Raw genomic sequence first — 57,671 nt, 5'->3', positions numbered from 1 at the left:
GGCGCTCGCGATGCATGCCGCGAAAGGACTTATAACCTGGGAAGTCGGCTGGTTGCTGCTCTGGGCCCTGCCTGGCACGCTTGGCGGCGCTTGGCTTGGCGCACATGCCTACCGTCGCCTGAGCGACCATCGGTTTCATCAGCTCGTGCTCTGCCTGCTCGGCGTCGCGGGTCTGTCGCTGATCTGGCCGACCGTGTTTGGCAAGTGAGCGGCATCAGACAGATGTCGGCGGGATGCTGCTGTTCATCGTGGACAGCATGAAGGCGGTCCGTGAAGCGGTGTTCACCGGCAGGTTAGAGGCGGAGCAGCGACGCTGGCCGCGGGAGCAGTTGAGCATTACCGACCTTGGAAGGGCGGTACTGGCCGGCGAGGTGGACTGGCTTTCGCTGTCGCCGCCGGATCGGTGGCTGGGCGGGGTTAGGATCTCCGCGGCACGGCCCTGCTGGCGGTGGGACGAGCCGTTGGCGACGACTGTCCTGCGGTAAGCCGTAGTAGACGGGCTGGGTCGTGAAGTCCACTTATTGACCTCCGCCGCGAGAGCCATGGCTGCCCGCATCGTGCCGCGTCGAAGTTTTGCTCGGGATGTCTGCAACCCTATCGCAACTGGCGTAGCAGGCGCTAAGACTGGATGGTCGGCGAGAGGGCATTCATCCAAGGCCACGCCGGGAAACCGTGGCAGTCGTATTGGCGTATTCACTAGACACCGAGGAACCCTGAATGGCCGCCTTGTCAAACCGCCTGCCGGCGCTGAACTTCGACCTTGGCGAGGCCGCCGACATGCTGCGCTCGCAGGTCGAGGCATTCGCGGCGGCGGAGATCGCGCCGCGGGCCGCGGCAATCGACCGGGACAACACCTTCCCGATGGACCTCTGGCCGAAACTGGGGGCACTCGGTGTTCTGGGAGTCACCGTGGCCGAGGACTATGGCGGCGCGGCGATGGGCTATCTGGAGCATGTGGTGGCGATGGAGGAGATTTCCCGCGCCTCGGCTTCGGTAGGGCTGTCGTATGGCGCGCACTCCAATCTGTGCGTCAACCAGATCTTCCGCAATGGGAACGAGGAGCAGAAGCGGCGGTACCTGCCGGGGCTGGTCGACGGTTCGCGGATCGGCGCGCTGGCCATGAGCGAGACCGGCGCGGGGTCCGACGTGGTGGGCATGCGCACGCGGGCTGACAAGCGTGGCGACCGCTACGTGCTGAACGGCGGCAAGATGTGGATCACAAACGGGCCGGACGCCGACGTGCTGGTGATCTACGCCAAGACCGATCCGGCGGCGGGGCCGCGCGGCATCACCGCGTTCCTGGTGGAGAAGGGGTATGCCGGTTTCTCCACCGCGCAGAAGCTGGACAAGCTGGGGATGCGCGGGTCGAACACCTGCGAACTGCTGTTCCAGGACTGCGAGGTGCCGGAGGAGAACGTACTGGGCGCGATCGGCCGCGGCGTGAACGTGCTGATGAGCGGGCTGGACTACGAGCGTGCGGTGCTCGCCGCCGGTCCGATCGGCATCATGCAGGCCTGCATGGACGTGGTGGTGCCCTATGTGCATGAAAGAAAGCAGTTCGGTCAGGCGATCGGCGACTTCCAGTTGATGCAGGGCAAGCTGGCGGACATGTACACCACGATGAACGCGGCGAAGGCGTATGTTTATGCCGTGGCGAAGGCGTGCGACCGCGGCGAGACCACGCGCAAGGACGCCGCGGGCGCGATTCTCTATGCCGCCGAGAAGGCGACCTGGATGGCGCTGGAGGCGATCCAGGCGCTGGGTGGAAATGGTTACATCAACGACTATCCGACCGGGCGCCTGCTGCGTGACGCGAAGCTATACGAGATCGGCGCGGGAACGAGTGAAATTCGCAGGATGCTGATCGGGCGTGAGCTGTTCGCGGAGACGGCATGATGTCCTGCCAACCGGGTCAGGACAGCACGATCCGATCGGGTCATGGCCAGACGAGGCCAGCGTGTCGTGTCGAGACGATGCCATGGTGTCGTGGCCGGGTTTGGCCCAGTCAACCACGGCTTGCGATGCCGGTTGAAACAGAATCGTGGTTGGCTGGGCCAGGCCCTACCCGATGCACACATCCTATGAACGACCTTGCTAGGCCCCGTGCGGTATGGGCTTGTCATCTGCCTCAAATCGAGAAGTGCATTGCGGAGCATGGCATGACAGCCAACCCCTCGCTGTTCAGTGATCGTCGTTTGGAAGCGGCTTGGCTGGACATGCAACAGCGGCTGTGCGGGATGGGCCAAAAGCGGGTGCAGGTGCGCGCGCTGGGCGGCGACCGGGCCGGCGAGATGAGGATAAGGCGGTTCCTGCACAACCCCCGCGTGACCCCCGATGAGATGATCGAGGCTGCGCGGACGCACACCGCCGCCTTGGTGGGCGGCCGGCACGTGCTGGCGATCCAGGACACCACCAGCCTGCGCGACGATGGCAAGGACAGCGGCCACTACCTGCATCCGACGATTGCCGTGGACGCCGACGACGGCACCTTGCTGGGCGTCGTCGCGGCCAGCTTCCTGCTGCGCCGGGGCAAGCAGGCGGTGCATTGCAACAAACGAGCGTTCGGCGACAAGGAAAGCGCTCGTTGGCTGGAGGCGACGCAAGAGGCGGCGCGGCTGTCGGCGGCTGGCGCGGCCTGCGTCACCACGGTGGCCGATCGCGAATGCGACCTCTACGAGGCCTTCGCGCTGCGCCCGCCGACGACGGAGTTGCTGATCCGCTGCCACCACAACCGCGTGCTGGCCGACGCGACGCGGCTGTATGCCGCCCCCACCGCGCTGGGCGAACTGGGCGGCAGCGTGGTGCACGTGCCAGCCGCCCCCGGCCGCGCCGAACGCCAGGCCAAGGTGGTGCTGTCTGCCTGCCCGGTCACGCTGCGCCGGCCAAAGCGCAACCGCGCGGCGGAAGCCGCCCGGCTGCCGGCGAAACTGAGCCTGACCTACGTCGAGGCGCGGGAAGTCAATGCACCGCCGCGAGTGAAGCCGCTGCACTGGCGCCTGCTGACAACGCACCCGGTGCAAACCCTGCCAGAGGCGCAACGCATCATCGACTTCTATCGCCGCCGCTGGAGCATCGAGCAGGTGTTCCGGGTCATGAAAACCCAGGGCTTCGACATTGAGGCCGTCGAAATGCAGGACGAAGCGGCCTTCGAGAACCTTGTCGCCACCACCCTGATCGCCGCCGTCAAGGTCATGCAGATGGTGCATGACCGGGACGGAACCGCCGCTCGGCCGCTGACCGACGCTTTCGACCCCGACGATCAACCCGTGTTGGAGGCCGTTTGCACCACCCTCGAAGGCAACACCGCCAAGCAGAAAAACCCGCACCCCCCCGGCTCGCTGGCCTACGCCACCTGGGTATGCGCACGCCTCGGCGGCTGGACCGGCTACTACGGCAAGCCGGGACCCATTGTCATTCATGCCGGCCTCGCCCGTTTTAACGCAATGCTCATGGGATACCACATCGCAAGGCATCAGCCGGGCCATGCTTGACGCAGCAGCCGCCAGATCGTTTCCATGCTGTGTGAATCCGGTAGGGCCAGGCCCGGCCATGACACGGAGGGGTATCGGCGCCAGCGTCTCTATCCGGCGGGCAACGGTCGCATCTTTGCGGCGAGCAAAGCTTGTATCCTGGCCGTTTTCGGCAAACCTGCCGGCGCAAGCCAGATGACCCTGCTTCGCGCCGACATCACGTCCCGCTCCCCCGACTTCGCCGCCAACGCCGCTGCCATGCGCGGGCTTGTCGCCGATCTGCGCGCCCGTGTCGGGGAAGTCTCCCAGGGCGGCGGCGCCGTCGCGCGTGAACGCCATGTCGCCCGCGGCAAACTGCTGCCGCGCGAACGTGTGGCCGCGCTGATCGATCCAGGTTCACCGTTCCTCGAATTGTCCCAGCTCGCCGCCCTTGGCCTATACGGCGATGAAGTCCCGGCGGCCGGCATCGTCACCGGCATCGGCCGCGTCTCCGGCCGGGAATGCGTCATCGTGGCGAACGACGCCACGGTGAAGGGTGGCACCTACTTTCCCATGACGGTGAAAAAACACCTCCGCGCGCAGGAAATCGCCCGCAAGAACAATCTGCCGTGCCTGTATCTTGTGGACTCAGGTGGTGCCTTCCTGCCGATGCAGGACGAGATCTTTCCGGACCGCGAGCACTTCGGCCGCATTTTCTTCAACCAGGCCAACATGTCGGCCGAGGGCATCCCTCAGATCGCCGTCGTCATGGGCTCCTGCACCGCCGGTGGCGCCTATGTCCCGGCAATGAGCGACGAGAGCATCATTGTTCGCAAGCAGGGCACGATCTTCCTTGGCGGCCCGCCGCTGGTGCAGGCGGCGACCGGCGAGATTGTCTCGGCCGAGGACCTGGGTGGCGCCGATGTCCATGCCCGTACCTCCGGCGTGGTTGATCATTACGCCCGCGACGACCACCACGCGCTGTCGATCTGCCGACGCATCGTGGGCGGCCTGAATCGGCGGAAGACGGTGGGCCTGCCGCTGCGCGCGCCGGAGCCGCCGCGCTACGACCCGGCTGAACTGCACGGCGTGGTGCCGGCCAACCTGCGTGCGCCGTACGACGTACGGGAGGTGATTGCCCGCATCGTCGACGGCAGCGATTTCGATGAATTCAAGCGCTTGTACGGCACCACGCTGGTGTGCGGTTTCGCACACCTGTACGGCTACCCGGTCGGCGTCATTGCCAACAATGGTATCCTGTTCTCGGAGTCGTCGCTGAAAGGCGCGCATTTCATCGAATTGTGCAGCCAGCGCAACATTCCGCTGATTTTTCTGCAGAACATCGCCGGCTTCATGGTTGGACGAAAATATGAATCCGGCGGCATCGCCAAGGATGGCGCCAAGCTGGTCACCGCCGTTTCCACGACAGCCGTGCCGAAGCTCACGCTGATCATCGGCGGCAGTTACGGCGCGGGCAACTACGGCATGTGTGGCCGAGCGTATGATCCGCGCTTTCTGTTCATGTGGCCGAATGCGCGGATCTCGGTGATGGGCGGCGAGCAGGCGGCCGGCGTGCTGGCAACGGTGCGCAGCGGTTCGGCATCCTGGACGCCAGAACAGGAGGAAGCGTTCAAGGCGCCGATCCGCGCCCAGTACGACACGCAAGGACATCCCTACTACGCCAGCGCCCGGCTGTGGGACGACGGGATCATCGATCCGGCTGACAGCCGCCGTGTCCTTGGCCTCGCATTGTCGGCAGCGTTGAACAAGCCGATGCAGGAGACGCGCTTCGGCGTGTTCCGGATGTAAGCAATATGTTTCGATCGCTGCTGATTGCCAACCGTGGCGAGATCGCCTGCCGGATCGCTCGCACCGCGCGCCGTATGGGCATGGAAACGATCGCGGTGTTCTCGGAAGCCGATGCGCGGGCACTGCATGTGCAAGTGGCGGATCGGGCTTACCCGATCGGGCCGGCGCCGGCGCGCGACAGCTATCTGAACATTCCGCGCATCATCGCGGCGGCGCGGGCGGCCGGCGCCGAGGCGATTCATCCCGGCTACGGGTTTCTGTCGGAAAATCCGGATTTCGCCGAAGCCTGCGCCGCGGCGGACATCGGGTTCGTCGGGCCGCCGGCGTCGGCGATGCGCGCGATGGGATCGAAGTCCGCCGCGAAAGCCCTGATGGAACGATCGGACGTGCCGCTGCTGCCCGGCTACCACGGTGACCGGCAGGAGGCCGATTTCCTGGCCGACCAGGCGGCCCGCATCGGCTTTCCCGTCGTGATCAAGGCGGTCTCGGGTGGCGGCGGACGGGGCATGCGTGTCGTGTGGTCGGCCGCCGATTTCGCCACTGCCTTGGGGTCGGCACGACAGGAAGCCGCCTCGGCCTTTGGCGACGACCGCGTGCTGATCGAGCGGTACCTGCAACAGCCGCGCCATATCGAGGTGCAGGTCTTCGCCGACACGCACGGCAACGTGGTGCATCTGTTCGAGCGCGATTGTTCGGCGCAACGCCGTCACCAGAAGGTGATCGAGGAAGCCCCCGCGCCGAACCTGTCCGCGACGCAACGCGAAACAATGGGAGCGGCGGCGGTCGCGGCGGCGCGCGCGGTCGGCTACGTTGGCGCCGGCACCGTCGAGTTCGTCACCGACTCCAGCGGATTTTTCTTTCTGGAGATGAACACCCGGCTTCAGGTAGAGCATCCTGTTACCGAAATGACGACCGGCTTTGATCTGGTGGAATGGCAGTTGCGCGTGGCGGCCGGCGAAGCGCTGCCGGTCACTCAGGCGGCGATCACGCTGTCCGGTCACGCCATCGAGGCGCGCATCTATGCCGAAGACCCGGCACACGACTTCGCCCCATCGGTCGGCCGGCTGGCACTGTTCCGCACACCGCCGGCGACCGAGGATGTGCGCGTCGATACCGGCTTTGCCAGCGGGGATACGATATCGATTCATTACGATGCCATGCTGGCGAAACTGATCTGCCACGGCCCGACCCGGGAGGCAGCACTGCGACGCATGCGGCAGGCGCTGGCCGGCTGCGCCGTGGTCGGCGTGGCGAGCAACCTCGATCTGCTCGGACGCATCGTTGCCGATGGCCGGTTTGGCGCCGGCGGGATCGACACCGGCTTCATTGCTCGGCACGCTGCCACGTTGCTGGCGGGGCAGGGAACCCCGCCGCTTGAGGTGCTGGCGGTCGCGGCGCTGTGTGTGCTGGACACGGAGACAACGGCGACGGCCGACGCTGGCGATCCATTCTCCCCTTGGAACGAGCATGATCTGTGGTGGGTCAACGCCATCCCGGCACGGGTTCTGGGCTTCACCGATGGAGCGGCGACCCATCCGGTGTCGGTCACCCGTGAGGGAACCGCATGGCGCCTTCAGGTTGCCGGTCAGGCAGTCGTCGGGATGGCCGAGGCTTTGGGAGATGGATGGCTGCGGGTATCTCTGAACGGGGTCTGGCGGACGGTCACCGCGATGCTGGACGAGCATGTGGTGACCGTGCGGGACGCCGGATCGACCTGGCGTCTGAGGCTGCCGGACCCGCTGGCGGCGGGCGATGAGCAGGAAGATGCGGGCGACCGGCTGGTGGCGCCGATTCCTGGGCTGGTGACCGAGGTCTCGGCGGCGGCGGGCGATCGGGTCACCCGTGGGCAGGTACTGGTGGTGCTGGAGGCGATGAAGACCGTCTTCCGTCTGGCCGCGCCCGCCGACACGATTGTTGCATCCGTATCGTGTTCGGTTGGCGACATGGTGCAGGAAGCTCAGATGCTTGTTGCTTTCGCGGAACCTGCCTCCGTAGCGGAAGCGGGATGAAACGTGTTGCAATTCCAGACCGAACAGGGCAGTTTTAAGCTCCCCAGGTGTGTCGTTCGGATGAATATGACGCTTCTGAAGTCTGCTACCTCAAGTTTGATCACCGTAACTCTGTGCTAGTAATGCTGTGATACGTTCTGCTGACGATCGCGGCTGAACCCTAGCAGTGACGGCTATGTTGTCCGAAAGCCACCTTTGGTTCATCCCGCACCATCTTTCCTAGGATATTCTGTCATGACGATGATCTCTCGTTCAACCCTCCTGGTTGCCTCGCTGTTCGCGGTTTCCACGGCAGGCGCGTTAGCACAAACCAAACCCGGTGATGACACCGCTGGTGCTGGCGGACTGGTTGCCAAGCCGAGCTATCCTTCTGGGTCCGTCGACGCTCGTGATCCAGCGCTGTCTGGAAAGCTTGCCAAGGGCACAACCAAGGTTCCGGCTCGTCATAACCCGCACGTCGCGGGCGCGACCGGACGCACGGTCGTGCCAGGCACTCACAGCACGATCGCCACGGACAGCAAGAATACGCTCGAGCAGAAGACTGGACCGACTGGCCAAGTGCGTTAAGCGAATAAAGTTGCCACAGCCATGCTGACAGTTCGCAGTTAGCAAAAGATTCCCGCAGCGGCGGCAGCACAGCATGTTGTGCTGCTGTCGGCTGCGGATGATGCGCAACGCTGCTCCAGATCCGTAACAACGCATCATTTGAATTTGGCGTGCCGTCTGTCGCTCAGCCCGTTGGGTAAACGCGGCAACGGCTGAACTGCATCTTCGCATCCGCTGCTCAAGCCGTAAATCCCGAGCTAAAAGGCGACAAGGCACAACGCCGACGACGTCTGAAGGCGCGGACCTCAGGCATATTATTCAGACCAGGCATGCTGCGCCGTCATGACTCGATCCAGATTAACGCACCAGATCCGACTGTCACGGTTGATCTATCGAATGAAGGGTCGAGTGTCGTGGTTACAATGATACGCTTAAATGTGCTATTAGGCGCGCTACTCATCGTTTTGACCGGGTGCGGCGTACAAGACACCGGCGAAACCACAAGTGGGGCGGCCAGGAATTCCGCCACGCCAGGATGGACTGGCCGCACAACCGTGGTCGGATCCAACAGCACTGTGGCTGGCGATGCGGCGGCGACATTTATCCAACAGAAGTGGCCGTATACACTATCACGCTAGAGGACCAGGTCACTGCCGGCATCCGATGGTCATGTAACCCCTGTCGGTTGCATGGTTTGCTCTCTTCTGTATTGAGTCTGGTCAACAGGAGCAGGAGCGAGCGTGCCACCCGAAACCGGCCTGCGGTCCGCCATGGATAGCGTGCCCTTGGACTGGGAAGCCGTCCGCCGTCATTTGGCTATCCAGGGCCGTCGGCTGGACGCCGATCCGCCACCTCGCCAGTTTGCCGGCGGTCTCGCCAACCTGAATTATCTTATCCACCTGGACGGCCAGGCCGCCGTGTTGCGCCGCCCGCCAATGGGTGAATTGCCGCCCGGCGCCTATGACATGGCGCGAGAGTTCCATATTCTTTCGCGCTTGCCGGACGCGTTGCCGTTCATCGCCCGCGGCCTGTACTTATGTGACGATCCTGATGTCATCGGCCAGCGCTTCCAGATCATAGAGTACCGCCCCGGGCTGGTGATCCGCGAGCACCTGCCATCCAACCTCGCCCACCGACCAGAGATCGGTGTTCGGCTGTCCCAGGTTCTCCTGGAAACCATTGCCGCCATTCACGCGGTTGACGCCAAAGCCGTTGGATTGGACGACCTTGGCCGACCGGAGGGATTTTTGGCACGCGGCGTCGCCGGCTGGCGCAAGCGTGGGCTGGCAGCCAAGGAAGACGGCAGCGACAGCCTGCATCACGATATCGGCCAATGGCTGGAACGCCACATCGTGCCCGACGGCCCGCCAGGGCTGCTGCACAATGATTTCAAGCTCAACAACATCATCCTGGACCCGGGCGATCTTTCGCCGCGCGCCGTGGTCGACTGGGACCAGGGCACGCGCGGCGATCCGCTGTTCGATTTCGCCACCCTGCTGAGCTATTGGATCCACCGGGACGACCCTTGGGCCATGCACGACATGGAACAGATGCCGGCCGTCGAGGCGTGCCTTTGCTCCAGGCAGGATGCCGTAGCGGCGTATGCCCGCCTGTCGGGTCGCGACATGTCGAACTTCCTGTTCCATCGCGTGCTGGCGATGTACAAACTCGCGGTCATCTTCCTGCAGCTTGGCCTGCGCCATCGCACCGGCGCGACGCAGGAGCCTCGGTATGCGCCGCTGACCGGCATTGGTACTGGGATCCTGGAATTCACCCACGAGATCGCCCAAGGACGCGCATTCTGATGGATTTCTCGCTCACCCCGGAACTGCAAGAGCTGCAGCGGCGCACCCGCGCGTTCATTCATGACCAGATTATTCCTCTGGAAGGCGACAGCCGGCAGACCGATCACGGCGCGACCGAGGACTTCCGCCGCGAGCTTGTCGCGCTGGCGGCGGATCAGGGTCTGGTCGCGCCGCATGTTGGCGTCGAATATGGCGGCCTGGGCCTTTCCCACGTCGGCAAGGCCGTCGTCTTCGAGGAAGCCGGCTACTCCCTGCTTGGCCCTGTCGCGATGCACATCTTCGCCCCCGACGAGGGCAACATGCACCTGCTGGAAGCCGTTGCGTCCAAGGAACAGAAAGACCGCTGGCTGCGTCCGCTGGCGGCCGGTCGGAGCCGCTCCTGCTTCTGCATGTCGGAGCCCGCGCCCGGTGCCGGCTCCGACCCGGCCGCGCTGCGCACCACCGCGGTGAAGGATGGCAACCACTACGTTATCAACGGCGAGAAATGGTTCATTACCGGCGCCATTGGCGCCGCGCTCGCCATCATCATGGCGAAGGACGAGGACGGTTCCGCCACCATGTTCCTGGCCGACATGGACACCCCCGGCATCGAGATCGTCCGCGCGATGAACAGCCTGGATCACGCCTTCGCCGGCGGCCATGCGGTGGTGCGGTTCAACAACGTCCGGGTGCCGGCCGGCGACATCCTCGGCGAGCCTGGCAAGGGGTTTCGCTATGCTCAGGTACGTCTGGCACCGGCGCGTCTGACCCATTGCATGCGCTGGCTCGGCGCAGCCAGACGGGCGCACCAGATCGCCACGGACTATGCGCTGAAGCGCGAGGTCTTCGGGTCGAAGCTGATTGGCCATGAAGCTGTCGGCTTCATGCTCGCCGACAACGAAATGGACATCCGCATGAGCCGGCTGTCGATCCTGCACACCGCTTGGCTGCTGGATCAGGGGGAGCGCGGCGGGACCGAGTCGTCCATGTCGAAGGTCTTCTGCTCCGAGGCGATCTGGCGCGTGGCGGATCGTTGCGTTCAAGTATTAGGTGGCCAGGGCGTTACCGACGAAACCCTGGTCGCCCGCATCTTTACCGAGGTCCGCGGCTTCCGCATCTACGACGGCCCGTCGGAGGTGCACCGCTGGAGCCTGGCGCAACGCATCGCCCGCAACGGCGCCAACTGGTGAGCGATTTTGATCTGTCTGGCAAGGTCTGCGTCGTCACCGGAGCCGGACGGGGAATCGGCCGCGGCATGGCAGAGGGCCTCGCCCGGCACGGCGCCACGGTGGTGCTGAGCGGGCGCACGCGTGCCACGCTGGAGGAAACCGCCGCTGCCGTCGGGCAAAAGGCAATCGTGATCCCGGCGGACGTATCCGGCGAAGCCGACGTGCTGGCATTGCGCGACACAGTATTGGCGTCCTGCGGCAAGATCGATGTCCTGGTCAACAACGCCGGCGTGAATGCGATCTTCAAGGGGATCGAGCGCACCTCCCTGGCCGAGTGGCAGGACATCATCGACGTCAACCTGACCGGCGTGTTCCTGTGCTGCAAGCATGTTGGCGGGGCAATCGGGGAAGGTGGATCCGTGATCAATATCAGCTCGGTCGCCGGCCACGGCGGGCTGCCTCGATCGGTGCCGTACTGCGCGTCCAAGGGCGGTGTTGAACTGCTGACCAAGGCGCTGGCGCTGGACTGGGCGAAACGCAAGGTGCGGGTGAACACGCTGGCGCCGGGATGGGTGGACACCGACCTGACGCATGGACTGCTGGAGCACGATGTGCATGGCAGGCGCCTGCTGGACCGCACGCCCCTGGGTCGTTTCGCGACGCCGCGGGATATGGCCGGCGGCGTGGTGTTCCTGGCAAGCGACGCATCGGCTTTCATGACCGGACAGAGCCTGGTGATCGATGGCGGCTGGGGGGCGGAGTAAACTTCTGTGCCGCCGTCGGGCGACGCACGACAGCATGATGTTGATACTGGCAAGATGATAGCTGGCGAGCCTGCGCCGGCCATGGCTTGTACCAATCGGCGTAAAATGCTGACTGGCGGCCGCCGATGTTTCCCGGGGTCGGCGACGACAAGGATTCGCCGACACGTCGGCTGAAAGACGAGCTGGCATAAGCTGTCGAGTGCCATCCTCCAGCAGGTCGGAGCAGGCCAGCGCTTGGTCCGGCGGCACGCCAGCCGGTTAGCAGTTTCGATCCGGTCCGCGCGCGGAACAAGCAGTCGGCCGGACGCGATGTCGTCGTGCCTCGTCAACTGCCTTCGTCGCGACCGTCGATACGTTCCGATAAGCGCCAGTGCCGTCGGGTTCGGCCATGATCAACGCCCTGACCTGGCGCAGCGTGGCATCCCCGACCCGCCCTGTTTCTACCAAGGCGGCGTGAATTTCCGTATCGGTGGCACTCAGAATCTCCGCCTCCAGCGCATCAAGCAACGTGTCGAGTTTCGCCGTGGGTTTCCACCTGTTCATCGGCCGGATCCTGCCAGACCATGGCGCAAGAGTGATCGCCGCATCCGCCGACGAGCCGTATCGTATTCAAGTTCGCTCAAGCCATACAGGCGGCGGATGTCCTCCGCGCCCAAACCATGTGCCAGCCCGGCAACGATCCGGAGCGCCGTCTCATCCGCGGCGAACAAGCGATCAATGACGGCGAGCGCCTGAGCTGCCGCATAAACCCGCTCCGGATCAGCATCGGGCGTTGTGTTCGGGTGTTCACGCAGGCCGGCATCATCAGCCGGGAGCGGCTGCATCACTCGCCCTTCGCGGCGGGTCCGGCGCCAGTGCTCATCGCGCAAGCTGCGCATGATGCCGGCCAGAAACGCCACCATGGGAACAGCCGCCGGCCACTGGCGCGATCCATCAAGCGCGCGGAGGATCGCCTCGTTCAGCAGGTCGGATCCGGTCACGCCGCCCGGCAGTCCGCGAGCGCGCAGGCTGGCCAGTGCGTGCAATCGAAGGACATCGGTGTCCGACAGGCTGCGGATGGCCCACCCGACGTCTTCGGACGGAGGATCGACGGGTTCCACCAGGGATCTTCGTCTTGTCACGGACTGCGTCATGCCATTGAGTATGCGCGTCAACCGAACTCATGCGGACATTGGACAAAAGATTTTTTCAGTCCGTCCGCGCGCGGCGCCCCCAACCGCCTGCTTGTTCATGAGGCTTGCGGAAGGAGTGCACCATGGCCGGGATTGAACAAGACATCACCACACACATGGCTGGATTTATCGCCATGCTGGACAACGCCTTCAGGCGCTTTGGTGTCGCCGCCGGCCTGCCGCCCCGCCTGCGCGCGGCTGTCCAGGCGGTTCCGCGCCACCGATTTGTGCACCGCTTCCGCATCGACGACGGCCCGCTGGTAAACTTCGAGGATGACCCGGCCCGGCACATGCCGACGATCTACAGCGACAAGATCATGCGCCATGTGGACGCCGCCGGCGAGCTATTGGCATCCAGCAATTCCCAGCCCAGCTTTGTGCTGTTCCTGCTGCATCTGCTGGATATCCAGCCAGGCCACAGGATGCTGGAGGTCGGCTCAGGCTCCGGCTGGCTCGCCGCCATCGCAGCCTATCTCGCGGGTCCTGATGGTGCCGTCACCGGCATTGAGATCATCGCCGATCTGGCGGAGCAAAGCCGGGCCGATCTTGCCTCCGTCGGCAGCGGGACAGTCACCATCGTGACGGGCGACGGCGCCAAGGGTCATGCCGCGAGCGCCCCCTTCGACCGCGCGATGATCACCGCGGCAACCTGGGATCTGCCAGCGGTTCTGTTCGAGCAGGTGAAGCAGGATGGCACTGTCCTGGTCCCCATCGAATTACGCGGTGGTGTGGACTGTCAGGTGACCGTGCTGCGCCGCGGCGGCTCGCATTTCGTGGCGGAACGCTCGGTTGTCGGCTGGTTCGTGCCGCTGGTCGGTTCCAGCCAATCTCGTGCCGGCGCTCATCGCATGCTTGGAAGCCTGCCATTCTGGCCGGAGATCTCGGCCTCGCCGACCGTGCGTTGCAAGCTGCCACTCGGCGCCTTCCCAGGCAGCGCCGCCGGGCCAGTAGCCGCACAATTTCGTGCGTTCCTGGGACGAACCGAACCTGCCTTCGCCGTCTTCGGACAACACGTAACTTGGAAGCAACAAGCTCGGATGTCGGTCGAATCGCGAAGTTGGCAGTCAGTCGAGTCGTTTGGCCTGTGTGATGAGGCAACACGGTCGGTAGCACTTTGCACGGCTGGCGAACTGCTGGGATATGGCGAACCCGCGACGGCTCGGCGTCTGGCGCGGGCCTATGCGCGATGGGCTGAATTCGGCCTGCCCGGCATGGCAGCATTCGATCTTGAAGTGGTTCGGAAAGCCGAGATCCCTGTTGCCGAGAAGAACGTCTGGGTCGAGCCGCGAGGCGACACCGCCCTGGTATGGCGCCTGCCAGCAGATTCGGAACCCTGGCGGAGCCTGCTGCGCGACGGCGCCGGCGACCAGCCGGACAGCCAGTCAAAGCCTTGACATGTTGACCGCCGCACCGGATGTATGACGGACACCGGGGTGCCCTCGCATCGAGGGCTGAGATCATACCCGTGAACCTGCTCTGGGTCATGCCAGCGAAGGGAGATGTCATGCAGACAGTCATCGTCGGGGCCGGCATTCTGGGCGCGAGCACGGCTTTCCACCTTGCCAGAACAGGCGCGCGCGTCGTCGTCATTGACGAGGCCCTTGACGGACGGGCGACCGCCGCCGGTGCCGGGATCATCTGCCCCTGGGTCTCCGGCGTGCAGGATGACGCTTTCTATCGGCTGTATGCCGGCGGCGGAGAGTACTACAAGGAGTTGATCGCGGCGCTGGCCGAGGCCGGGGAAAACGACCTGGGTTACCGCCGAACCGGTGCGATGCTTCTGTCAGGGGATGTGGAAGAGCTGGCCTGGCTCGAACGCCTCGCGATCCGGCGCAAGGCGGCTTCGCCCGCCATGGGAGACGTGACGCGCCTGTCGCCGGCTCAGGCACAAGCGCTGTTTCCACTGCTACGGCAGGATCTGGGCGCGGTCCATGTCGCCGGTGGAGCGCGGGTCGATGGCCGGCGCCTCGCCGCCGCGCTGCTGCGGGCGGCGCGGCACCATGGTGCGACGCTTCTGCAAGGTCATGCCGACCTGCGGCAAGACGCGGGCCGCATCCGTGGCGTCGAGCTGCGCGGCGAGTGGATACCGGCGGATCGGGTCATTGTCACAGCGGGTGCCTGGGCGGATCAGGTCGTCCGGCCCCTGGGCCTCAACCTGCCGGTGGAGCCGCAGCGCGGGCAGATCGTCCACTTCTATCTCCAGGACGCCGAGACGGCGGACTGGCCCGTCATACTGCCTCCCGGCAGCCATTACATCGTGCCGTTCGACGGCGGCCGGATCGTTGCCGGCGCGACCCGCGAAACCGGCGTCGGCTTCGACAATCGCGTCACCGCCGCCGGGCAGATGGAGGTGCTGTCCGAGGCACTGCGGATCGCGCCTGGCCTTGCGCCGGCGACAGTGATGGAGACCCGCGTGGGCTTCCGACCCGTCGCCGCCGACGGCCGTCCACTGCTAGGTTGGCTGTCAAAGGTGGAAGGCCTTGCGGTCGGCAATGGTCTCGGCGCGGCGGGCCTGACGATCGGTCCGTTTGCCGGGCGGCTGCTGGCCGATCTGGTGATGCGGCGACCAGCATTAATGAGCATGGCGCCATTCTATCCAATGCGGCATGCGGCGGCAACGGCGGATACGCCGGAGCCATTGCGTTGAGGGTGATCCGTCCTGCCCGTCGCGCCTCGCGGCGGCCGCCTGTCAGGCCGATCGGGTCGGCGACCATGTCCCTTCGATGATCTCCGCCTCTCCCTCGCCGGGCCACGGCGGCATGGTGACCGCGACAGCGGCCAGTGCTTCAATGCCGACAGAGCGAAACTGGAACGTGGTGCCGGCCGGGATTGTCAGGCATGTGCCAGGCGACAAAGCAGCAATATGATCGTGCCCGTCGTTTGACCGCCACATCTCGCCCTGGCCGGACAGGACGTACCAGATCTCCTCGACGGTCCGGTGACGCACCGCGCGGGATGTTTCTCCGGCGGGGAGGAGAAAGTGCGCCATGCTCCCGGCTGACAGCGACAGCAGAACGCGCACCTCCGAGCCATCCGGTGCAAGCACGTCATAACCGTTCGGCAACGTCTTGATCGAACCGGTGTTCATCGGGTCCCGATGGCATGATTGGCCTGCCGCGGATGAGACAAGATAAGGCTCCGCCACCGCGAACAGCCCAGGAACGAAAACATAGCGGTCAATGGCAACAGGGTGGGCATATTATCGATTTATCCCGCGCACCGCCTCCACCACCGCCGCCGTCACCTCTTTCGTCGTGGCGGTGCCGCCCAGATCCGGCGACAGAATCCCCGCGGCACAGACCTGTTCCACCGCCCGCATCAGCAGATCGGCGGCAGGCTTCTCCCCCAGATGCTCCAGCATCATCGCCCCGGTCAAGAACGTGGCGACCGGATTGGCAATGCCTTTCCCGGTGATATCGAACGCCGATCCGTGGATCGGCTCGAACATCGACGGGCTGCGCCGCTCCGGGTCGATGTTGCCAGTTGGCGCGATGCCCAGCGAGCCAGCCAGGGCGGCCGCCAGATCAGACAGAATGTCGGCGTGCAGGTTGGTCGCGACAACCGTGTCGATGCTGCGGGGTTTGCGGACCATCCGCATGGTCATCGCGTCAACCAGTTCCTTGTCCCAGGTGACGTCCGTGTAGTCGTGGCTGACCAGCGCCGCGATCTCGTCCCAGAACACCATGCCGTGCCGCTGCGCGTTCGATTTCGTTACCACCGTCAGGTGCTTGCGCGGGCGGGACCGGGCGATGTCGAAGGCGAAGCGCATGATCCGCTCCACGCCCCGGCGAGTGAAGATCGCGGTCTCGGTCGCCACCTCCTCCGGCAGGCCGCGATGCGTGCGCCCACCCTGGCCGGCATATTCGCCTTCCGAATTCTCCCGCACGATCACCCAGTCGAGGTCGCCGACGCCGACATCGCGCAGCGGAGAGGTGACGCCCGGCAGGATGCGGGTCGGGCGGACATTGGCGTACTGGTCGAAGCCCTGGCAGATCTGCAGCCGCAGACCCCAGAGCGAGATGTGGTCAGGCACGTTCGGATCGCCGACAGCACCGAAATAGATCGCGTCCGCGGTGCGCAGCCAGGCCAACCCGTCGGCCGGCATGAACGCGCCATGCTTGCGGTACCAGTCCGAGCCCCAGCCGTAGTGGTCCACCGCCAGGGAGAACCCGCCGTCGCGGGATGCCACCGCGTCCAGCACCTCCAGCCCGGCCGCGATCACTTCCGGCCCGATGCCATCGGCGGGAATGGACGCGATACGGTAACTGCGGGTCATCGGCCGGCTCCTTGCTGCGATCTCCCGCGTTCCTAGCGCCTGTGGCGGATGGAACCAAGGCGTGGCGGGCGACGCCCTTGCCTGATAGGGTATCTGTCATGGTCGCACTTCGTAAACGCCTGCCGACGCGGATGACCGTTGATGAGTTCCTGGTATGGGACGCCGACGACGCGACTGGCCGGCGCTGGCAGCTTGTCGATGGCGAGCCGGTGCTGATGGCTCCGGCTGCCGAGGTGCATGGTGCGATACAGAGTGAACTTGACCGCCTGCTTGGCAACCACTTGCTTGCGACAGCAAGCCATTGCCGGGTTATCAGCGCGCCGGGAATAGTGCCACGCATACGCGCCAATGAAAACTTTCGCGTTCCTGATCTTGGGGTGACATGCGCCCCGCCTTCCGGAGGCGTGATGGTGCCAGAGACGGTGCTGCTGATCGAGATCTTGTTGCCAAGCAACGAGTCCAAGACCCGTTCGAACATCTGGACCTACACCACCATCCCCAGCGTGCGAGAAATCCTGGCGGTTCGCAGCACGCGGATGGAAGTGGAGCTGCTTTGCCGCGGCGATGACGGCAACTGGCCGGCTTCGCCCGATATCATCCGTCCGCCGCAATCGCTTGAGCTGACCAGCACCGGCTTTACGTTCCCGGTGGGTGATATCTATCGCACCGCCGGCCTGCTCCAGTAGCGAACGCTACCGCGTCTCGATCGACATCGCGCCGGGCTCGCCCTGCCAGCTCATCCCGAACAGACCCTCATACGCGATCGCCCAGGGCGGACGCAGGAAACCGGCAGCCCGCACGTCCTCAAACCAGAAGCCGAGCGGCGAGTGGCGGGAATAGGCGCTGCCGCCAGAGATGCGGCAGAGACGGGTCATCACAGATTCCGCCAGCACCGCGATGTTGGCCTTCGCCAGCGCCGCCTCGTGCCGTGCGTCGCCACTGCGTTCGATCGCCGTCAGCGCGGCCTCGTAGCTTTGGTAGATCAGGACGGCCTCGCGATGGGCAGTCGTCCATTCCATCTTCTCGAATGCACGGAAACTGTCCGGACGCTGCTCGCGGCGGACGAACTCCTGGCGCATGAACCGCATGGCGGCGTCGATAATGCCCACGATCGGCGCGATGGTGCCAAGCGCGCCGGCGCCTCCGGTGGCCTCATGGACCTGGCGCCACGTGCCGGGCCAGGCCATGCGAGTCGCCGGGAATTCGTCGAACGTGAACGCGTGGCTGTTCGTCGATGCCATGCCGTGCGCCTCCCAGGGAACCTTCAGGGTCATGCCGGTGGAGCCATCCCACGGCACATCGCGGACATCCAGGAAGAACCAGTCCGGCCCAGCCGCGTCCGGCCGCAGAGCCGTGGTGACCATGTGGGTGGTGGCGCCGGAGCCGCTGCCAAAATGCTTTTCCCCGGAAATCCGGTAGGTTTCGGGCCCGCCGCCGGTCGGGATCGCGCGGGCGCGCGTTCGTGCAATGTCGCCGCCGCTGCCCGGCTCCGAGGTGATGGTGCCCCACCATCCGCCGTCGATCACCGTGCCGAAGACCTCGCGTCGCTGCGCCGCCCAGGCGGCCTGTCCGGCCGCGAGTGGTTCCGGGTCGCGCCAGAACGTCAGCACCGCCGGATGCATGCTGGCGACCAGCGCCAGCGACGGGTCGCCCTGCGCCAGCAGCCGCAACGCGTCACACTGCACCCGCAGCGACCGCTGCCGGCCTTGCCACCAGCCGCCATGGTCCTCCGGCACGGCGGCAAGATGCAATCCCATCGCCTTCAGCACGTCGATATCCGCCGGATCGAGTGCGCGACGCTGTTGCCGCTGCCGCCGGTCCGCGGCGAAACGGCGAGCGGTTTCACGCATATCCGCCAGCAAATCCTTGGCGTGCAACATTTGGCTCTCTTCCCCAGGGTCAGGCAGCTTAGGGCGCTTCCGATCACGCTGCACCAATTCGTCATGGCCGGGCGATCGAGAACGCGAGGAAGGTGCTGGCCGATGTTCAAGGAGGTTGCACCCAATGCATTTCGCTCTGCCGCATCTGGTCCAAGGAATTTTTGGCTTGTCCATGGCGCACGATGAACACCTTCTCGCCGGCGCCGACGAAGCCTCTATCCAAGCGCTCGGCCTCAGCCAGCCCGTCCTGGCGTGGTTTCAGCAAGACGCGGCGGTGCTCTGTCCCGATCTGGTGCATGAGACGCAAATGGGGCCTGCCCGGAAAATGACCTGTCTATTCCAGCCTGATCGAGCCGGCACCCTCGCGTGCCGGCTCCACCTCGCCGATGATCGCGGCGTCGAGGCCGCCGTCGCGCATCGCTCGCAGGCAGGCATCCGCGTGTCTTGGTGGCAGTCCGATCAACAGGCCGCCGGACGTCTGCGGGTCCACCAGTAGCGCCGTCTCCAATTGATCCAGGCCTGCAATCGGGCGCCGGTTGTCCACCGCCAGCGTACTTTCGATGCCATGCGCCGCCAGGACACGGGCGCCGGGCAGGGCGGGAACAGCCTTCAGCCGCAGCACCGCCGCGACGCATGAAGCGTTCAGCATTTCGTCCAGGTGTCCAGCCAGTCCGAAGCCGGTGATATCCGTTCCGGCGGTCGAGCCATGCGCCATCGCGATCCGGGCCGCGACGGCATTCGTGGCGCGCATGGACCTGATCGCCGCCAGCAGCCACTGCGCACGCGCCTGGCCCCGCATGTGCGCGGCGAGGATGATGCCGGTGCCCAGGGGCTTGGTCAGGATCAGCCGGTCGCCGGCTTGCAGTCCGCCTTTGCGCAGCACCTTGCCGGCATCAACCAGCCCGGTCACCGCGAAACCCAGCGCCGGTTCCGCCGCCTCCGCGCTATGGCCACCAACCAGCGTACATCCGTCCCCACGCAGGACCTCGGTGGCACCTTGCAGCATCGCCGCCAGTTCGGCTCGCATCTTGCGGCCGGCGGCATAGGGCACCGAGGCGATCGCCAGCGCGGTCCATGGCGAGGCACCCATCGCATGCAGGTCGGACAGCGCATGCGCCGCGGCGATCTGGCCGAATATGAACGGATCGTCCAGGAACGACCGGAAGTGATCGACCGACTGGACCAACAGCTTGCCGGCCGGTGGCCGCAGCACTGCCGCATCGTCCGCCGCGTCCAGCAGATCAGGACTGCCGGTGCGAGACAGTGTAGCAAGCGCGCCCGCCAGCACCTCGGCGCCCACCTTGGCGCCGCAACCGCCGCAGCGCATCGGCGCGTCGGGATCAGGCGCCATCTGCATGTCGGTATACATCCGCATCCAGCGCCGGTCGATCCGGTCCTTGAGCCACCAGACCTTGCGCCCCCGGATAGATAGACCATTGCGCCACGCAACCGCTCTGCCGTGGCCCAGGCCCAGGATCACCAGCGCATCGCGCTGCGGATGCCAGCGTTTCAAGGACCGCCGTTGCGCGGCGCGGCGCAGGTTCTCCGCCAGGGGCGCACCGGCGCGCACTGCCCAAACACCGGCCTTTGGCCGTGGACTGCCCTTTAATGCAGCGCAATCGCCGGCGGCGAAGACATAGGGATGGCTCACACTGCGCAGGGTGGCGTCAATGTGGACGCAACCGGCCGCATCGCAGGCCAGGCCGGACGCGGCGAGGAAGTCCAGCCCCACTACCCCCGTCGTCCACAGCGCCGTAGCGACATCGAGGCAACTGCCGTCGGAGAGCGCGAGGCGACCGTCCCGCAATCCGGTGGCGGTGACCCCGCAAGCCAGCTCCACCCCCGCCTCCACCAGGGCCTGACGCACCGCTCTACGGGCCGCGGCCGGGGCTGTTTGGATCGGGTCGGGGCTGGCTGACACCAGGACCAGGCGAAAGCGGCCGGCGAAGCGGACCGCCAGCGCCAGTGCCAGTTCGGCACCGGCCGGCCCGCCCCCCACGACGGCGATGCGAGCATTGTCGGACAACTTCGGTTCGAGGCTCCGTAGGCGATCCAGGAAGCGGCCGATCGGCTTGACGCCTACCCCGGCGCCATCCGGAACGACTGGGATGCCGCCGACATCGATCGAGAGCAGGTCGAACTCGATCGCTGGGCGTCCAGCGACCGTGACGACACGGGCAGCGAGGTCGATTGCCGTCGCCTCCACCATGATCAGGCGCGCGTTCGCGGCGGCGGCGAGCGGTGCCAGGTCGATATGCGCCTGCTGATGGGTGTAGTCGCCGCGGATCAGCCCCGGCAACATGCCGGAGTAGGGCGTTTCCGGCTCACGTCCGATCAGGGTTAGGCGGACACCCGGCTCTGGGCGCATGGCGAACCGGCGCAGCACCTCCAGATGCGCATGGCCCGCACCAAGCAGCACGATGTCGGTTTCGATCAAGCGAGCGGCTTGCATGCTGTCAGACTACCCGGCTTTATACGCGTATGACATGGTCGATCCTGGCTCGGGATCCTGCAACGGGCGCATTGGGCGCCGCGGTGGCGACCCGCTTCTTCGCGGTTGGCGCCTTGGCGATCCATGTGGAAGGTGGTGTGGCGGCGCTGGCCACCCAGGCGCTGATCAATCCGATGTATGCGGTGCTTGGCATGCCGAGGCTGCGTGACCAGCAGGCGCCGGATACGGTGATCTCCAGGCTGCTGGCAGCCGATGCCGGGCGGGACCACCGGCAGATCCACGTGCTGCATCACGATGGCCGCATCGCCGCGCACACCGGCGCGGATTGTGTCGGCTGGTGCGGATCAGTCAGCGGCAAGGATGTCTCGGTGGCCGGCAACATGCTGGCGGGTCCGGCTGTGGTCTCACATACTTTGGCGGCATTTCAGGCTGCCGTTGGACCCTTGGCCGAACGGCTGCTGACCGCGCTGGAGGCGGGCGAGGCTGCCGGCGGCGATGCCCGTGGCAAGCAGTCGGCCGCGCTGAAGATCTGCACGCGCGATCCCTATCCCGATCTGGATATCCGGGCCGATGACCATCCCGATCCGCTGCGGGAACTGCGTCGCCTGCATGCCGTCAGCCAGGAGCGCTTCGCCATGTTCCGGCGCCTGCTGCCGGGCGCCGACAGTCCCTGCGGCGTCTTCGATCGGCATGTGATCGAGGCGGCAATCAAGGCAGGCTCAGTCCGCTGAGCGGCGCAGCAGGGCGATCAAATCCGTCTCCGCGCCTGTCGGACGTCCCGAAAGCACCCAGCTTCCCAGTAGAACGGCGGCATAGACGGCAGCACCCGCTGCTGCTGTCTTGCACAGGATCAGCGGGTTGGTATCGTCGGACCAGCCTGATGCGACTGTCGCCAGGACCCCTGCCATGACGGCGGCGGCCAGCATTGGACGCCATATGGCGCCGATCAGCAGCACGGGCTGGACGCGGAAGCGGCGCAGCGCGGTGACGACCGTCAGGGTTTGCTCCAGCAGCGTGGCGATCCCGGCCGCCACCGCCGCGCCGGTCAGGCCAAAGGGTGGGATCAGGCTGGCCAACAGCGCGATGCGGACCAGGGCGCAGCCAAGGGTGATGCCGAGCAGGCGCCCCAGCAGGGCGTGCGCGCTGAGCAGATGCAGGCTCAGGTGGCCAAACACCATGATCGTGAAGCTGAGGGACAGGACGCGAAGCACCGGCACCGCCTGCGCCCAACCCGGTCCGAATGCCAGCGCGACCAGAGGTGCCGCGACCAGCGACAGGCCGACTCCCGCCGGCAAGGTCAGCAGGGCCGCCGAACCGATCAGGCGCAGATAGGTCTGTCCCACATCCGTCGCCTCTTGCCGCGCCACGGCGAAGCCGGAAAATGCCGCTCTGCCAAGCGGTTCGATCAACTCCGTGGTTGGCAGTGCGGCGATTTCCGCGCCAACCGAATAGAAGCCGACGGATGCCAGGTTCGTCAGCCGCCCGAGCAGCAGACTGTCGCTGCGGTCCCGTAGCAGCACGGCCAGGCTGAGCAGCCAGGTCCACACGGAATAGCCGGCAAGGCCGCGCCACGACGCCAAGGAAAATCGCGGACGATAGGGATGCATGACATAGCTCGTGATCACCCGCAGGGTGCGGTTGACGGCGATGCCGAACAGCATCGCGACATATGAATGAAGTGCCGCCGCCGCCGTCATTGCCACGACGATGCCGCAGAGTTTGGGCAGCACCATGATGGCGAATTCCTTATGAAAGGCGAAGTCGCGGCGGAAATCCACCGCACCGATGTTGGCGCAGCCGTCCAGCACCGGCAGGCAGGCGATGAACAGCAATACCGGCCCCAGCCGCGCATCGGCGAAGAAGTGCGCCGCCGGGTAGGCAAGGGCAGTGACTAATACCGTTACGGATAGGCCACGTAGCAGGTTCAGGGTGAAGGCCGTGTCGTAGAAGTCGCGGCCGGGCGTATGCTCGCGGATGACGGCTTCCTCGGTGCCAAGGGTCAGCATGCCGTCGATCGTCTGCATGAAGCTGGTGGCGAGCGCGATGATGCCAAAATCCGCCGGCCGGATAAGGCGGACCAGCACCAGGGTGCTGACCAGGCCGAGCACGCGCACACCCAGCCGCCAGGCCATGACCCAGCCGGCACCTCGGGCGGTGCGTGCAAGGACACTTTCCTTGGGCGCGGCGAGGGTATCCGGATCTTGCACCGTCTGTCTGTTATCATACCGAGACAGTCGACGACAGCAAATCTGGACGCACGGCCCAAGCAGGCGTCATGATGCGGCATGACCGTTGTTCTGTTCGATCTGGCCGGCGCGGATCCTGATGTCCGCTTCAGCCCCTATTGCTGGCGGACCCGGTTCGCCCTGGCGCACAAAGGCATTCCGGTTGAGACCGTGCCGTGGCGCTTCACCGACACGCCGGTGATCGCATTCTCCGGCCAGGGAAAGGTTCCGGTGGTCAGGGATGAGGCGAAGGTCGTCTTCGACAGTTGGACGATCGCCGAGTATCTGGAGGATGCCTATCCGGGTCCGACCCTGTTCGGCTCCCCCACCGGGCGGGCGCATGCCCGGTTCATTAACGCCTGGGTCGACTCAGTCTTGCTCGGCGGCATTGCTCGGCTGATCGTCCGCGACCTGCTCGACATCATCGACCCGAAGGACCAGGGGTATTTTCGGTCGAGCCGGGAGGAACGGTTCGGCATGAGCCTGGAAGCGGTGCAGGCGGATCGTGACGACCGCGTCGTGTCATTCCGCGCGTTGCTGATGCCGATTCGCCTCGTGTTGCGCCGGCAGGACTGGTTGGGCGGCGCCGCGCCAAGTTATGCCGATCATATCGTGGCGGGAACGTTGATGTGGCCCCGCTGTACAAGCCGTTTTGAACTGCTGGAAGACGCCGATCCAGTGGCGAAGTGGCAGCAGCGGATGATGGAACAATATGGCGGACTGGGCGCGCAAGCGAAGCGGGTCTGACGCGACCGCCGCCGGCTGTGCCAGGAGATAATTCCGGACAGGATCATCGGTAAGTCCTAGTCGCCGCCGCCTGAATCAGAAGGCCGGCTTCAAGTGCCCTTGATGTCCTTTAGTGGACTGCTTGTCCCTACTCCGACCCTATCAGATGCAGCAACAGAGTACGATCCTGCGGCGCTGTCCGGTGCTCAAACAAATAGATCGCCTGCCATGTTCCAAGCGTTGGTTGGCCGGCCAGGATCGGAAGCGACAGGCTGGTCTGCGTCAGAGCAGCCTTGATGTGCGCCGGCATGTCATCGGGTCCTTCGACGTCATGACGATAGCCGCTGTCTTCCGGCACCAGGCGGCGGAAGAAATCAAGCAGATCCGCGCGAACGTCGGGATCGGCATTCTCCTGCACGACAAGCGACGCTGACGTGTGCCGGCACCAGATCGTCAGCAGTCCGGTCGTGACGCGCTGCTGCTCGAGCCAGACGCGTATGGCACGCGTCACGTCATAAAATGCCTGTCCGGCAGTCTGGACGTGAAGCGGTTCGATTGCCTGTCGCATGCGGCTTGTCTGGCGCGTTTCAAAGGCGCGCGCAACGGCTGACGCAGACGCGGGCAGCGCGTGATCCGCCTGGTCGGTGGTCAAAGGGCGCCAATCTGCCCCGTGCTCATGGCACCAAGCTGTTCGCCGGTAAAGGCGGGAATCTGGCTACTCGACAGCGCACCGAACTGGGTGGTCGAAAACGCTGGTATCTGCGCCGTTGTGAACGCAGCGATTTGATTGGTCGTCAAGGCCGCCATCTGAGTGGTGGTCAGCGCAACGATCTCCGAAGTGCTGAGCGTGACAAGTTGCTTGCTGGATAAGACAACGATATCGGCGGTGCCGAGCGCGGCGATCTCGGTTGTCGAGAGGGCGCCTATCACGGCGGTGGTCAGCGCGGCGAACTGCGTGCTGCTCAGGCTGGTGACATCGGCGGTGGCCAGCGCGGCGAGTTGGGCCGAACTCAGCCCGGCCAGCGCGGCGGTGCTCAGCGCGGGCGCCTGGGTGGAGGTCAGCGCGGCGGCCGCGGCGGTGCTCAGCGCGGCGAGCTGGGCCGACCCGAGGGTGGCGATCTGGCCGGTGGTGAAGGCGGCGACCTGGGCGGTGGCCAGGCCGTGCAGCTGCGCGGTGCTCAGGCCGCGCACCTGCGCGGTGGACAGCCCGGCGACCTGCGCGGTGGTCAGCGCGGCGGCCTGCGCGGTGGTCAGGCTGGCCAGTTGGGCGGTGCCCAGCGCGGCGGTGACGGCGGTGGCCAGGGCGGCGACCTCGGCGGTGGCCAGGCCGGCCAGCGCGGCGGTGCCCAGCGCGGCGGCCTGCGTGCTGCTCAGGCTGGTGACATCGGCGGTGGCCAGCGCGGCGAGTTGGGCCGAACTCAGCCCGGCCAGCGCGGCGGTGCTCAGCGCGGGCGCCTGGGTGGAGGTCAGCGCGGCGGCCGCGGCGGTGCTCAGCGCGGCGAGCTGGGCCGACCCGAGGGTGGCGATCTGGCTGGTGGTGAAGGCGGCGACCTGGGCGGTGGCCAGGCCGTGCAGCTGCGCGGTGCTCAGGCCGCGCACCTGCGCGGTGGACAGCCCGGCGACCTGCGCGGTGGTCAGCGCGGCGGCCTGGGCGGTGGTCAGGCTGGCCAGTTGGGCGGTGCCCAGCGCGGCGGTGACGGCGGTGGCCAGCGCGGCGACCTCGGCGGTGGCCAGGCCGGCCAGCGCGGCGGTGGTCAGCGCGGCGACCTGCGTGCTGCTCAGGCTGGTGACATCGGCGGTGGCCAGCGCGGCGAGTTGGGCCGAACTCAGCCCGGCCAGCGCGGCGGTGCTCAGCGCGGGCGCCTGGGTGGAGGTCAGCGCGGCGGCCGCGGCGGTGCTCAGCGCGGCGAGCTGGGCCGACCCGAGGGTGGCGATCTGGCTGGTGGTGAAGGCGGCGACCTGGGCGGTGGCCAGGCCGTGCAACTGCGCGGTGCTCAGGCCGCGCACCTGCGCGGTGGACAGCCCGGCGACCTGCGCGGTGGTCAGCGCGGCGGCCTGCGCGGTGGACAGGCTGGCCAGTTGGGCGGTGCCCAGCGCGGCGGTGACGGCGGTGGCCAGGGCGGCGACCTCGGCGGTGGCCAGGCCGGCCAGCGCGGCGGTGCCCAGCGCGGCGACCTGCGTGCTGCTCAGGCTGGTGACATCGGCGGTGGCCAGCGCGGCGAGCTGGGCCGAACTCAGCCCGGCCAGCGCGGCGGTGCTCAGCGCGGGCGCCTGGGCGGAGGTCAGCGCGGCGGCCGCGGCGGTGCTCAGCGCGGCGAGCTGGGCCGACCCGAGGGTGGCGATCTGGCCGGTGGTGAAGGCGGCGACCTGGGCGGTGGCCAGGCCGTGCAACTGCGCGGTGCTCAGGCCGCGCACCTGCGCGGTGGACAGCCCGGCGACCTGCGCGGTGGTCAGCGCGGCGGCCTGCGCGGTGGTCAGGCTGGCCAGTTGGGCGGTGCCCAGCGCGGCGGTGACGGCGGTGGCCAGGGCGGCGACCTCGGCGGTGGCCAGGCCGGCCAGCGCGGCGGTGCCCAGCGCGGCGACCTGCGTGCTGCTCAGGCTGGTGACATCGGCGGTGGCCAGCGCGGCGAGTTGGGCCGAACTCAGCCCGGCCAGCGCGGCGGTGCTCAGCGCGGGCGCCTGGGCGGAGGTCAGCGCGGCGGCCGCGGCGGTGCTCAGCGCGGCGAGCTGGGCCGACCCGAGGGTGGCGATCTGGCCGGTGGTGAAGGCGGCGACCTGGGCGGTGGCCAGGCCGTGCAACTGCGCGGTGCTCAGGCCGCGCACCTGCGCGGTGGACAGCCCGGCGACCTGCGCGGTGGTCAGCGCGGCGGCCTGCGCGGTGGTCAGGCTGGCCAGTTGGGCGGTGCCCAGCGCGGCGGTGACGGCGGTGGCCAGGGCGGCGACCTCGGCGGTGGCCAGGCCGGCCAGCGCGGCGGTGCCCAGCGCGGCGACCTGCGTGCTGCTCAGGCTGGTGACATCGGCGGTGGCCAGCGCGGCGAGCTGGGCCGAACTCAGCCCGGCCAGCGCGGCGGTGCTCAGCGCGGGCGCCTGGGCGGAGGTCAGCGCGGCGGCCGCGGCGGTGCTCAGCGCGGCGAGCTGGGCCGACCCGAGGGTGGCGATCTGGCCGGTGGTGAAGGCGGCGACCTGGGCGGTGGCCAGGCCGTGCAACTGCGCGGTGCTCAGGCCGCGCACCTGCGCGGTGGACAGCCCGGCGACCTGCGCGGTGGTCAGCGCGGCGGCCTGCGCGGTGGTCAGGCTGGCCAGTTGGGCGGTGCCCAGCGCGGCGGTGACGGCGGTGGCCAGGGCGGCGACCTCGGCGGTGGCCAGGCCGGCCAGCGCGGCGGTGCCCAGCGCGGCGACCTGCGTGCTGCTCAGGCTGGTGACATCGGCGGTGGCCAGCGCGGCGAGCTGGGCCGAACTCAGCCCGGCCAGCGCGGCGGTGCTCAGCGCGGGCGCCTGGGCGGAGGTCAGCGCGGCGGCCGCGGCGGTGCTCAGCGCGGCGAGCTGGGCCGACCCGAGGGTGGCGATCTGGCCGGTGGTGAAGGCGGCGACCTGGGCGGTGGCCAGGCCGTGCAACTGCGCGGTGCTCAGGCCGCGCACCTGCGCGGTGGACAGCCCGGCGACCTGCGCGGTGGTCAGCGCGGCGGCCTGCGCGGTGGTCAGGCTGGCCAGTTGGGCGGTGCCCAGCGCGGCGGTGACGGCGGTGGCCAGGGCGGCGACCTCGGCGGTGGCCAGGCCGGCCAGCGCGGCGGTGCCCAGCGCGGCGACCTGCGTGCTGCTCAGGCTGGTGACATCGGCGGTGGCCAGCGCGGCGAGCTGGGCCGAACTCAGCCCGGCCAGCGCGGCGGTGCTCAGCGCGGGCGCCTGGGCGGAGGTCAGCGCGGCGGCCGCGGCGGTGCTCAGCGCGGCGAGCTGGGCCGACCCGAGGGTGGCGATCTGGCTGGTGGTGAAGGCGGCGACCTGGGCGGTGGCCAGGCCGTGCAGCTGCGCGGTGCTCAGGCCGCGCACCTGCGCGGTGGACAGCCCGGCGACCTGCGCGGTGGTCAGCGCGGCGGCCTGCGCGGTGGTCAGGCTGGCCAGTTGGGCGGTGCCCAGCGCGGCGGTGACGGCGGTGGCCAGGGCGGCGACCTCGGCGGTGGCCAGGCCGGCCAGCGCGGCGGTGCCCAGCGCGGCGACCTGCGTGCTGCTCAGGCTGGTGACATCGGCGGTGGCCAGCGCGGCGAGCTGGGCCGAACTCAGCCCGGCCAGCGCGGCGGTGCTCAGCGCGGGCGCCTGGGCGGAGGTCAGCGCGGCGGCCGCGGCGGTGCTCAGCGCGGCGAGCTGGGCCGACCCGAGGGTGGCGATCTGGCTGGTGGTGAAGGCGGCGACCTGGGCGGTGGCCAGGCCGTGCAACTGCGCGGTGCTCAGGCCGCGCACCTGCGCGGTGGACAGCCCGGCGACCTGCGCGGTGGTCAGCGCGGCGGCCTGCGCGGTGGTCAGGCTGGCGAGCTGGGCGGTGCCCAGCGCGGCGGTGACGGCGGTGGCCAGGGCGGCGACCTCGGCGGTGGCCAGGCCGGCCAGCGCGGCGGTGCCCAGCGCGGCGACCTGCGTGCTGCTCAGGCTGGTGACATCGGCGGTGGCCAGCGCGGCGAGCTGGGCCGAACTCAGCCCGGCCAGCGCGGCGGTGCTCAGCGCGGGCGCCTGGGTGGAGGTCAGCGCGGCGGCCGCGGCAGTGCTCAGCGCGGCGAGCTGGGCCGACCCGAGGGTGGCGATCTGGCTGGTGGTGAAGGCGGCGACCTGGGCGGTGGCCAGGCCGTGCAACTGCGCGGTGCTCAGGCCGCGCACCTGCGCGGTGGACAGCCCGGCGACCTGCGCGGTGGTCAGCGCGGCGGCCTGCGCGGTGGACAGGCTGGCGAGCTGGGCGGTGCCGAGCGCGGCGGTGACGGCGGTGGCCAGCGCGGCGACCTCGGCGGTTGAGAGTGCACCTATCGCGGCATTGCCCAGTCTGGTGACCTGCGTTGTCGTCAGGCTGGTGACGTCGGCGGTGGCAAGGCCAATGATTTGCGCGGAACCGAAACCCGCGACGGCGGTCGAACTGAATGCCGAGACCTGGGTGGTGGTCAGCGCCGCGGTTTCGGTGGAGGTCAGGGCGGCGACCTGCATGGATGTCAAGGCCGCCACCTGTGCGGTGGTCAGCGTGGCGATGTCCGTCGTGCTAAGTCCGGCGATCGCGGCGGTTGGCAGTTCCGCAATCTGCGCCGGCGTCAGGGCGGTAATATTGGCCATTTACGGACTCCGAGAAAAACTGCCACGGGCAAAGGCGAACTTTTCCGGCCCGACGGCAACATGCCGGCTGTCCGTTAATGAAGAATGAACGCCAGCCATTTTTTCGGCGCTCAAACACCTGACTTGGTACCTGCTGGTTAACCGCCGCTTAACCGCGGCCGTGCAGAATGCCGCAAGCATTCCCAGGCACAACATAATGTCCCTCCCGCGCGATATCCTGAACCGGTCTCTGGCGTTCCTGGGCCGGCCGGCGGCCCGGTTTGCCTACGGTGACGCGCTGGCCAGCCGTAATGACCATTGGGCGGCCTTCCCGCAGTTCGCCCGTGCGGCCCGGGCTGGACTGCGCCAGGCGCAATTTCGCCTTGGAGAATGCTACCTGGTGGGACTGGGAGTGCCGGCAAGCAGCCAGGAGGCGATCCGGTGGCTGACCAAGGCCGCCGAGGCGGGTGAGACGGCGGCGCAGACGCAGCTCGCCTCCCTCGCCCTGCAAGGCATTACCGACCGAAACGCCAATGGGCTGTCCGCCCTGGCGCCGGCGCATGGCACGGCACCCGATTACCACCGTGCCGAACACTGGAGCCGAACCGCCGCCGCCGCGGGATCGGCGGAGGCCAAGGCGCTGCTGGCGTTCATTCTGATCGCGGGTCCGGACGACCTGAGGGACCACGTTGCCGGCGATGCCTGTTATCGCGAATCCGCCGACGCCGGCTGGTCGCGCGGTCAACTCGGCCGCGCGATGATCCTGCTATGCGAGGGGACCTTGGCAGCGGCGGTCGAGGCCCAGACCCTGCTGCGCGCGGCAGCGAAGGCTGACGTCGCCGTCGCTTATTTCCTGGTGGGTGCCGTGGCCGAAAGCGGCGCGGCCGGACTGGTCGACTTTCCGGCTGCCTTGGCGGCTTATAAAGCCGCGGCGGAGCTTGGACACGCGCCGGGGCAATTGCGCTACGGGCTGGCGCTGTTGGCCGGGCGAGGCGGCCCGACGGACGAATTCACCGCGGAGACCTGGCTGCGCCGCGCCGCGCTTGCCGGGCAGGTTCACGCCGCCGCCGCCATCGGCGACCTGTATGTGCGGGAGGGCGATCTGCCGCCAAACCACGCCGAAGCCGCACTCTGGTTCCACCGGGCGGCCGAGGCGGGACATGCTGGATCGGCTCGCATGCTGGGACGGTTTCACCTGCATGGCACCGGCGTGCGTCGGGACATCCAGGAAGCCGTCCATTGGCTGCGCCTCGCCATTGAACGTGGCGATGACCATGCCCGCGCGGATATGGCGCAACTCGCGCTGACCGGGCAGGTGGGGGAGGCGGACCAGCGCGACACCGCAGTATGGTTTGGCCGCCTGGCCGAGACCGGCATTCCGGCCGCGCAATTCAATCTAGGTCTGTGTCTGGCGCAAGGCATCGGCGTCGAACGGGACGACGCGGCGGCGCTGGCGTGGTTCGACGCGGCGGCCGAGGCGGTGCCGGCGGCACGGTTCTGGTCCGACCGGATGCTGGCCGAGGGGCGCGGCCTGCTTGCGGCGTCGGCTTAAACGGACAACGCGCAGGCGGCGGCTGGCTGACGGTGAACACGCAGCAGGCTGGCCTCGAACCGGCGGGTGAACCCTGCGATGTCACCCATGGTGCCGGCCCAGGCTTGCGGGGTGAAACCGGCGCGGTAAGCCGCATAGGCGTTCTTGTCGGAAGCCAGCCCGACGGCCTTCGCCACATAGTCGGCTGGACTGCCGGTTATTCCGTCGTCGGCGCCGATCGCGTGCAGCAGCCTCGCCGCCATGCGGGAGGCGAAGGACCGTCCGGCGAGGGTCAGAAGGGGCAGGCCCATGCGGATGGCGTCACTGGCGATGGTGCCGGCATTGTAGGGAAACGTGTCCAGAAACAGGTCGGGCAGCGTCAGCCGAACCATGTAAGCGGCTGGGTCGACCCGGCCGGCGAAGATCAGCCGGCCGGGATCAATGCCGGCGACCATGGCATGCAGGCGCAGGTTCTGGCGCGACCACTCATTATCGTCCACCAGCCAGAGAACCGAACCGGTGGTCTGGGACAGGATCGCCATCCAGGCAGCGAACATGGCCTCGGTGATCTTGTAGTGGTTGGAGAAGCAGCAGAAGACGAAACATCCCTCCGGCAGGCCGGCCTGCGCGCGCGTCATCGGGGTGCCGATGACGCGCTTGCTGTCGTTGGCCTGATACATGTCGGCAATATACAGCGGCGCCGGCTGGTAGGCGGGCGCCACCGTGGCGGGCACCACGAAGGCGTCGCACAGCATGTAATCCAGTTCCGGCAGGGGAACCGGACCGATGAAGCCGAGATAGGTCGCCTGCACGGGGGCTGGGCGCCAGCGCAGGATTTGCAGGCGCGATCCGGCGGTCAGGCCGTTCAGGTCGATCAGGATGTCAATCTCGTCCTGGCGGATCCGCCTGGCCGCGTTCTCGTCCGACAAGGCACGCACCGGGACGAAGTGGTCGAAGCCGGCAATGACCCGGGCGCGGATGGCGCTGCCGTCATCGGGACTGGCGCAGTAGCCGTAGATCTCGAAGCGCGAGCGGTCGTGCAGTTCGAACAGTTCGGCAATCAGGTAGCTCATGGCATGGCTGCAGAAGTCCGACGACAGGTAGCCGACGCGGATGCGGCCGTGGGCGTAGCCGTCGGGTGGCGCCAGGCGAACGGCAGCGGCATGGGTCTTGCGGTCGATCCAGCCAGCCGCGACGTCGCGCTGTGTCGCCACGTCATCGGTCAGCGCCAAGGCGGCGAGCGGTCCGGACTGGGCAATCAGGTCCTGCCGGGACAGGCCGGGGATAATATCCGCCAGAATGGGCCATTGGCACATCTTCTGCCGCAGATGCAGCCAGTGCTGCACGGCATCGGGTTGCGCGCTCCGGGTCAGCAGGCTTGTGCGCAGGGTATCCGCCGCGTCGGCAAGCCTGCCGCATTGCTCCAGCAAGCGGGCACGCTGGTTCAGCAGGGCGACGCGGGCATCATCAGGCTGGAGCGCATCGGTCCAGACCTGAAGTGCCGCCTCCGGCTGGTCCTGGCGTTCCAGCATCATGCCAAGGTTCAAGGCGGCGGGATGAAAATCGGGCTTGACCGCCAGTGCATTGCGGTAGGCCTGCATTGCCTCGGCCGCCACGCCGGCCTGATTCAGTTCGGTGCCCAGGTTGAACCAGGCCGCATACAATTCACGGGTGCCAGACGGCTGGATTTCGATCCATTCGCGGTACAGCGCGATGACGCTGGGCAGGCCCTGACCGGAACCGATGGCCTCCGCCTTGGTAACGACCTCCAGGAACGACCTTTCGGCCGGCGGTGTCGGCTGAGGTGTCGCCAGGAATACCATCGTGTGTCCACCTGCGTGATCCTGCGGCGGACTAGGCGACGAAAATTCCTAACATCGGGTTAACATCAGGTTAGTCCGGCTGCGCCGCCTTGTGCGCCAGCAGCGCCATCAGCCGTCGATCCCGCCATTCCTGCCGCACCGGTTGCATGTTGACGGGGAACTCCGCTCGCATGGCGGTATGCAGACGGTCCACCAGCGTCTTGTCCCAGTCCAGCGGGGTCATCTGCCGCTGCATGGCGGCATACAGCGGGCCGTAGCGATTGCAGTAATCCGCCAGACCGCCAGGGGCGTTCAGATCGATTGTCTCCAGCGGACCCATGAAGCTCCAGCGCAAGCCCAGCCCGTGCTTGACCAAGGCGTCCAGATCGGCCGGGGAAACGACGTCCTCGGCGAGCAGACGGAAAGCCTCCGCCAGCAACGCGCCTTGCAACCGGTTGAGGGCAAAGCCGTCGATTTCCTTGTTTACCGTGGCGGGAACCTGGCCGGCGCTGATCATCAAGTCGCGCGTGCGCCCAGTTATCGCCGGGTCGGTCCAGGGCGCCGGGCAGATTTCCACCAGCGGCACCAGATAGGGTGGGTTCACCGGGTGGGCGATCAGGCAGCGGGCGCGGGTCTTGAGGTTTTCCGTAAAGGCGCTGGCGGGGATGCCGGAGGACGACGACGCGATCACCGCGTCCAGGCGAGCGGCGCGTTCCAGTTCGGTAAAGATGGTCTGCTTGACGGGCACGCGCTCCGGCCCGTTTTCCTGGATGTATTCGGCGTCGCGCACCGCTTCCCACATCGATTGCAGCGGGCGGATGCGGCCGAGGACGGTTCGCGGTTCGTCGGCGAGCAGGCCGGCGTCGTGAAGTTCCGGCAGGCGGTCGGCGATGTAGGTCATGGCCTGGGTGACCTGCAGCGGGAACTGGTCCCACAGCGTCACGTCGAAACCGGCCCGGGCGAAAACGATGGCCCAGGCCCTGCCGATCAGCCCGGCCCCGATGACGGCGACATTGGTCATGTTCGGTTCTCCCTTCACCGACGGCGGCTTGCGCGATCGGCGCTTGATTGTCACGTTCCGTGCCAGGATTGCAGGAGGAAACGTCAATGAGCAACCTGACCCGGGTGGCGGTGCTGGATGACTGGCAGGGCGTGGCGCGCGGCGCCGCGGACTGGATGCCGCTGACCGCGCGGGCGGCGGTAGTGTTCTTCAGCGAGGCGTTCGCTGATCAGGACGATGCCGCGGCGAAGCTGGCGGATTTCGACATCGTGCTGTCGATGCGGGAGCGGACGCCACTGCCGGCTGCTCTGATCAACCGGCTGCCAAAGCTGCGGATGTTGGGCATGACGGGCGCGCGGAACCTGTCCCTGGATACGGCGGCCTGCACCGCCCGAGGCATTCCGGTGTGCTGCACGCAGGGCGGCGGCTACAACGACTCGGCGACGGCCGAACTGGCACTGGGACTGCTGATCGCGGCGGCGCGCGGGCTGGCGGTCGGGGATGCGGTGATCCGTACCGGCGGATTCCAGATGGGCGTGCCGGTCGGCATCGGCCTGGCCGGCAAGACCCTCGGCGTGCTCGGTCTCGGCAGGCTCGGCGGCTACATGACAGCTTACGCCAAGGCGCTGCGAATGAACGTGATCGCCTGGAGCCAGAACCTGACAGCGGAAAAAGCAGCGGCGGCGGGGGCTGTCCTGGTCCCGAAGGATGAACTGATGGCGACGGCGGATGCGATCAGCATCCACATGGTGCTGTCCGAGCGCAGCCGTGGACTTGTAGGGCGGGACGATATCGCGCGGATGAAGCCGGGCGCGATCCTGGTGAACACGTCGCGCGGCCCGATCATCGATGAAGCGGCGATGCTGGAGGCACTCCAGGCCGGGCGGATCGTCGCGGCACTGGATGTGTATGACCGGGAGCCCTTGCCGGTGGACCATCCGTTGCGCTCGGCCCCGAATACGGTGCTAAGCCCGCATCTGGGGTATTGCGTGAAGGAGACGTGGGACGGGTTCTACCCGCAGATGATCGAGAACGCACTGGCATTCATGGATGGAAAGCCGGTTCGGGTGACGAATCCGGAAGTTTTAACGAAGTAACGTTAACCGGCGAACATGTGATTGCCGGAATGCGGCAATCTGTGCCGCTTACCGTGAGAGGTCCAGAATGACCAGCACCAACGCCTTTACTTTCCTGATGCTTCCGCCGCAGACCGACCTGACCCGTCAGTGGGCGAGGCGACTGGCGGAACTCGTTCCCGCCATGAACCTTATCGTTGCCGAAGACGCCGAAACGGCTGCCGCCGCGATACCAACAGCCGATGCGGCCTTTGGTACGCTGCCGGCGGAGCTTTTGGCGAAGGCGAAGAGCCTGCGCTGGCTGCAGGCGCCCCAGGCGGCGCCGCCAGCGGGCTATTATTATCCGGAACTGGTGGCGCACGGGCTGACCGTCACCAACTTCCGGGAAATCTACAACGACCATATCAGTGCCCATATCCTGGCCTTCGTGCTGGCGTTCGCCCGTGGCCTGCACGTCTTTATCCCCCAGCAGCTCCGCCATGAATGGAAGAAGCCGCCGGAGGATCAGGGCGTGGTCCCGCTGCCTGGTTCCACTGCCCTGATCGTCGGCCTGGGCGGCATCGGCGCCGAGACTGCACGTCTGCTGTCCGCCTTCGGCATGCATGTCCTGGCGGTGGATGCCCGCCGGACCGACAAACCCGACCATGTTGATGAACTCCATCCGGCCGACGCGCTCGACACGGTGCTGCCGCGCGCCGACTTCGTCATCCTGACCGTGCCGCACACGCCGGCCACCGAGGGCTTCTTCAATCGCGCGCGGTTTTCCTTGATGAAGCCGACGGCTTTCTTTATCAACATCGGTCGCGGCCTGACGACAAAGCTGGACGACCTGGTCGCCGCGCTGAAGGCCGGGACGATCGCTGGCGCTGCCTTGGATGTCTACGAGCAGGAACCGTTGCCGCCCAACCATCCGCTGTGGGGCCTGCCGAACGTGCTGCTGACGCCGCACATGGCCGGCTATGGCCCGCATCTGAACGAGCGGCGGTTTCAGATCATTCAGGACAACTGCCGTGCCTTCGCTGAAGGCAGGCCGCTGCGCAACGTCGTGGACAAGGCGACCTGGTTCTGACCCGGCCGGCGCCGCTTTAACACGACGCCGGCATGGGTGACGTCATCCGCCGGTTGGTGTCACTCGCTGAAAACCGCCACGGCCCGGGTCCACCCGGCCGAAGCCCGATGCACCTTCACCGGGAAACACACCACCTCGAACCCGTTCGCCGGCAGGTCGGGAAGGTTGCCCAGCTTTTCCATCTGGAAATAGCCGATCTCCCGTCCGGCACGGTGACCCTCCCAGATCAGGCCGGCGTCCCCGGTCGCCTTCACCTTTTCCCGCGTAAAGGAGAACGGGGCGTCCCAGCTCCAGGCATCGGTGCCGACCACGCGCACGCCGCGTTCCAGCAGCCAGAGCGTCGCCGCCTTGCCCATGCCGCAGCCGGTATCGACGAAGTCGTCTTCGCCATACCGGGCACCCGCGGCGGTGTTGACGATGACGATCTCCAGCGGGCGCAGTTCATGGCCGATGCGCTTCAACTCCGCCTCCACATCGCCCGCCGTCGCCACGTAGCCATCCGGCAGATGCCGGAAATCCAGCTTCACGCCGGGCTGGAAGCACCAGTCCAGCGGTACCTCGTCGATCCGCCAGGACGGTTCGCCACCCGGCTTCAGGGCGTGGTTCATGGTGGAGAAGAAATGGTACGGCGCGTCCATGTGCGTGCCGTTATGCGTGCTGATCTCCGCCCGTTCGACCGCCGCGTATTCACCATCGGGAAGCTGATCGACCTGCACGCCCATGTAGTCCGCCATCGCGGGCGCGGTCTGATGGTGATCCATGTAATCGATCCGCGGCAGCATATGCGGCGGATCGCTGCGGATCCCCGCCTTCAGCGGCGAGGAGATATCCACGAGCCGCCGCGGCATCACTCGGCCGCCTTCATTAGCCTGGTCGGATCGGCGCCCACGCGTCCGCTTTCGCCTGGTGCCTCGGCGGCCAGGCGGAAATCATAATGCACCGCGCGCAGGCCGGGAACCGGAGAGGCCGGATCGATTGTGGCCTCCACCACCAGGGATCTCGACACGCCGAACACCGTGTCGGAGTCGATATTCGGATCGTCGCCAAAATAGAGCGCGGTGACCAGCTCACGGTGCCCATCGGCACTGATCAGGCAGTGGATGTGCGACGGCCGCATGCCATGGCGATTTTGCAGCTTGACCAGTTCGCCAACCGGCCCGTCCATCGGGATCGAGTAGCCCAGCGGCCGGACGGTGCGGAAATGGTAGCGGCCGTCGGCATCCGTTCGAAAGATGCCGCGCATGTCCATGCTTTCGCCGTGGCGTTCCTGCAGGTCATAGAGACCGCGCTCGCTGGTCTGCCAGACCTGGATCACCGCGCCGGGGAGCGGCGTGCCGTCGTTGTCGCTGACCTGGCCATAGACCACGATCTCCTCGGCGGTGGGATGCTCGACGATCTGTGCGCCATTCGGCAGATCCGGTGCGCCTTCCCGGAAGAACGGACCCAGCAGGCTGCTCTGGCTGCCAAGCTCGCGCGCCTTCTTGTCGTGCAGGGCGTTGACCACGGCGCTGAGGCCCAGCACGTCGGACAGCAGGATAAATTCCTGCCGCAGTGGCGTGCAGGCCTGGCCGACCGCGGTCATGAACTGGATGCCGGTCAGCCATTCCTCCGGAGTCAGGTTCACCTCACGCGCGAAGGCGTGCAGATGGCGGACCGCCCCGTCGGCGATCTGCTTTAGCCGCGGGTTCTCGGTGCCGGCCATCTGCGCCAGCGCGACGTCGGTGACGGTCAATTCGTCCAGATCCTGCATGGTATGGCTCCCTTGGTTCCCTCGGCCGCATCATAGGTGGAAACCGCCCGGCTTTGCCACCCGTGGCGCGCTGCCATAGGATGCCGGCAAGAAATCACGCAGGGGGAAGGCTATCATGCTCAAATGGCTGGGGGCGGCGCTGCTTGCCGTCACGATCACGTTCGCCGCCGCGCCGGCAGCGCGCGCCGCCGACCCGATCACCATCGGCTTCGGCATGGCGCTGACCGGCGGTCTGGCGCCGAACGGCAAGGCCGCGCTGCTGGCGATGCAGATCTGGGAGCAGACGGTGAACGCCAAAGGCGGCATCCTCGGGCGGCCGGTCAAGCTGGTTTATTACGACGACCAGTCCAATCCCGCCACGGTGCCGGGCATCTACACCAAGCTGCTGGATGTCGACAAGGTCGATATCGTGGTCAGCGGCTACGCCACCAACATGGTCGCCCCGGCGATGCCGGTGATCATGCAGCACAAGCGGACGTTCCTCGGCCTGCTGGCCCTGGCGGCGAACAGCGAGTTCAACTACCCAAATTATTTCTCCATCGCGCCGACCGGCGGATCTCATCCGAAGCAGGCCTTCTCCAAGGGCTTCTTCGACGTCGCGATGGCGCAGACGCCGAAACCCGCAACGCTGGCCATCGTCGGCGCCGATGCCGAGTTCCCGCGTAACGCGATCGAAGGCGCGCGGGAACTTGCCAGGCAAGCCGGCCTGAAGATCGTCTATGACAGGTCCTATCCACCCAGTACGGCGGATTACACGCCGATCGTGCGGGCGATCCAGGCGGCCAATCCGGATCTGGTGTTCGTCGCCTCCTACCCACCCGATACGGTGGGCATGATCCGCGCCGCCAGCGAGGTCGGGTTGAAGGCCAAGCTGTTCGGTGGCGGCATGGTCGGGTTGCAGGCGACCGCCATCAAGACACAGTTGGGCCCGCTGCTGAACGGCATCGTTGATTACGACTTCTGGCTTCCGATCGGACCCTATGCCACGCCGGAGGCTCTGGATTTCCTCAAGCTCTACCAGTCTAAGGCGGCCGCCGCCGGGGTCGATCTGCTGGGCTTCTACCTGCCACCCTTCGCCTACTCGGACATGCAGGTGCTGCAAGCGGCAATCGAGGGGACAAAAAGCCTCGATCAGCAGAAACTGGCGGATTATCTACGGTCGCACACGTTCCATACGCTGGCCGGCGATATCACCTTCGGCGCGAACGGCGAGTGGACCGAGGCCCGGGTGCTGGAAGTGCAGTTCCAGAACGTGAAAGGCAACGATGTCGATCAGTTCAAGGACCCGAAAGTCGAGGTCGTGCTGTCTCCGCCAACGCTCAAGGATGGAGCAATGATCTATCCCTATTCCAATGCGCGAAACTAAGGCTTTTCCGCTGTCCGTGGCACATGCGGCGGCGGAACCGTGCGTCGTTTACACATTGTCGTGCGCAGTGCCGCCTGGTGGAGCCAAACCTGTCGCCTGGGCGTCGTGGCACCACGATTGATCCCATTCGTTAGTTCCAGCTAGAGCCATTTTATCCGCAAGACGCTTTTGCTGACTCTGTTTGGGATCTGCGGCTGACGATGGTCTGAGGTTGAAGTCCGCGCATGGCAGGTGGCGAAAAGCTGCAACCGGTCTATGGTCCCGGCATGGACACGGACCGCATCAACCTCCATCTGGTTTCGGACGCCACCGGGGAAACCCTGAATTCCATCGCCAGGGCAACGACCGTGCAGTTCGAACATGCGCAGATCATGCACCACAGGTGGAGCCTGATCCGCACACGCTTTCAGCTTCATCGCGTGCTGGAGGGGATCGAGGCCGAACCGGGTCCGGTTCTGTCGACGCTGGTGGACAGGGCGTTGCGCGCGGAACTCGAGACAACGTGCGGACGGTTGAATGTGCAGGTGGTCAACGTCCTCGACCCCGTGATGAACGTTCTGCAGGCGTGCATCGGGACGCAGGCCGCGGCGCGTCCGGGGCGGCAATATGTGCTCAATGCCGACTATTTCTCCCGCATTGACGCGATGCACTATGTGCTGGCGCATGATGACGGTCAGGCTCAGCCGGGACTGGCGGAGGCGGACGTCGTGCTGGTGGGGGTTTCGCGCAGCTCGAAGACGCCGACCTGCTTCTATCTGGCGAACCGCGGCATCAAGGCGGCCAACGTGCCGCTGGTGCCGAACCTGACGGAACCGCTTGGGCTGTCCGATGTCAAATGCCCGGTCATCGGCCTGACGCTGGCACCGGAAGCGCTGATCGACATCCGCCGCCACCGCTTGCGCCTGATTGGCGGCGGCGGACAGACCGGCCCGATGCGGCAGGACAGTTCCGAATACGTCGACGAGGACGCCGTCAAGGCCGAACTTCTCTGGGCTCGGCGTTTCTGCAACGCCCGCGGCTGGCCGACAATCGATGTGACCCGTCGATCAATCGAGGAGACGGCGGCGACGGTGTTGCAATTAATAGAGGCTTGGCACGACCGTCAGGCGAAGGCAGCCCAATCCGGTCCGGTCCATCAATCCGGGGCATGATGAGTAAACCACCTTGCCGGGTGGGCGGGGTGCGGCTATATGGCGGCGCTCGGTCGGAGTGTAGCTCAGCCTGGTAGAGCACTGTGTTCGGGACGCAGGGGCCGGAGGTTCGAATCCTCTCACTCCGACCAATGCAATTAACAAGCTAGATGTTGCCAGCGTAGCTTATCCGAGACGCTGGGGTCGGGTTGTTAGAGTACCGGCGGCGCCGATCGCTCTAGTCCGGACAGGTCGCATCTCGGTGTTCCGCATCTTCCAGCCGCCAAAAGCCCCGCATGGATGCCTGGTGGACTAGGTCCAGCCGTTTGCCGCCAAGGTTGTGACGCCAGCGACCCACTACCTCGACCTGTTCAGCGATGAAACCCGCGACCAGGCTGCGCCGGCCCCGCCGGTCGGAAATTACCCATCCGCGTCCCCTCGCCGCGGCAGGCGCACTTGAAACAGACATCCCAATGATCTTGTCACCTTGGGCTGCCGCGTCGGCGGACAACCTTGGTTGCCAGGCGGCCGCCATGTTGCGCACTCACATGGATTCTAAGTTATTTTCTGCAATAATAGAGAAATCTGCGCATTAAAATTTGTATTCAGAATAATAACTATATTGTATCATAATATGCAGATCTGGAAGATAGGAGCTATAAATTAGATTCATATTATGAATACAAAACGAATTACACATTCGAATGCGGAAAGGCCACCAAAAATGCGTAAAATGGATCGCGAAGCGGATACGAAACATCCTGCAATCGCTACATTTCGCACATGCGATCATCACAAAGTCGTGTTGACCGTCCTCACACCTACGTGAAATCAATGGCTCCCAGATCACATCTTCGGGAGCATTTTATGACCTCTACCACTCAAGCAAGCGCCTCCAGCCACGGCAGTTCTCTGCTTCCCCCAGGCTACTTGAGCACCAGCGGCGGCCAGATCATGGCGGCGAACGGCACTGCGGTCACCCTGGAGTCGATCGCATGGTTCGGCACGGAGGGACCCTCCGGCAGTTCGCTCGGCGGTCTCTCCACCAACAATCCGTCCGACCCTGCCACCGCAGCGCAAATTACATCATACCTGACGAATATCGCCAACGAAGGCTTTAACACGGTTCGCATTCCATGGTCGGATGTCAACCTGCAGGCGGCACTTCCGCTGCTCCAGGCCGTTGTCGCCGAAGCTGGCACGCTCGGTCTCAGGATCATCTTCGACCACCACGACAACAATGGTCATTGGTCGCAACAGGGTAACGGTCTCTGGTTTGACAGCGGCCCGGGCTCCGACGGAACAGACGGCAATGGCGACACCGGAACCATAACCGCCGCGCAATTTCAGGCCGACAGCGTCACCCTGGCGAAGACCTTCGCCGGCAACAGCACGGTTGCCGGCTTCGATCTCGACAACGAGCCGTTCCTCTCCTCCAGCAACGGCGTGAATTGGGGTGGCGGCGGTCCGACCGACATCCAAGCGATGTACAACACCGTTGGTTCAGCGGTGGAAGCCGCCGATCCTGGCGCCTTGATCATCGCGGAAGGTCCGCAGAACTGGACCGGCACTCTGCTCAATGGCAAGAGCGGCCTTGCAAGTGAAGGCGATCTGTCGGAGGCGGCGGCAAAGCCGGTCACGCTGACAGTCAACGGCAGCACGGTCGCCAACAAGGTGGTCTATTCGGTGCACGAGTATCCGTCGACGATCGGCGGCGAGCCGGTGGATTCCGGCTCCGCCTACATCGCGCAGATGAACGCGGCCTGGGGCTATCTCGAGGCTCAGAACATCGCGCCGGTCTGGATTGGCGAGATGGGCGGTTCGCTGGATTCGACCGGCGTTGACAGCAGCTCAGCCAGCAACCTGGCAAATGAACAAGCCTGGGCGGCCACCATCGTGCCTTACCTAAACGGCCAGGACGCCGCGCAAGGCGGTCCCAGCGTCAAGACCGGGTTCGACTGGTGGGCCAGCGGGACAAATCTCGGCTACGATCCGGATGAATACAACTCTGGTCCCAATGGGGCGGTTCAGCCAGGACAGCAGGCCGTCGTCAGCCAGCTGCTGACCTACATCAATTCAACGCCCGCCACCGGTCCTTCCAGCTCCACCCCTTCGTCAAACGATACCGTCGTGCTCGCCGGGTCATCCGCGGGCATCACTGACACCAGCGGACACACCTGGACCATCACCAACGGTGGACAGGTCGCGGTCAATGGCACCGCCGACACCACGACCGCCAGTGTCATCGAACTCGCCTACGTCAACGGGACAATCTGGCAGGAGAACGCGTCCAAGCTTTGGTGGGGTGAGACATCGCCGAACAGCGCCTGGTCCCCATCAGCCGGGACCGCGACCAGCCCGCTGCCACCGATCCCGGTGAAGCCAGCGCCCAGCCTGAATGACACGGTGGTGATGGCTGGCTCGACCGCGCCAATCATTGACGCCAGCGGCAACGCTTGGACGATTACCAGCGGCGCGCAGGTCGCGGTGAATGGAGTCGCCGACACGGCAACCGGCACGGTTGCCGAACTGGCCTATGTGAATGGAACAATCTGGCAGGAGAACACGGCCAATCTCTGGTGGGGTGAAACAACCCCCAGTGCCGCGTGGGCGGGGACGTCAGGAACCGCCACCAGCCCGCTGCCGGCGAGCGGGACAATCAGGGTTTACGGTGCGGCCAACAGCGGCGTGATCACCCTGGGTTCCGCCAACGCCCTGGTCTACCTCGGCGGCGCTGGAGAGACGGTGGACGGCGGCAGCGGCAACGCCGCCTTCTATGTGACCGCAGCCACGATCGGCGCGACGATCACCGGCGGCAGCGGGTCGAACACGTTGGACGTGCAAGGCGGCGGCGGTGCCACGATGGGCACCAACATCACTGGCGTGCAGAGCGTGTTTCTGGACGATGCCGCGTACAACTTTGTTGCCAACAGCACGGCGGCGCTGGCGATCCACGCCGGCGCCGGCACTGATACGGTAACATTGGGCGCCGCGTCGCAGGCGGTATTCGGGTCAGGCGGAAGTCTGACAGTGCAGGCAACAGCAGCCAATGCCGGAGCGGTGATCCATGCCGGCAGTGGCGCCGTGACCTTGGCGGTCACGACAGCCGGCACGGTTGCGGTCGCCAGCGCGGACAGCCACATCACGCTGCAGCTTGCCGCGGCGGACACGCTGGTGCTGCCGGCCAACACGTCAATCGTGATTGATGGTAGTGCCACCGGCGGCGACAATGTTCTCGTGACCGACGGCATCCTGCGCGGCGGCCAAAGTTTCACCGGCAGCGGAACCAACACGCTGCTGCTGCAAGGCGCCGGCCTGTTCAACCTGAGCGCGCCCGCGACCTTGACGGGGATCGGGATGGCGAACGCGACGGGCGCGGCGGCGGGTCAGACACAGTCGATTACCCTGCGCGCCGGCCTGGATTTGACGTTGAACGTGCTGGATGCCGCGGCCGTGACTGTGCGGGGCGCAGCCAACAACGACGTGATCAATCTCGGCGCGGGAAACAGCGCGGTCTTCCTTGGGGGCGCCGGCGAGACGGTCAGTGGCGGCAGCGGCACGGATATCTACTACGTGACGGCTGCCACGATGAGTGCCACCATCAGCGGCGGCAGCGGGTCGAACACACTGCACGTGCAAGGCGGCGGAAGCGCGGTGATGGGTGCCAATGTCACCGGCATACCCACTATTGATCTGGACAACGCCGCAAGCAGCTACAGCTTTGTTGCCAGCACTACGGCGGGACTGGCGATCCATGCCAGCACCGGCAACGACTCGATTACCGTGGGCGCGGCGTCGCAAACGGTCTTTGGGTCCAGCGGCAGCCTGACCATAAAGGCCACCGCGACAACGGCCGGGGCGGCGATCCACACCGGCAGCGGCGGGGCAACCCTGCAGTTGACGACAGGCGGCGCGGCCACGCTGAATGCCGCCGACACCAACCTGACGGTGACGCTTGCGGCGGCGACAAACCTGAACCTCGGAGCATTGTCGTTCATCACCGCGATCGGCACGGCAGCCGGCGGCAGCAGCATTACCGCGGGCGGCGCCAGGCAGACGCTGGAAAGCACCGGCGGAAAGGATACCCTGACGGGTTCATCAAGCTTTGGTGATACATTCCTCGGAACCGCCGCTGGCCTTGCGGGCGATACCATCGCGAACTTTGGTGGCAGCGATGTGATTGACATCACCGATCTGGCGGCCGCCACGCTCAAGCCGCTGGTGTTCAACGCTTCGACGGACGCACTCACCGTCGCCGACGGCACACACGGCGTCACACTGACCATGAGCGGCAACTATACCCTGGCCAGCTTCACGGCGACGAGCGACGGTCATACAGGGGTGTTGCTGAAGTTCGTTTAAGGGTCACTGCCAAGAAGACACGAATATCAGAGGATTACTGCAGGTCGCATTTACAACTGAGTAACGGACAAGGCAGTGAATGCGACCTGCCGCGTCCTTAACCAGTAGACCTGTGTCGCACGGAGTGCTGGATTTTGCTGCTGGTCGCTACCCGCCTCATGGCTAGCGTATTCGCGAACCGAGATGTGACCCGGACAGCGGCCAGCAGCAACAACTTCTTAGTGCTTGTTATCTACGCATGGAGCAGCGCAAGCCGAATCCTGGAGGACCAGCAACCAAGGACCTGACGAAAATTCCGGATACGCCAAGTCATGACGGGAAAAACGCGTGTCGGCTCAAGCCTATTCGGCACGTCGACAATTCAGCCTCCTGTTTCTGTATTCGACGTCTGCTTGCTTTCGAATGATCCAAGGCATTGGGCTGAAAATGTCCGATCCACCATCCGTCACAGGCGCACGACTGTTGTTTTACTGGGCTTCCGTCTCAATCTTTCCAGGATTTAGTGCCTGGAAGCGAGAGAAGGTATCAGGCTCAGCGGGGCCGTCTCGCTGCCTCGTCGAGACTCGTGCGCATTGCCTCGGGGCTTCTTACTTGATCGTTTGCCCCTGCCATCGGATCATTCGGACCACCAATGCCGCTTGTCCTGCCGCCCGTCTTCTGATGACTACGAGTTGAAACAAAGTTCCAGACGCCAAAGGCGATCAGTGCTAAGAAAGTGGCGAACGCAAGGATAAACAAAGGGTGCATTGCGAGCCTCCATTCAAGGCGGTTGAAAAGGTCTTGCCGGAGACTGCAACGCAGGCACCGGAGGGAACAGCCAAGCGGGCTGGCAAATTTTTTTCAACAAAACCGTGATCGCTTCAATGCTGCAATTCCGGAGGTCATCATACCTGCCGGAAGCTGCCAGACAGATCAGGCCCACCTCGTCTAGCGCGGCTTATCATTAATCGATGGTGACGGCGAAATGCCTATGGCCACGCCTGCTGCATAAGTTTTGGTACTGCCCTGCAGCATTATGATCCGCACTGTAGGTCCATCTAAGCACCCTTCAAAGCCGGATATACCGCCTAGGGTGGCCCAAGTAATGCTGCACTATCGTAACGATCCGCTAATCGACATGATAACCTAGGCGCTGACGTCAGTAACACATCCCTCATCATGGACAATATTCATACCGCGGACTTTCAGTCCGCGAGACAGAAATTTGGAGAATGTGATGCATGACAACCCGGTTCATAGTTTCTTTCAGTTTCTAACCGGCCAACTCGGTGACCAAATGAGCGCCGGAGGCATGCGGTGGGTGACCGTGGTCTTGTACTGGTTGCTGCTTGTCGCGGGCATCGGCATTGCGGTCTTCAACCTGCGCCGTGACCCGGAACAGCGAACCGTTTCACATGTCTCTATCGCTGTCATGCGCTTCCTGGGTGCTGGCATGTTCTATGTCGGCTCGCTTTGGAAGCTGCCGTTGCCGGTCTCGGCGGGCTTTCAGTTCTGGATGGAAAACACCATCAAGTTCACGGCGTGGAAGTGGCACGGTGATCTGATGCAGCTATTTCTTGACCATATTACGATTGCCGCCCCACTGGTCTACCTTATGGAAGTCGGGATCGCGGCGTCGCTGATGCTGGGATTCATGGTGCGGCTGTCCGCAACCGTGGGTGCCTTGTTCATCCTTAATCTGATGATTGGGCTGTTCAACGACCCGAGCGAATGGGTCTGGACCTATGTCGGGCTGATCTGCGCGTATGGGATGTTCGCTGCGGCGCAGGCGGGCCGTAGCCTGGGCCTGGACAACGTGATCGCAAAACGAATGCTGCCTGTCTTCAGCGAGAACGAAAGCTTGGTTCGCGCCATTCGCTGGGCTTCATAATGCATCGCCGTCATGGCAGGCGGGGCAAGACAATCTTGATCGCCGACGCGAAGAGACGGTGATTGCTTCACGTCGCTCGATATCAGAAGTCGCTGATCGGAAAGCTCAATACGAGCGCGGCATGCCGAGCACGTGTTGGCCTACATAGCCAAGGATGAGGTTGGTCGAGATCGGCGCGATCTGGTACAGCCTGACCTCCCGCCACTTCCGCTCGATCTCATATTCCCGCGCGAACGCAAAGCCGCCGAACGTCTGCATGCACGTGTCCGCCGCCTTCCAGGCGGCTTCCGATGCCAGCAGCTTGGCGATGTTCGCGTCCGCGCCGCATTCCTTGCCATCGTCGAACAACGCCGCAGCGCGCCGGCACACCATGTCCGCCGCCTCCAGCTCGGCCCAGGCGCGCGCGATCGGGAACTGCACCGCCTGGTTCCTGCCGATCGGCGCGCCGAACACGACGCGGTCATTGGCATACTGCGTGGCTTTCCGAACAAACCAGCGGCCGTCACCCACCGCCTCACTGGCAACCAGGATGCGTTCGGCGTTCATGCCGTCCAGGATGTAACGGAAGCCTTTGCCTTCCTCGCCGATCAGGCTGTCGGCGGGAATGCGGAAGTTGTCGAAGAACACCTCTGTCGTGTTGTGGTTGATCATCGCCTTGATCGGCCGCACCTCCAGCCCCGTCCCGGTGTTCTTCTCGCGCATGTCCAGCAGGAAGACGGACAGGCCGTCGCTGCGCTTCTTCACCTGATCCACCGGGGCGGTGCGCGCCAGCAGCAGCATCATGTCCGAATGCATCGCCCGCGAGGTCCAGACCTTCTGGCCGGAAATCAGGTAGGATTCGCCATCTCGCACCGCGCGCGTCTTCAGTTGCGTGGTGTCGGACCCGGTGGTCGGCTCAGTCACGCCGAACGCTTGCAGCCGGATGCGTCCGGCGGCGATCTCCGGCAGGTATTTCTGCTTCTGTGCCTCGCTGCCGTGCCGCAGCAGGGTGCCCATGATATACATTTGCGCATGGCCCTGGCTGGCGACACAGCCCGACGCGTTGATCTCCTCCAGGATCACCGCCGCGGCGCGAACAGGCAAGCCGGAACCGCCATATTCCTCCGGGATCAGCGCGCCCAGGAAGCCGGCGCGGGTAAGTTCATCGACGAATTCCGAGGGATAGGCTTCCTTGTCTTCCAGGCTGCTCCAATACGACCCGGGATAGCGCGCGCAAATCCTGCGGACCGAGTCGCGCAGTTCGGGATAGTCCTCGCCCACGGCGACCATGGTTTCCGCGACATGGCTTGCTTCGGACATGGACGCATCTCCTGCGGTTTGTTGGCGCGCACGCTGCCGGACCTTGGCCCACCGGTCAAACGCCTGCCAGACCGCCTTTGGCGTAACAATGCCGCCCGAAGACGGCCTGCCGCCCCGTCTGATTGGATGACTGACGTGTCGCCGACGTTCCGTGCGGTGCGATCTTGCTGTAATCCCTGCGAGCAATGAGAATCCTGTTCGTGACATCCACCCGGCTGGGCGACGCCGTCCTGTCCACCGGCCTGCTGGATCATCTCATCGCGGCGCATCCCGCTGCCCGAATTACTGTTGTCTGCGGACCGGTCGCCGAGGGCGTCTTCGCCCGTATGCCGAACCGGGAACGCACGATCATCCTGGCCAAGCGCAGCCTTGGCCGGCACTGGCCGCCGCTATGGGCCGAGACCGCGACGACGCTGTGGGACCTGGTCGTGGACATCCGCGGATCGGCGCTGTCCTGGCTGGTGCCGACGCGACGGCGGGCTGTCTTCCGACGAACGCAGGGGCCAAAGATCGCCCAGCTCGGCGCGATCCTAAACCTGTCGCCGCCGCCCCTGCCGGTCGCCTGGATCGGCGCGCCGGACCGCTTCTGGATCACGCAGCGGCTGCGAACCGGCAGACCAATCATTGCGCTTGCCCCGACGGCCAACTGGCAGCCGAAAGTCTGGCCGCCCGACCGCTTTGCCGCGGTGTTCAACCTGCTGTCCCACTCCTTCGCGACCGGCGCCGAGGCAGTCGTTCTCGGCGGTCCCGGTTCAGCGGAAGCCGCGATGGCGGCGCCGCTGCTGGCGGCCCTGCCGCGGGCGATCGATCTGGTCGGCAAACTCTCGCTGCCGGAGGTCGCGGCCTGCCTGGAGCGGTCTGCCCTGTTCATCGGCAACGACTCCGGCCTGATGCATCTGGCTGCGGCGGCTGGTGCGCCGACGATCGGCCTGTTCGGCCCCACTGACGCCGCCACCTACGCCCCGGCCGGCGCGAAGGCGGTCGCGGTTGAAGGACAAGGCGGCCACATGACGGCGATCTCCGTGCAACAGGTCGCCGCCGCCGCCGAAACCCTGTTGGCTCAAGGCCGTACGATCTTGATCAATGCTTCCAGCGTCGCCGCCACGTCCCGTCCAGTCGTATCAAGCTGAACGTCCGCCCGCGCATAAAGCGCCTCACGGCTTGCCAGGATGGCCCGCAGATCGTCCATCGACCGGCGGTTGTCGTGCATCGGCCGCAGGTCGCCCTGATCGATAACCCGTTGCATATGCGCCTCGGGTGAGGCTTTCACCCAAATGGTCAGGCACGCCTCCCGCAAGCGGGCGAAAGTGGCCGCTTCCGCGACGATGCCGCCGCCCGCTGCCAGCACCGCCGCCGGATGCGCCGCGATCAGCCGATCCAGCACGGTCCGCTCCATGCGGCGGAAGCCGGCCTGGCCGTGCAGTTCCATGATCTCCCCCAGGCCGAGACCCGCTTCCCGCTCGATCTCCTGATCCAGTTCCAGGAACGGCACGCCGATCCGCGGCGCCAGAAGGCGACCAAGGGTGGATTTGCCGGCACCGCGCAGGCCGATCAGGGCGATGCGGCGGCGGTAGCCTCCGGCGCGCCGCGCGTCGAGGGGAACCGGCGTCACCTCATCGTCCAGCAGCGCATGCAGATCGACATGCAGCGCGATGGCGAGCGAACGCAACAGCAGGATGGAGCCATTGCCGGTGCCGGATTCTACCGCCGAAATATAGCGCTCGGACACGCCCGACTGGTTCGCCAGGATGCGTCTGGTCATGCCGCGTCGCGTCCGCAGCAGCCGCATGCGCTGGCCCAGGGCCTGCAGGAACGCGTTGTCATCGGCCGGCTCGCTCATGACCTGGCAAGAAGACGGGACGAAGCGGTGGAACAGGTCCAGGACCCGGAAATTGGACCATTCATTGTCAGCCATCCTATCCCATGCTAGCCGCCCGATCGGCAACAGAGTGGCCTTCACCATGACCGATGTCTTTTCCATCCCCGCCGAAAATCGCCGCTTCGAGGATTACGCCGTCGGCGTCACCTACGACTGCGGCATGGTGACGATCACCGAGGACGACATCATCGCCTTCGCGTCCCGCTATGATCCGCAGGCGATGCATGTGGATTGTGCGCTGGCAGCCGAAGGCCCGTTCGGGGAGGTTATCGCCAGCGGCTGGCACACGGTTTCGCTCATGATGCGGCTGCTGGTGGACAACTATCTGCCGGCCAACGGCCTTGCCGCCCCCGGCATCGACGAACTGCGCTGGCCTCTGCCGGTGCGGCCAGGCGACGTGCTGACGCTGCACGTGACCGTGGAACAGACCAGACGCTCACGCAGCAAACCCGATCGCGGGTTACTGCACAGCCTGATAAGAGTGCTGAACCAGCGCGGCGAGGTGGTCATGACCATGAAGCCGATGAACCTCGTGCGTTGCCGCACGCCGGAGCCGTAGCATACTTCTATTTTGTAGGTCTGAAGAAACGAATTCTGTGCATCAGGCGCGGCCAGTAACAACATGCCGGTGCCTATCGCAGCCCTGTGGCCATCTCAGCCCCGCGGCTGGCTGGCGACTCGGACAAACGTCGAAATGATCTTGCCGCCTGCCCGCAAGGTGCCGCTCAAGGAACCTGCGACCTTCGATTGGCCGCCGACGCGACAGCGGTATGGCATCGGCAGCTCCAGGATGCGCAGCCGAGCGCGGGCGGCTTTCATCTGCATCTCGATGTTCCAGCCGTATGTCATTTCTTGCAAGTTAAGACGTTGCAGTGTATCGCGATTGATCGCTCGAAAGGCGCACATGTCGCTGTAGCGCACGCCATACAACGCACCCATGCCAACGCCGGCCATCTGTCCGGCCAGCACCTGGTGCCACTGCATCGATCCAGACTCCCGGCGGCCGCGCGTGCGTGACGCCAGCACCAGATCGTGGGTTCCCGCCAGCACGGGCCTGGCGATCATGCCCAGCAGGTCGCCGCGATCGGCCCCGTCGCCGTCCAGAAACACGATGACATGGCAGGCCGGATCGGCCGCCGCCGCGCCCAGACGGCACGCCCGTCCATAGCCGCGTCCGGCATCGATGACCCGTGCACCGGCCGCCCGTGCCGCCGCCTGCGTTCCGTCGGTGCTGCCGCCATCGGCGACGATGATGTCCCGCACCGTCGGCAGTTCGCGGATCACCCGGCCGATCGCATCGACTTCGTTGAACGTCGGTATGACGACGGCTACAGGCTCCATCGCAGCCCGCAGTTCTGGCACGGCAGCGGTGGTGTTTCACCCAGCAGCGAGGTGCGGAAGCCGCGATAGACCGGACTGTTCCAGATGTCCCGCAATGTCTGCTGTGTGGCGTCGCCCAATGTATAGTTCTCATAGCCCCGAGCGGAGAACGGCGCGATGCAGCACGGCAGCGCCCGTCCATGCGCGGTAAAGTACATCAGCGACCAGGGCCGACGGCAGGTCGCCCACGGCTTGTCATCCGCCGCCCGCTTCAGGCTCAATCCCGGCTCGGTCGCGCCCGAGGCATCCAGCGTCACGCCCAACGTGGCGCCAATTGCGGTTGCCGCCTCGATCGCCGCCTGTTCATCCGCTCGGGTCTGCTCGAACAACGAATGTTCCGACCGCGCCTTGCCGAAGCCGGTCGCATCGAACACCAGCCGCTGCAGATGCACTTCCCTGATACCCATCGACGCCGCCAACCGGACAAAATCCGGCAACTGGTCGACGGTTTCCTTCAGGCCGGTCAGCCAGAGCGAGACCCGCGGCGCGGTCAGTTCCATCTGCTGCTGGTAGGCGGTGAACTTGCCGACATCGCGCACGATGCGATTGAAGAAATCCTTGCCGCGGATGGCGGCATAGCTCTTGCGGTCGGCCGCATCCAGCGACACGCGCAACTCGTCCAGCCCGGTATCGATCAATTCCTGGAACTTCTTCGGCTGCAGCAACGTGCCATTGGTGTTGAACAGCACATAGGTGCCGCGATCCTTCAGGTAGCGGATCATCCGCGGCAGCGCCTTGACCAGCATCGGCTCACCGACACCATGCAGCACGACACGCGCGACGTTCGGCACCTGATCGACGATCCGCGTGAACAGCTCCCAGCTCATGTCGGCCGGCGGCTCCAGGTCCTCAAAAGTACGGGGACAGGTCTCGCACAGCAGGTTGCAGCGGTTGGTCACCTCCAGGTACAGGCAGACCGGTGGCTGTTCGGCGACATCGTGCCGCTCCGCCGTCACGGCTTCGAAATAGCGGCGAGGGTCGTGCAGCATGGTTGTTGACATCAGGTATTTCCCTTGATCGGTGCAGCAACGCAGCTCGGCCGTAGATCGGCCAGAGCCAACAGCAGGGTGGGAACAAAGACAACCGATGGCCAGATGAAACGGTCGCCAAACGTGTCGAGGTAGAACAGGATCGGTGAGGCCGCCAGCCACACCAAGGCACGATACGGCGCCAGCACCGCCGGCACCGCCAGCCAGGCGAAGTACCACGGATAGTGCGGGCTGATGGCGAAGGTGACCACCGCCATTAAGATCGCGGCCGCACCGCAGAGCGCGACCGGGTCATCCGGACGCCGAATGAAGGCCAACCAGCCGGCAAGCCCAGCCAACAGACCAAGCACCGCCGTCCAATACAGCGGCACCGCGATCGCCGGCAAGGGGACCGCCCGCGCCAACCCGGCCAGCAGCCAGATGCCGCTGCCGTCGGTCATCCCCTCTTCCGCGCCATAGCCGCGCAGGAAGCCGAACATCCGCCAGCCCACGCTGCTGTACAACGCGAACAGGACGGCCACCGTAAGCGCGCAGCAGATCGCCAGCCGCCATCTTGCGCCGCGCCGCCACAGCGCCGGCGCCACCACGGCGGGCAAGAACTTTGTGGCGATCGCAGCGCCCATCACGATGCCGGCGAAGCCGTCCCGACGCCGCGTCCGCAGCAGCAATGCGAGAGAAACGAAGCCGACTGTCGCGGCGTCGATATGGCCGTCGCTGGCGAAGGCCCACACCGGCAGCGGGTTCCAGACATAGATCAGCACACGTTCGGCCGGCAGCCGCGCCGCCGCCAGCAGTCGCAGCAGGCAGACCACCGCCAGCACCTCGAAACCAACCATCACGATCTTGACGCCCGTTACGCTGGGCCACAGCAGGGCGGTCGCGGCGAAGATGGCCTGCGCAGCCGGCGGATAAATGGTCGGTGCATACTCGGCGCGGTTGACATGCGGATAAACCGCCTGATCGCGCAATGGAACCAGCGCCGGATCGGCTGGAATGTAACGATAGGGATTGATCCCGTCCACCTGCACCATGCCATCCCAGACGTAGCGGTTCACATCCGACGACAGGAAGGGCAAGACCGGGATCAGCGGCAACCGCAGGGCGGCAGCGACCAGCAGCACGACCCATACGGTGTGCCGCGGTGCGGGCCGGTGGAGCACCAGCCAGACCGCCAGCAGATAAACCGCCAGACTGATCCCGGCGATGATGACGAACCACATGTTGTCTCGGATCGACAGCTCGCGGGTGCCTGGAACGTGCAGCGACATCGCGCCCAGGGTTAAACCCAGCAGCAAACCGCCCAGCATCCAGAAGCGGGTCATTCCGCTGCCAGATCCAGGCCCCATGCATGCAAGCCTATTGATAACAACGCCGCCGCCGTGACCGGCGCGGCGTACGGCAGCAGCCCGTCGCCGATTACAGGCGACGCCGCCGCCTCCAGCAGCCGTTGCAGCGCGGTCTGATCGTCCACGTCGTACCAGGCAGGCAGTTCCACCACCTCCAGCCCAAGCTGTGCCGCCCGGGTGCGCGTGGTCGCGGCGACACTGCCGGTGCTCCAGGCAATGTCGGCGAACAAGTGCGCGTGAGCCTGCTTCATGCCCAGCAGGTAGTAGCCGCCGTCATCCGCCGGTCCCAGCACCACCTGATCGCCATCCTGAGCCAGCACCGCGGCGGCGCGCGCCAACAACGCTGTCGGCAATGTGGGGCTGTCGGAGTTAAGCACCACGGCGGATGGATGGCCGAGCGCCAGCATGGTCTGGATGGCATGCAGCAGGCATCGGCCAAAGCCTTCGACGGCCGGCGGCATGGGTGGCGAGCCATCCGCCAGCAGCAAGCCTGTCGCTGTCGCCAGATGGCCTTCGAACAGCGCCTCCTCGCCGGCGGGCGCATAGGCGATGTACCCGCTGATCGGCTGCAGCCTTGCCGCCAAGACAATGTTTTCAGTGATGTCGCGCAGAAAGGCGGCGCTCAGCGCGGCGGCTTGGTGCGGCTGCAACGGCGGACAAAGCCTTGTCTTCGACTTGCCGGCTTGTGGTGCCTTGGCCATCACGCCAATCGCACAATCGAGGCGACATCGCATCAGTCAGATCCCATTGAACCAGTTGTAGTCGCGATCCGTTCATGAACCTCGACGGTCATCGGGTGATAAAATTGATCATTGTGTCGAATTTCAGGTTCTGGAATCTCACTTCGGTTGGACTGCGGATGTTGAACAAGCAACCATGCCGTGTCGGCAAAATGTCATCCGAAAGGTTGAACGCCGAGAAAGTCCGCGGGTGCAACATGCTTCGCAGATCAGCGCCCTTGTAGCAATCATAGGCGCTTTAACGCCCGACATGCCGCGCGGTCGCATCGGCGCCAATGCGGGGTCCAATCGTCAGTGGGTGGAGTGGCAGTCCATTCGCCAAATCATGCTCCAGGCTTCGACGTGATTATGTGAAGGGATCCGGTCGACCTGCAACCGGTCCACCATCCACGGGCGCCACTCGAGGCGCATGTCCAACTGCAATCGAGAAGGACACCGCCTCGGCGGTTCCGTTACATCGGATTCTGCCGGTTGGCGTCGACCCTGATCGCACGATAGGCTGAGGCCAACATTCATCGGGAACATGCCATGCCGCAGATCCTGCCCGCGCTCAGCCTTGTCGCCGTCCCGGGGCGTCGCCGGCGCACGATCGAAATTGCCCAGGAGATCGAACGGCGTGGCTTCGCCGGCCTCTACACGCCCAGCATGTTCGGCAACATGTCGTTCTGCGAGGCGCTGGCCTGGAACACGGGTTCTATCCCCTTCGGCACCGCCATCGCACCGATTTATCAACGCACCATCAGCGATTTCGCGCAAAGTGCCGCGGTGATGCACGAGGTCTCCGGCGGGCGGTTCAGGCTGGGGATCGGTGTGGCGCACGGGCCATCCCATGTCCGCATGGGTGTCACGCCCGGCAAGCCGCTGGGTGACATCCGCGGCTTCGTTGAACGGTTTCGCGCGCAGGAGGGGTTGGGCACCCTGCCGCCAATCACCATTGCCGCGCTGCGCCGCAAGATGGTGGCGCTGGCCGGGGAAATCGCCGAGGGCGTGGTGTTCGCCAATGCCTCCCGCTCGCACATGGCCGTGTCGCTGGCGGCGCTGCCGGCGGACAAGCGCGCCGATCCCGGCTTCTTCATCGGCAACATGGTCCCCACCTGCATCAGCGATGATATCGAGGCGGCCAAGGCGGTCAACCGCCGCACCCTGACCAGCTACGGACTGCTTCCCAACTACCGGAACTACTGGAAGGAAGCCGGCTATCAGGCCGAAATGGACGCCATCGAGACCGCCATCGCCGAGGGCCGGCAGGCCGATGTGCCGAAGTATTTTTCCGACAAATGGCTGGCGGACAACACGCTGTTCGGTCCGGCGGCGATGGTGCGTGAAGGCGTCGAGGCTTGGCGCGACGCGGGCGTGCGCGATCTGATCATCGTGCCGTCCTCCGCCGCGGGAAACCAGATCAAGGCGCTGGAGGAGGTTTTCGCGACGTTTGGCTGAAGCCGGACAGGGCTGTCGCTTCGTCGGCCTGTCCAGGACAGGTGCAGGCGCTCCCGCCCTTGCTTGTGCCGACTACAGGTATGCACGAGAATAAGGACAGCCGGACGACAGCGTAACGCCGCCAATCCAACCGACTATCACGCCACTCGACGTCCGCTGGCCGCAGACGAATTAGCGTGAGGTCAGCGTGGCGGCGGTCAACCGTCCGCTCGGGTGCAAGCGTTACATCCTTGTCATTGCCCAACTTGGGCTGCGGCAAATCGGAAGGATAATTCATGGTTGATGGAATACAGGCTGTCGCTTTGGCGGTGGTCCTTATGGTTGTTCCCATGGCGGCCGCGTTGGCCGCGGGCGGCGGCGGTGCCCCCAGCGGCGGTGCCCCCGGCGGCGGCGCAGCCGGATTTGGTGGTGCATCGTCCAGCGGGATATCCGGCGCTGCCGGCGCCGGCGGCTTGGCAACCGGCGGCAGCGGCGGACCAGGCACGAGCCTAGGTGGGACCGGCGGCACCGCGGGCTCTGGCTCGCTCGGTTCGCTGACTGGAACCGGCGCAATCCCAAGCGGCGGTGGAACCGCAGGCGGCCTAGGCGGTAACGGCGCCGCAACGCCAAGCTACCAGGGTACTGTTCCGTCCGCGACTGGTCCCAATTCTCCACCATCCGGCAACGGCGTGAATGGCCGGTAAGGACATAGCTGGAGGTAAAGCCTCGCGGCGCGCATGGGCGACCGAGCAGCTTGGTCGACGACAAAATGCGAACATCGCATTTGGTGGATTTACCACGGGCTGCACCATCAGGACTTGCCGATACAGTCAACAAGGTGAGCGTTTGTAGTTAGCCATCGTTGCGTTGGAGGTGAATACCTTAGCGTGAATGCTTGAGCCTAACCAGTCAGAAGGTGTGGATCAGGCGGTCGAATAAAGCATTAGATAATGAAGCAACACCGACGGTGATGCAGCCCCGGACGATCATGATCTGATGTTCATGTAACGCGCCAGTTTGGTTTGGAGCAGGAAGGGATCGGCTTTTTGCCGCCGCTTATCACGAAATCTTTATTTCCGGTCGCTATTGTCTGGCTCGTTCTTTGTATGGCCGACCGGCAAAACGTTGTCTTCATATAGGTGCATGCTGCATTCAAGGTATGGCAGATCTGTTCGATTCTTAATCACCTGGTTGTTGACAAAACGAGCGTGCGGCTCCACATGACGCGGATGTGCTGAACGCCTCGACGTAAAGTGCTGTGAGGTCGAGACAACAGAGGCGACGGCGTCGGATCAGGAGGGAAGACTATGAAGGATGTGTGGGCACCCGTCGCTGGCACGCGTTTCTTTACGCGGAATGGCGAAGGACTGTATGAGCGCCTCACCGAGCAGCTATATCTACGTGTTGATGAAGTTGATGAGACGGATGCGGAAGAGGTATGTAGCCGCTTCGCCGAAGCGTTTGAATCGCGTGCTCCAGTTTGTATGGTCGCCTAATCATCTGCGGAGGTGTTTGCGCTTTAGTCGAGTTGACTTATCAGGCGCAGGAATTGGCGGTAAGCGAAGACAATACTCCTGTATTTAAGGTCTTATCAGTCTGTGGTGTTTGCACTGCGGTTTTCGTTGCGAGACGATTGGCTTGATCTAAGCGTTAACCTTTGAGGCGTGACTGTCTGGCGCCTGTGTCCAGGCTGAGCAAACCGCGAGCCAACTGTGCCGGCTGTTTCGTGCCAACCGCCATTGATCCCTAGCCGGGTCAACGGCGATTGGTATTTTAATCGTCCAGATGCGGTTGCCCGCTGACCCTGTGCGCATACCAGTCGGCCCTTCAAACCGCTGGTATGGCGTACTGAAGCGCAATTGAGCACCCGTCGCAACATGTCGTTTCGCCGTGGATTTCAAGCCATGCATGGCCAGTATGTTAATGGTAACGGGGCTGTCTTCGGCGCAATCCGATCGTGGAACACGCCATATATTGGTATCAACCTAGTCAACTAACAAGCATTCATTCTTGAAAGAAGCACAACTACCTAACTACGACCGAAAGTCGCGTGAAAGTTCTCATTCCATGTCACGCAGCATCAACGGGGTGTTGAGCACAAAAGGGGTGTGAAGTAAATCGT

At 65.4% G+C, this 57,671-nt stretch carries 46 protein-coding genes, 1 tRNA gene and 1 riboswitch (1 of these 48 only partly in view); of the genes, 28 read left to right on the top strand and 19 right to left on the bottom strand.

Translation table 11 applies throughout. From position 1 onward, the window contains the following. The 10 genes from ACQY4S_RS10570 to ACQY4S_RS10525 all read left to right on the top strand — a co-directional run. Positions 1-208, top strand: the 3' end of a protein-coding gene (locus ACQY4S_RS10570; protein WP_428485160.1) for a sulfite exporter TauE/SafE family protein. Its footprint begins 515 nt before the window's first position; 208 of the gene's 723 nt are visible here — the last part of the coding sequence; the start codon falls outside the window, past its left edge; its stop codon occupies positions 206-208. A 25-nt stretch (positions 209-233) separates the two neighbouring features. Further along, positions 234-485 (top strand): hypothetical protein, encoded by a 252-nt coding sequence (locus ACQY4S_RS10565; RefSeq protein ID WP_428485159.1) that lies wholly within the window; start codon positions 234-236, stop codon positions 483-485. Positions 486-717: 232 nt separating this feature from the next. Then, on the top strand, positions 718-1,896 hold the full coding sequence (locus ACQY4S_RS10560) for an isovaleryl-CoA dehydrogenase (RefSeq protein WP_428485158.1): 1,179 nt from the start codon (positions 718-720) through the stop codon (positions 1,894-1,896). A gap of 263 nt (positions 1,897-2,159) precedes the next feature. After that, positions 2,160-3,491 carry an IS4 family transposase gene (locus ACQY4S_RS10555; protein ID WP_428485157.1) on the top strand — a complete coding sequence of 444 codons (1,332 nt, stop codon included), beginning with the start codon at positions 2,160-2,162 and terminating at the stop codon, positions 3,489-3,491. 174 nt (positions 3,492-3,665) lie between these two features. Beyond that, on the top strand, positions 3,666-5,258 hold the full coding sequence (locus ACQY4S_RS10550; protein ID WP_428485156.1) for a carboxyl transferase domain-containing protein: 1,593 nt from the start codon (positions 3,666-3,668) through the stop codon (positions 5,256-5,258). 5 nt (positions 5,259-5,263) lie between these two features. Then, positions 5,264-7,267 (top strand): acetyl/propionyl/methylcrotonyl-CoA carboxylase subunit alpha, encoded by a 2,004-nt coding sequence (locus ACQY4S_RS10545; protein ID WP_428485155.1) that lies wholly within the window; start codon positions 5,264-5,266, stop codon positions 7,265-7,267. 234 nt (positions 7,268-7,501) lie between these two features. Further along, entirely contained in the window at positions 7,502-7,834 is a 333-nt protein-coding gene (locus tag ACQY4S_RS10540) for a hypothetical protein (RefSeq protein ID WP_428485154.1), read from the top strand. Between the two features lie 719 nt (positions 7,835-8,553). Beyond that, positions 8,554-9,618: a phosphotransferase family protein gene (locus ACQY4S_RS10535; protein ID WP_428485153.1), complete on the top strand. Its 1,065-nt coding sequence runs from the start codon at positions 8,554-8,556 to the stop codon at positions 9,616-9,618. Beyond that, positions 9,618-10,787, top strand: a complete 1,170-nt coding sequence (locus ACQY4S_RS10530; protein WP_428485152.1) for an acyl-CoA dehydrogenase family protein — start codon at positions 9,618-9,620, stop codon at positions 10,785-10,787. Before ACQY4S_RS10535 ends, ACQY4S_RS10530 begins: the two co-directional genes overlap by 1 nt. Continuing rightward, positions 10,784-11,530, top strand: a complete 747-nt coding sequence (locus ACQY4S_RS10525; protein WP_428485151.1) for an SDR family NAD(P)-dependent oxidoreductase — start codon at positions 10,784-10,786, stop codon at positions 11,528-11,530. The genes ACQY4S_RS10530 and ACQY4S_RS10525 overlap by 4 nt, the downstream gene beginning before the upstream one ends. Before the next feature lie 258 nt (positions 11,531-11,788). Here ACQY4S_RS10525 and ACQY4S_RS10520 read toward each other — a convergent pair whose 3' ends face one another. Together ACQY4S_RS10520 and ACQY4S_RS10515 are read right to left on the bottom strand one after the other, a co-directional pair. Continuing rightward, positions 11,789-12,073, bottom strand: coding sequence for a hypothetical protein (locus tag ACQY4S_RS10520; RefSeq protein WP_428485150.1), 285 nt, complete (start codon positions 12,071-12,073; stop codon positions 11,789-11,791). Next, on the bottom strand, positions 12,070-12,663 hold the full coding sequence (locus ACQY4S_RS10515; RefSeq protein WP_428485149.1) for a hypothetical protein: 594 nt from the start codon (positions 12,661-12,663) through the stop codon (positions 12,070-12,072). Before ACQY4S_RS10515 ends, ACQY4S_RS10520 begins: the two co-directional genes overlap by 4 nt. Positions 12,664-12,785: 122 nt before the next feature. Here ACQY4S_RS10515 and ACQY4S_RS10510 point away from each other — a divergent pair, with 122 nt between their 5' ends. Continuing rightward, positions 12,786-14,096 carry a protein-L-isoaspartate O-methyltransferase family protein gene (locus tag ACQY4S_RS10510; protein ID WP_428485148.1) on the top strand — a complete coding sequence of 437 codons (1,311 nt, stop codon included), beginning with the start codon at positions 12,786-12,788 and terminating at the stop codon, positions 14,094-14,096. Positions 14,097-14,121: 25 nt separating this feature from the next. Then, positions 14,122-14,218, top strand: a riboswitch (TPP riboswitch). Beyond that, positions 14,207-15,349, top strand: a complete 1,143-nt coding sequence (locus tag ACQY4S_RS10505; RefSeq protein WP_428485147.1) for an NAD(P)/FAD-dependent oxidoreductase — start codon at positions 14,207-14,209, stop codon at positions 15,347-15,349. (Overlaps the previous riboswitch by 12 nt.) Positions 15,350-15,391: 42 nt before the next feature. Here the strand turns inward: ACQY4S_RS10505 and ACQY4S_RS10500 are convergent, their stop codons facing one another. Further along, positions 15,392-15,790 carry a cupin domain-containing protein gene (locus tag ACQY4S_RS10500; protein WP_428485146.1) on the bottom strand — a complete coding sequence of 133 codons (399 nt, stop codon included), beginning with the start codon at positions 15,788-15,790 and terminating at the stop codon, positions 15,392-15,394. Between the two features lie 111 nt (positions 15,791-15,901). After that, the gene (locus ACQY4S_RS10495) at positions 15,902-16,978 is read right to left on the bottom strand and encodes a tartrate dehydrogenase (protein WP_428485145.1); all 1,077 of its coding nucleotides are present in this window, start codon (positions 16,976-16,978) and stop codon (positions 15,902-15,904) included. A gap of 98 nt (positions 16,979-17,076) precedes the next feature. On the opposite strand from ACQY4S_RS10495, the gene ACQY4S_RS10490 reads away from it, so the two are divergent. After that, positions 17,077-17,664, top strand: a complete 588-nt coding sequence (locus tag ACQY4S_RS10490; protein ID WP_428485144.1) for a Uma2 family endonuclease — start codon at positions 17,077-17,079, stop codon at positions 17,662-17,664. Between the two features lie 6 nt (positions 17,665-17,670). On the opposite strand, the gene ACQY4S_RS10485 is transcribed toward ACQY4S_RS10490, so the two are convergent. Together ACQY4S_RS10485 and selD are read right to left on the bottom strand one after the other, a co-directional pair. Further along, positions 17,671-18,858 carry a hypothetical protein gene (locus ACQY4S_RS10485; protein WP_428485143.1) on the bottom strand — a complete coding sequence of 396 codons (1,188 nt, stop codon included), beginning with the start codon at positions 18,856-18,858 and terminating at the stop codon, positions 17,671-17,673. A 334-nt stretch (positions 18,859-19,192) separates the two neighbouring features. After that, positions 19,193-21,310: a selenide, water dikinase SelD gene (gene selD / locus ACQY4S_RS10480; protein WP_428485142.1), complete on the bottom strand. Its 2,118-nt coding sequence runs from the start codon at positions 21,308-21,310 to the stop codon at positions 19,193-19,195. A gap of 29 nt (positions 21,311-21,339) precedes the next feature. Between selD and ACQY4S_RS10475 the strand changes: the two genes are divergently transcribed. Beyond that, positions 21,340-22,041, top strand: coding sequence for a DUF1028 domain-containing protein (locus tag ACQY4S_RS10475; RefSeq protein ID WP_428485141.1), 702 nt, complete (start codon positions 21,340-21,342; stop codon positions 22,039-22,041). Here the strand turns inward: ACQY4S_RS10475 and ACQY4S_RS10470 are convergent. Continuing rightward, complete coding sequence (locus ACQY4S_RS10470; RefSeq protein ID WP_428485140.1) at positions 22,030-23,517, bottom strand: oligosaccharide flippase family protein; 1,488 nt, start codon at positions 23,515-23,517, stop codon at positions 22,030-22,032. The genes ACQY4S_RS10475 and ACQY4S_RS10470 overlap by 12 nt on opposite strands. A gap of 78 nt (positions 23,518-23,595) precedes the next feature. Here ACQY4S_RS10470 and ACQY4S_RS10465 point away from each other — a divergent pair, with 78 nt between their 5' ends. Then, positions 23,596-24,282, top strand: a complete 687-nt coding sequence (locus tag ACQY4S_RS10465; protein ID WP_428485139.1) for a glutathione S-transferase family protein — start codon at positions 23,596-23,598, stop codon at positions 24,280-24,282. 127 nt (positions 24,283-24,409) lie between these two features. Here ACQY4S_RS10465 and ACQY4S_RS10460 read toward each other — a convergent pair whose 3' ends face one another. Together ACQY4S_RS10460 and ACQY4S_RS10455 are read right to left on the bottom strand one after the other, a co-directional pair. After that, on the bottom strand, positions 24,410-24,829 hold the full coding sequence (locus tag ACQY4S_RS10460) for a secondary thiamine-phosphate synthase enzyme YjbQ (protein WP_428485138.1): 420 nt from the start codon (positions 24,827-24,829) through the stop codon (positions 24,410-24,412). 80 nt (positions 24,830-24,909) lie between these two features. Then, complete coding sequence (locus ACQY4S_RS10455) at positions 24,910-29,565, bottom strand: beta strand repeat-containing protein (RefSeq protein WP_428485137.1); 4,656 nt, start codon at positions 29,563-29,565, stop codon at positions 24,910-24,912. Between the two features lie 196 nt (positions 29,566-29,761). Here ACQY4S_RS10455 and ACQY4S_RS10450 point away from each other — a divergent pair, with 196 nt between their 5' ends. Further along, a complete protein-coding gene (locus tag ACQY4S_RS10450; RefSeq protein WP_428485136.1) occupies positions 29,762-31,096 on the top strand; it encodes a tetratricopeptide repeat protein in 1,335 nt (444 codons plus the stop codon). Here ACQY4S_RS10450 and ACQY4S_RS10445 read toward each other — a convergent pair. Then, positions 31,093-32,898, bottom strand: a complete 1,806-nt coding sequence (locus ACQY4S_RS10445; protein WP_428485135.1) for a hypothetical protein — start codon at positions 32,896-32,898, stop codon at positions 31,093-31,095. The genes ACQY4S_RS10450 and ACQY4S_RS10445 overlap by 4 nt on opposite strands. 70 nt (positions 32,899-32,968) lie before the next feature. Further along, positions 32,969-33,898, bottom strand: coding sequence for a 3-hydroxyacyl-CoA dehydrogenase (locus tag ACQY4S_RS10440; protein ID WP_428485134.1), 930 nt, complete (start codon positions 33,896-33,898; stop codon positions 32,969-32,971). An 86-nt stretch (positions 33,899-33,984) separates the two neighbouring features. On the opposite strand from ACQY4S_RS10440, the gene ACQY4S_RS10435 reads away from it, so the two are divergent. After that, positions 33,985-34,974 carry a D-2-hydroxyacid dehydrogenase family protein gene (locus tag ACQY4S_RS10435; RefSeq protein ID WP_428485133.1) on the top strand — a complete coding sequence of 330 codons (990 nt, stop codon included), beginning with the start codon at positions 33,985-33,987 and terminating at the stop codon, positions 34,972-34,974. Between the two features lie 67 nt (positions 34,975-35,041). Next, complete coding sequence (locus ACQY4S_RS10430) at positions 35,042-36,022, top strand: D-2-hydroxyacid dehydrogenase (RefSeq protein WP_428485132.1); 981 nt, start codon at positions 35,042-35,044, stop codon at positions 36,020-36,022. Between the two features lie 59 nt (positions 36,023-36,081). On the opposite strand, the gene ACQY4S_RS10425 is transcribed toward ACQY4S_RS10430, so the two are convergent. Together ACQY4S_RS10425 and ACQY4S_RS10420 are read right to left on the bottom strand one after the other, a co-directional pair. Continuing rightward, entirely contained in the window at positions 36,082-36,870 is a 789-nt protein-coding gene (locus ACQY4S_RS10425) for a cyclase family protein (protein WP_428485131.1), read from the bottom strand. Further along, on the bottom strand, positions 36,870-37,772 hold the full coding sequence (locus ACQY4S_RS10420; protein ID WP_428485130.1) for a dioxygenase: 903 nt from the start codon (positions 37,770-37,772) through the stop codon (positions 36,870-36,872). Before ACQY4S_RS10420 ends, ACQY4S_RS10425 begins: the two co-directional genes overlap by 1 nt. Before the next feature lie 115 nt (positions 37,773-37,887). Here ACQY4S_RS10420 and ACQY4S_RS10415 point away from each other — a divergent pair, with 115 nt between their 5' ends. The 5 genes from ACQY4S_RS10415 to ACQY4S_RS10395 all read left to right on the top strand — a co-directional run bounded on the left by ACQY4S_RS10415 (position 37,888) and on the right by ACQY4S_RS10395 (position 46,500). Continuing rightward, positions 37,888-39,138, top strand: a complete 1,251-nt coding sequence (locus tag ACQY4S_RS10415; RefSeq protein WP_428485129.1) for an amino acid ABC transporter substrate-binding protein — start codon at positions 37,888-37,890, stop codon at positions 39,136-39,138. Positions 39,139-39,404: 266 nt separating this feature from the next. Further along, positions 39,405-40,289 (top strand): pyruvate, water dikinase regulatory protein, encoded by an 885-nt coding sequence (locus ACQY4S_RS10410; RefSeq protein WP_428486256.1) that lies wholly within the window; start codon positions 39,405-39,407, stop codon positions 40,287-40,289. Between the two features lie 54 nt (positions 40,290-40,343). Further along, positions 40,344-40,420 (top strand) — tRNA-Pro (locus ACQY4S_RS10405). Positions 40,421-41,135: 715 nt separating this feature from the next. Beyond that, a complete protein-coding gene (locus ACQY4S_RS10400) occupies positions 41,136-44,630 on the top strand; it encodes a cellulase family glycosylhydrolase (RefSeq protein ID WP_428485128.1) in 3,495 nt (1,164 codons plus the stop codon). A 1,216-nt stretch (positions 44,631-45,846) separates the two neighbouring features. Next, on the top strand, positions 45,847-46,500 hold the full coding sequence (locus tag ACQY4S_RS10395) for a hypothetical protein (RefSeq protein ID WP_428485127.1): 654 nt from the start codon (positions 45,847-45,849) through the stop codon (positions 46,498-46,500). A gap of 105 nt (positions 46,501-46,605) precedes the next feature. Here the strand turns inward: ACQY4S_RS10395 and ACQY4S_RS10390 are convergent, their stop codons facing one another. Further along, positions 46,606-47,799, bottom strand: a complete 1,194-nt coding sequence (locus ACQY4S_RS10390) for an acyl-CoA dehydrogenase family protein (RefSeq protein WP_428485126.1) — start codon at positions 47,797-47,799, stop codon at positions 46,606-46,608. 185 nt (positions 47,800-47,984) lie between these two features. Here ACQY4S_RS10390 and ACQY4S_RS10385 point away from each other — a divergent pair, with 185 nt between their 5' ends. Next, positions 47,985-48,929, top strand: coding sequence for a glycosyltransferase family 9 protein (locus ACQY4S_RS10385; RefSeq protein ID WP_428485125.1), 945 nt, complete (start codon positions 47,985-47,987; stop codon positions 48,927-48,929). On the opposite strand, the gene ACQY4S_RS10380 is transcribed toward ACQY4S_RS10385, so the two are convergent. Then, the gene (locus tag ACQY4S_RS10380) at positions 48,860-49,714 is read right to left on the bottom strand and encodes a helix-turn-helix transcriptional regulator (RefSeq protein WP_428485124.1); all 855 of its coding nucleotides are present in this window, start codon (positions 49,712-49,714) and stop codon (positions 48,860-48,862) included. The genes ACQY4S_RS10385 and ACQY4S_RS10380 overlap by 70 nt on opposite strands. A 46-nt stretch (positions 49,715-49,760) precedes the next feature. Between ACQY4S_RS10380 and ACQY4S_RS10375 the strand changes: the two genes are divergently transcribed. After that, the gene (locus ACQY4S_RS10375; protein ID WP_428485123.1) at positions 49,761-50,237 is read left to right on the top strand and encodes a MaoC family dehydratase; all 477 of its coding nucleotides are present in this window, start codon (positions 49,761-49,763) and stop codon (positions 50,235-50,237) included. A gap of 95 nt (positions 50,238-50,332) precedes the next feature. Here the strand turns inward: ACQY4S_RS10375 and ACQY4S_RS10370 are convergent, their stop codons facing one another. From ACQY4S_RS10370 to ACQY4S_RS10355, 4 genes are read right to left on the bottom strand one after another with little or no spacing between them, the layout of a single operon-like run. Further along, on the bottom strand, positions 50,333-51,019 hold the full coding sequence (locus ACQY4S_RS10370; RefSeq protein WP_428485122.1) for a glycosyltransferase family 2 protein: 687 nt from the start codon (positions 51,017-51,019) through the stop codon (positions 50,333-50,335). After that, on the bottom strand, positions 51,007-52,059 hold the full coding sequence (locus tag ACQY4S_RS10365; RefSeq protein ID WP_428485121.1) for a radical SAM/SPASM domain-containing protein: 1,053 nt from the start codon (positions 52,057-52,059) through the stop codon (positions 51,007-51,009). Before ACQY4S_RS10365 ends, ACQY4S_RS10370 begins: the two co-directional genes overlap by 13 nt. Then, entirely contained in the window at positions 52,059-53,369 is a 1,311-nt protein-coding gene (locus ACQY4S_RS10360) for a glycosyltransferase 87 family protein (RefSeq protein WP_428485120.1), read from the bottom strand. Before ACQY4S_RS10360 ends, ACQY4S_RS10365 begins: the two co-directional genes overlap by 1 nt. Next, entirely contained in the window at positions 53,366-54,127 is a 762-nt protein-coding gene (locus tag ACQY4S_RS10355) for a TIGR04282 family arsenosugar biosynthesis glycosyltransferase (protein ID WP_428485119.1), read from the bottom strand. Before ACQY4S_RS10355 ends, ACQY4S_RS10360 begins: the two co-directional genes overlap by 4 nt. Before the next feature lie 534 nt (positions 54,128-54,661). On the opposite strand from ACQY4S_RS10355, the gene ACQY4S_RS10350 reads away from it, so the two are divergent. The 3 genes from ACQY4S_RS10350 to ACQY4S_RS10340 all read left to right on the top strand — a co-directional run bounded on the left by ACQY4S_RS10350 (position 54,662) and on the right by ACQY4S_RS10340 (position 57,045). Then, positions 54,662-55,570: an LLM class flavin-dependent oxidoreductase gene (locus tag ACQY4S_RS10350; RefSeq protein ID WP_428485118.1), complete on the top strand. Its 909-nt coding sequence runs from the start codon at positions 54,662-54,664 to the stop codon at positions 55,568-55,570. A 275-nt stretch (positions 55,571-55,845) separates the two neighbouring features. Beyond that, the gene (locus ACQY4S_RS10345) at positions 55,846-56,253 is read left to right on the top strand and encodes a hypothetical protein (RefSeq protein WP_428485117.1); all 408 of its coding nucleotides are present in this window, start codon (positions 55,846-55,848) and stop codon (positions 56,251-56,253) included. 603 nt (positions 56,254-56,856) lie between these two features. Continuing rightward, the gene (locus tag ACQY4S_RS10340) at positions 56,857-57,045 is read left to right on the top strand and encodes a hypothetical protein (RefSeq protein ID WP_428485116.1); all 189 of its coding nucleotides are present in this window, start codon (positions 56,857-56,859) and stop codon (positions 57,043-57,045) included. The last annotated feature ends 626 nt before the right edge of the window (positions 57,046-57,671 follow it).

The sequence above is a fragment of the Rhodopila sp. genome, from assembly GCF_965276935.1.
Classification (GTDB): domain Bacteria; phylum Pseudomonadota; class Alphaproteobacteria; order Acetobacterales; family Acetobacteraceae; genus Rhodopila.
Note: the sequence above shows the minus strand (reverse complement) of the source record. Positions and strands in the feature narration are given on the sequence as shown.

Bases quoted from the DNA above. Each gene is read 5' to 3' on its own strand.
- ACQY4S_RS10565 (WP_428485159.1), top strand. From the start codon at position 234: ATGCTGCTGTTCATCGTGGACAGCATGAAGGCGGTCCGTGAAGCGGTG.
- ACQY4S_RS10560 (WP_428485158.1), top strand. From the start codon at position 718: ATGGCCGCCTTGTCAAACCGCCTGCCGGCGCTGAACTTCGACCTTGGC.
- ACQY4S_RS10555 (WP_428485157.1), top strand. From the start codon at position 2,160: ATGACAGCCAACCCCTCGCTGTTCAGTGATCGTCGTTTGGAAGCGGCT.
- ACQY4S_RS10550 (WP_428485156.1), top strand. From the start codon at position 3,666: ATGACCCTGCTTCGCGCCGACATCACGTCCCGCTCCCCCGACTTCGCC.
- ACQY4S_RS10545 (WP_428485155.1), top strand. From the start codon at position 5,264: ATGTTTCGATCGCTGCTGATTGCCAACCGTGGCGAGATCGCCTGCCGG.
- ACQY4S_RS10540 (WP_428485154.1), top strand. From the start codon at position 7,502: ATGACGATGATCTCTCGTTCAACCCTCCTGGTTGCCTCGCTGTTCGCG.
- ACQY4S_RS10530 (WP_428485152.1), top strand. From the start codon at position 9,618: ATGGATTTCTCGCTCACCCCGGAACTGCAAGAGCTGCAGCGGCGCACC.
- ACQY4S_RS10520 (WP_428485150.1), bottom strand. From the start codon at position 12,073: ATGAACAGGTGGAAACCCACGGCGAAACTCGACACGTTGCTTGATGCG.
- ACQY4S_RS10515 (WP_428485149.1), bottom strand. From the start codon at position 12,663: ATGACGCAGTCCGTGACAAGACGAAGATCCCTGGTGGAACCCGTCGAT.
- ACQY4S_RS10510 (WP_428485148.1), top strand. From the start codon at position 12,786: ATGGCCGGGATTGAACAAGACATCACCACACACATGGCTGGATTTATC.
- ACQY4S_RS10505 (WP_428485147.1), top strand. From the start codon at position 14,207: ATGCAGACAGTCATCGTCGGGGCCGGCATTCTGGGCGCGAGCACGGCT.
- ACQY4S_RS10500 (WP_428485146.1), bottom strand. From the start codon at position 15,790: ATGAACACCGGTTCGATCAAGACGTTGCCGAACGGTTATGACGTGCTT.
- ACQY4S_RS10495 (WP_428485145.1), bottom strand. From the start codon at position 16,978: ATGACCCGCAGTTACCGTATCGCGTCCATTCCCGCCGATGGCATCGGG.
- ACQY4S_RS10490 (WP_428485144.1), top strand. From the start codon at position 17,077: ATGGTCGCACTTCGTAAACGCCTGCCGACGCGGATGACCGTTGATGAG.
- ACQY4S_RS10485 (WP_428485143.1), bottom strand. From the start codon at position 18,858: ATGTTGCACGCCAAGGATTTGCTGGCGGATATGCGTGAAACCGCTCGC.
- selD (WP_428485142.1), bottom strand. From the start codon at position 21,310: ATGCAAGCCGCTCGCTTGATCGAAACCGACATCGTGCTGCTTGGTGCG.
- ACQY4S_RS10475 (WP_428485141.1), top strand. From the start codon at position 21,340: ATGACATGGTCGATCCTGGCTCGGGATCCTGCAACGGGCGCATTGGGC.
- ACQY4S_RS10465 (WP_428485139.1), top strand. From the start codon at position 23,596: ATGACCGTTGTTCTGTTCGATCTGGCCGGCGCGGATCCTGATGTCCGC.
- ACQY4S_RS10460 (WP_428485138.1), bottom strand. From the start codon at position 24,829: ATGCGACAGGCAATCGAACCGCTTCACGTCCAGACTGCCGGACAGGCA.
- ACQY4S_RS10455 (WP_428485137.1), bottom strand. From the start codon at position 29,565: ATGGCCAATATTACCGCCCTGACGCCGGCGCAGATTGCGGAACTGCCA.
- ACQY4S_RS10450 (WP_428485136.1), top strand. From the start codon at position 29,762: ATGTCCCTCCCGCGCGATATCCTGAACCGGTCTCTGGCGTTCCTGGGC.
- ACQY4S_RS10445 (WP_428485135.1), bottom strand. From the start codon at position 32,898: ATGGTATTCCTGGCGACACCTCAGCCGACACCGCCGGCCGAAAGGTCG.
- ACQY4S_RS10440 (WP_428485134.1), bottom strand. From the start codon at position 33,898: ATGACCAATGTCGCCGTCATCGGGGCCGGGCTGATCGGCAGGGCCTGG.
- ACQY4S_RS10435 (WP_428485133.1), top strand. From the start codon at position 33,985: ATGAGCAACCTGACCCGGGTGGCGGTGCTGGATGACTGGCAGGGCGTG.
- ACQY4S_RS10430 (WP_428485132.1), top strand. From the start codon at position 35,042: ATGACCAGCACCAACGCCTTTACTTTCCTGATGCTTCCGCCGCAGACC.
- ACQY4S_RS10425 (WP_428485131.1), bottom strand. From the start codon at position 36,870: ATGCCGCGGCGGCTCGTGGATATCTCCTCGCCGCTGAAGGCGGGGATC.
- ACQY4S_RS10420 (WP_428485130.1), bottom strand. From the start codon at position 37,772: ATGCAGGATCTGGACGAATTGACCGTCACCGACGTCGCGCTGGCGCAG.
- ACQY4S_RS10415 (WP_428485129.1), top strand. From the start codon at position 37,888: ATGCTCAAATGGCTGGGGGCGGCGCTGCTTGCCGTCACGATCACGTTC.
- ACQY4S_RS10410 (WP_428486256.1), top strand. From the start codon at position 39,405: ATGGACACGGACCGCATCAACCTCCATCTGGTTTCGGACGCCACCGGG.
- ACQY4S_RS10400 (WP_428485128.1), top strand. From the start codon at position 41,136: ATGACCTCTACCACTCAAGCAAGCGCCTCCAGCCACGGCAGTTCTCTG.
- ACQY4S_RS10395 (WP_428485127.1), top strand. From the start codon at position 45,847: ATGCATGACAACCCGGTTCATAGTTTCTTTCAGTTTCTAACCGGCCAA.
- ACQY4S_RS10390 (WP_428485126.1), bottom strand. From the start codon at position 47,799: ATGTCCGAAGCAAGCCATGTCGCGGAAACCATGGTCGCCGTGGGCGAG.
- ACQY4S_RS10385 (WP_428485125.1), top strand. From the start codon at position 47,985: ATGAGAATCCTGTTCGTGACATCCACCCGGCTGGGCGACGCCGTCCTG.
- ACQY4S_RS10380 (WP_428485124.1), bottom strand. From the start codon at position 49,714: ATGGCTGACAATGAATGGTCCAATTTCCGGGTCCTGGACCTGTTCCAC.
- ACQY4S_RS10375 (WP_428485123.1), top strand. From the start codon at position 49,761: ATGACCGATGTCTTTTCCATCCCCGCCGAAAATCGCCGCTTCGAGGAT.
- ACQY4S_RS10370 (WP_428485122.1), bottom strand. From the start codon at position 51,019: ATGGAGCCTGTAGCCGTCGTCATACCGACGTTCAACGAAGTCGATGCG.
- ACQY4S_RS10365 (WP_428485121.1), bottom strand. From the start codon at position 52,059: ATGTCAACAACCATGCTGCACGACCCTCGCCGCTATTTCGAAGCCGTG.
- ACQY4S_RS10360 (WP_428485120.1), bottom strand. From the start codon at position 53,369: ATGACCCGCTTCTGGATGCTGGGCGGTTTGCTGCTGGGTTTAACCCTG.
- ACQY4S_RS10355 (WP_428485119.1), bottom strand. From the start codon at position 54,127: ATGCGATGTCGCCTCGATTGTGCGATTGGCGTGATGGCCAAGGCACCA.
- ACQY4S_RS10350 (WP_428485118.1), top strand. From the start codon at position 54,662: ATGCCGCAGATCCTGCCCGCGCTCAGCCTTGTCGCCGTCCCGGGGCGT.
- ACQY4S_RS10345 (WP_428485117.1), top strand. From the start codon at position 55,846: ATGGTTGATGGAATACAGGCTGTCGCTTTGGCGGTGGTCCTTATGGTT.
- ACQY4S_RS10340 (WP_428485116.1), top strand. From the start codon at position 56,857: ATGAAGGATGTGTGGGCACCCGTCGCTGGCACGCGTTTCTTTACGCGG.